We start from the raw sequence: 57671 nt of genomic DNA, 5'->3' as shown, positions 1-57671 counted from the left end.
CGAATATCCTTTGAAGAGATTGAGGATATGGATCCAGGCAGTCTGGTCTATCTATATCGCAAAGGTACGCTTTTGCGTGTTGACGTGCTTGCTGGTTTGTTTAAGCTGCGTCGCAAAAGGATGCTTGATATAACAATGGAGCGTTTGGGAACGCGATTTCAGGAGGATGCCAAAGCTCCGAAACAGGGTCCTCAGTTCACATTTATCGGCAAGCGTTCCGGCTTAGCAAAGTCCGAGCGATATCTGTTAAACTGGCTGTTCCGAGGAACAGGCATTCTAAAACTGGATAGTCTATCTGGACCCACAAAAACAGAACGCAAGCAGAAAATCTCCGAGGATATGTATATGAATCGTTTGAGAGGCTTGCAGAGAGGGTTCATTCGCTGGCGGGAGCTTGTGGAGGAGGAAAATCGCCAAACGATTAAGGTAGGAGTATATGCACCTAGAAAAATAATCTTTCCTGTGCTTGCACTCCTGCATCTAACCATGCTGGTCTATCTGTATATCGCGGACGTCACAGCTTGGGGATGGGTAGGATTATTATTTCTCATCGTGGGAGGAAGCGGGACATTAGCCTCGATTCGTTGGCGTAAGAAGAAATACATCATTGGGTTCTTGGTCGTATGCTTCTTCGCGGCTGCTCAAATCCGATACGCTCCAGTTGTAGATACATACTTGAATTTCGTTCTGCTGTCTATGATTATGGTCGGTCTTATGCCTGGAAAAGTATTAAACCGAAGCTCGGCAGCCAAACGAAGCGCTGTGAAGCGATATCGCAGGATGCTGGCTAGAGGTGGGGATTATGGAAGCCGGGAGCCTGAGTCTCTAGAACGGATGATGGAAAATGCAATTCTGCTTGGCGTTGGGCGGCGGTTTTTGACTAGGGCAAGGAATAAACAACCGGCTCTTGACCGATTAGCAGCGCTACCGTTATGGGACCCGGCTTCGATTATCACCATAGATTATGCCTTTAATCAATCATGGAAAGGAATCACGCGCAATTCGTCTACATGGAGCAGCGGTGGAGATAGCGGTGATGGTTTCTTCGGAGACAGCAGTGACAGCGGAAGTGATGGCGGAGATGGCGGTGGAGATGGTGCCGGTGATTAGGGAAGAACCTGATGGCTGCTGCGCAGCGCAAAGTGGCTTATACTGCCGATCCCCCTATGGGCATGCTTAATCTGTAGGGACTCATTTGTTCATTGGTACTAAAAACCTTCTATCAATGTATACAAGGAATTCATAAGCAGCAATATTCATACTTCCTTTTTTACAATTTAGCAGTGCCCTCCTCTGATCAATTCGTTGGTCAGAGGGGGGCTTTTTTATTTACCTTTTAAAAAAATATCCTGGTCATTTGCTCAGCAAAGGGGGCTGCTAATGACTTATCACGCTTGTTGAACAAAAGATTCGAAGAATGTTACCCCCATTTCGAAGAAAAGTACACCTGCATTCCCATTCAAGTGATGAATTATGATAGAAATGTGAACAGTTACCGTCACATGTATACACAGAAATCATGATCTTTCAAATGAACGGAGGAGTGAAATGGCGAACAAAGGAGTAAAGGTAGGTATTATTGGGACTGGATTTATGGGTAAAGCACATGCCGAAGGGTATCAAATGTTCAATATCGAAATCGGTATGTTTGCATCTCGGACAGCTGAAAAAGCTAAGGCGACGGCAGAACAGTTCGGCGTGGAACGATGGACGGATCAGTGGCTGGAATTAATTCATGATCCGGATATCGATTGTGTGGATATTACCGTTCCTAATTATCTCCACTACGCGATGGCGATGGCTTGCATCGAAGCCAATAAGCCGTTTCTGATCGAGAAGCCGCTGGCTTGTAATACCAAAGAGGCAGAGGAAATCGTCAGGAAAGCTAAGGAAAAAGGAATCGTCGCTGTATACGCCGAGAACATGCGCTTTAAACCGGCACTCATGCGGACCAAAGAGCTTGTGGATCAGGGAGCATTCGGTAAAGTGCTGATGCTCCGGTCGAACGAAATCCACAACGGTCCTTTTCATAGCCCCTGGTTCTGGGATGCGAACCTCACAGGAGGCGGAGCAGCCATTGATATGGGAATCCACGGCGTGAATACCTTGGAATGGATCATGGGCTCCAAGATTAAGCGAGTCTATGCCGAAACCGAAGTTCTTAAGTGGAAAGATTATTGCAAGAATGGAGCAGAAGATACCGCGATTGCTGTACTTCGGTTCGAGAATGGCGGACTGGCTGAAGTTGTGATTAGCTGGGCCATATCTGGCGGCATGGATGTACGACTCGAAGTGTTTGGTGATCAAGGGACAGCATATGTAAGCACCACGCATGAAGCGGGGGGATTGAGAATTTTCAGTAATAATGGATACGGCAAATCATATGAAGAGGAAGCAAGCCTCAAGCCGCATGTCGTTCCTACAAAAGGCTGGAGTTTCCCTGCACCAAAGGACGTCATTCAGCAGGGGCATGCGTTTGAGGTTAAGCATTTTATCGATTGTGTACGTGGAATTGATACACCTTCAAGTACCTTAGAAGATGGATTAAGAGCCTTAGCCGTTGTTGAAGCCATGTATGAGTCAGCCAGAACCGGCAGAGCAGTTGAAATGAAATGATGACAACTTCAGCGCGAGGGCACTGCTCCAAAGATCAAAAGGTCGCGATCGGCGTCGATGTCGGCGGTACAAAGATCCTAGTCGGCTATGTTACCGAAGATGGGCACGTCATGGAATCACGGCAGTATTCGATGGATCGAACATCGCAGTTGTCAGCACTGCATTCGATCGATGAGGCGATCGATCACTTCTTGCAATTATTCGGGGGTGGACCAAATGCTGAAGGAATCGGAATCGGACTTGTCGGTCACATTGACCCTGAAGCCGGAGTGTGGAAGCATGCGATCAACATTCCTATTCATGAACCGGTACATCTAGCGGAGAAGATGGGGGAGCGATATGGACTGCCAGTCACTCTGGATAATGATGTACGCTGTGCTACACGGGCAGAGCTGCTGTACGGAGCGGGACAAGAATTCAAACATTTTATATATCTGAATTTGGGTACCGGAATATCAATGGGGATTGTATCGGATGGCCGCTTGGTCCGCGGAGCAGCGAATTATGCAGGAGAGCTTGGGCATATGTCAGTCAATACGATGGGGCCACGCTGTAGCTGCGGAAGGGTCGGCTGCATGGAGACCATTGCATCAGGCGGGGGAATGATACACCGTGCAATAGACCTGCTAAGCTCATATCCGCAATCTACGCTGAATCAATATACTTCTCATTTGCAGACGGATCGGATATTCATTGAAGCACTTCAAGGAGACATATTAGCAACCCGTATTCGTAACGAAGCTTTGGAAGCGCTTCAAATTTCATTGACCAATGTCGTTAATCTATTGAACCCAGAAGTGATTATTGTTGGAGGGGGCGTATCTCGGGACAAGACAATTGTAGAGGATCTTGAAGCCTATCTGCGAAAAACCGCTCTTCCGGCAGCGGCAAATGCACTGGTTCGAGTTGAGCAGTCTAATCTTGATGTTGGACGTGTCGGACTACTGGGCGCAGCAACTTTAGTATGGGGAGGCGGTTTAAATGGAACATATCGTTGAAACTGATGAGACAGCATTTAACCGAAGAAGCGCTTTAGAAATTGCTGAACTTATTAAGAAAAAAGCGGATATTCGTATATGCTTCGCCACTGGGGCGACAACAAAGGGCATTTATCACGAACTGGCGGATTTGCATCGTCATGAAGGATTGGATTTTTCACAGGTGACTGCATTTGTATTGGATGAATATGAAGGCGCTTCCGCAGACAATCCGGCCAGCTGCCTGGCAAGACTGAATGACCAATTATTTGATCGAGTCAACATGAAGAAATCCAATATTTCCTCCATAGCCTCCACTTCAACAGACTTGCATCAAGTCAGTAAAGAGTATGAACAGCACATTGGGCTAGCTGGCGGCATCGATCTGATGCTGCTTGGTATTGGCACGAATGGGCATATCGGTTTTAACGAGCCGGGAAGCCCCTTTCATTCAACGACACGTGTTGTACCGATTGGGGAGGATACGATTCATGCCCGTGCTCATATGTTCGGGTCCAGTGAGGAAGTGCCGAAGACTGGTGTGACCATGGGAATCAAGACGATCATGAATTCAAGGCAGATCTTTCTCTTTGCAAAAGGAGTTAACAAAGCCGCGATGCTGGAAAAAGCATTATTTGGACCGATTACGCAGGATATCCCCGCCTCGGTATTACAGTTGCATCCGGCACTTACTGTCATTGCAGACGAGGAAGCAGCTTCTGGACTGCCACATAGATCCATGAATTACTAAATGAATTTGAAGGGGGAAATACCATATGAAAATATCAATCGGAGGCTATTCATTCCATAACACCTTTATGGAAGGGAAGATGGATGTATTCGGATATTTGGAAACGGTAAAGTACAGATACCGTATGGATTCAGTTGATTTGTGGAACGGATTTTTTATCGATCGCAGCACACCAATCTATCAGCTTGCGGATAAAAGTTATATTCGCAAAATCAAAGAAGCACTTGATGAAAAGGAGATGAACGTCGTCAATTTCGCGATAGATGGTGCTCATTTATGGGATCCGGACCCCGAAGTAAGACAAAAGCTGTATGAGAATGCGCTGGTTCATCTGGAAGCCGCAGAAATATTGGGAGCAGAGACCGTTCGTATCGATACAGGCGGCAGCTACAAGAAATCAGAACCGATGACGGAGGAGCAATTTGAATACACGGTCACGCGATATCAGGAATATGCAAAGCGCGCGGCTGATGGAGGTTACAAGATCGGTCCGGAAAATCATATGGGAGCTTCGCTGCTTCCGCGGGAGATGAAACGGCTTGCCGAAGCCGTGGATCATCAGGCATTCGGATTTCTGCTTCATATCGGCAGGTGGAAAGCAGATGAAATGCAAGGTGACGACTTGGTTGCTCCGTGGACTTTCCATACTCATTTTGATGCGAAGACTGCTGTAGACCCTCTTGCAGTGGATAAAATCCGGAGCTTGCTAACAACCGGTTACGAAGGGTATTGGGGCGTAGAATATAATGCACCCGGCAATCAGTATGTGGAAATGGAATGGATCATTGCAGCTGTAAAACGAATTTTGAGTGACGCTGTATAGAAGCAGGTTACAAGCCATTGTGATAGGGAGAGATAGATGGATGGAAGATAAGGTTAGAATCGGCATTATCGGAACAGGACAGATTGGTAAAATGCACATTGAGAGATATCAGTTAATTTCAGATGCTGAAATCGTTGCCGTCTGTGACGTCAATGAAGCAGAAGCCCGCAGATTAGCAGAGCAGTTTGGCATTCCTCATGTATATACGAACTATCGTGAGATGCTGGCTCGTGATGATATTATGGCTGTTGATGTATGTCTTCATAACAATTTTCATGCTCCGGTTACGGTGGCTGCTCTGCAATCAGGTAAACATGTGTATTGTGAAAAACCGATTGCCGGCTCTTATGCGGATGGAAAGACGATGTGCGACATGGCTGATGCTGAACATCGGATGCTGCATATCCAGATGAGCACCCTCTACCGGCCAGAAACCAAGGCAGCCAAAACTCTGATTGATGGCGGAAAGCTTGGGAAGTTATACCACGCGCGTTCCACTGGCTTTCGTCGCAGAGGGCGGCCCTACGTGGACGGTTACGGAACCGCCTATTTTACCCGAAAGGAAACCGCAGCTGGTGGAGCTCTGCTTGATATGGGAGTCTATCATATCGCCCAAATGCTCTATTTGCTAGGTAATCCTGATGTCCAGCGTATCTCAGGTAAGGTTTATCAAGAGATGGAAATGCAGGAGGATCGGAGACAGGATAGCGGATTTAATGTTGAGGAATTTGCGGTCGGCATGGTGAAATTCGATCATAATATCACGCTGGATATCATGGAAGCCTGGTCAGTACATATGGGGGGCTTCGAAGGAGGAAGCGTGCTCGGTTCCCAAGGAGGGATTCGGCTCCCTTCTGCTTTAACGGACCAGATAAGCCAGCCGTTCAGTTTTCACAGCACCGTCTGTGATATCGATATGGACAGCACGGTGGACCTTGCCAAGATGGATCTGAGGTGGCATCGTCTTCGGGAGAATGAGTCGGCTTATGACTCTTCGCAGCATCACTGGATTGCTGCTCTGGCGGGGCATGTGCCTCTGCTTCCTACCGCTAAAATTGCTCTTAATACGATGTTGATCAGCGAGGGGATTTACTTGTCCGATCAGTTAGGACACGAGGTCAGTGCAGAAGAGATAGTGAATAACTCGAAATCCTGCTCTGTGTTAGTATAGCGGCTACCGGATAAACTTTGAAAGAGGGGAAGCAAATTGATGAAAAGGCTAATCGCAGGTTCCATGACGATGCTAATGCTTTCATTGCTGTTATTGACGGGATGCGGATCTAAGAACGAAGGTTCTTCGAGCGGAGGGAGTAACGAAGGAGCGGTGAAGGATTTTGAAATGTCGCTTCGTCACACTTTTATTAATGAAGCGGATCAATCCCGAGTGGCTATGCTTAATGATGTCATCAAGGAAGTCGAAAATCAGGTACCCGGGTTAAAAATTGTAACCGAAGGGGTAGATGTTGTCGTTAATCGTTCAACCAAGCTTAAAGCAGAATTCGCCGCAGGTAGCCCACCCAAAATTTTCTATAATTTTGGGGGCAGCGATACGGAAAATTTCGCGAAAACAGGCCATTTGCTCGATCTCACCCCTATTGTTGAGGAGCTGGACCTCAAGGATAAAATTCAGGATTTCTCCGAGTTTACGGTTGACGGCAAAATTTATGGAATTCCTGATAACGGATATATTGAAGGATTCTTTTATAACAAAAAGATATTTAATGAGTTGGGTCTGACTCCTCCAACGACATGGGACCAATTCCTGGCGATGTGTGAAACCTTGAAATCAGCAGGGTATACACCTTTGGCACTAGGGGCAGCGGAAGCGTGGTCGATCAACATGATCCCTACCAACTTTGCAGCTACCTTGGGTGGAGTCGACATGTTTCGGAATTTGAGAACAGGAGAGACCAAATGGACCGATCCGGAAATGGCCCAGGCTTTCGAGAAGGTTAAGGAGCTTATGGAGAAGGGCTACTATACAGAGAATACGCTCGGTTATAAACATTCCGAAGCACAAGCACAATTCTCCAGTGGTAAGGCTGCAATCATTTTTGACGGAACATGGGGTCTTAATACTTACGCTAATGAAGATCGATCAGTTGTTGCCAATGACCTCGGTTTCTTCAAAGTACCGAACTTTGGAGGAAAAGGGGATAACACCATTAATGCCAGCTTCTCTACTGGTTATGCATTTTCTTCCCATCTGGATGAGAATGAAATGAAGGCAGTTAAGGCGTTCATCAAGGAATATTACCAAGAGAAATGGCAGAAGAGACAGCTGATTGATTCCAACCGCTTTCCTTCCATGGTACTTACTGACACGGAGGATGTTAAGCCGATCATTAAAGAAATAAGCGACACAGCTCAAGGAATGGCAACTTTCCCGGCATATGACGCACTCGTTCAGCCAAAGATCAAGAGTGATCTGGAGTCAGGAATGCAGCAGGTGGTAGGAAGTAAAATAACGGTTCAGCAAATGCTTGAGACGATGCAACAGAATCAAGACAAGGAAAATAAGAAGGATTAGATCATCTGCTAATTCAAGCGGGCATCACTAAGGCTTAGCGGTGATGCCCTTACTGATTACAGGATCGGAGGGGAGTACAATGAATCGAACATTCAGAAATCCTGCAGCCTTTTTAGTATTTATCATCCCGACGCTCTTATTGTATAGTGTATTCTATCTCTATCCACTATCGTCCACGGTTATGTATGCGTTCTCAGAATGGGATGGTCTATCGGCCCCGGTATTCAACGGATTAGACAATTTCAAGAGAGCTCTAGTCGATGAGCAGTTGTACCGATCGTTATTAAATAACCTGGCTTTTACAGGGTTTGCACTCCTGGTACAGCTTCCCACTATACTGGCTTCTGCGATCTTGATATCGGAGGTAAGAAGATTCTCGGGATTCTACAAAACGACATTTTTCATGCCTGCTATTCTCTCGACGCCCGTCGTTGCCGTATTATGGTCATTCGTTGTGTTTCATCCTGAGATCGGTTTGCTTAATCTGATTCTTCGAGGGATCGGGTTCGATCATCGGGTCAAAGCCTGGCTTGCTGATGATCACACAGCACTCTTATCCATTCTGGTAGCGAATGCTTGGGCTAACGTCGGCTTCTATATCGTGCTTGCGCTTGCAGCTATATATGGAATTTCCAAGGAAATTCAAGAGGCAGCACAAGTGGATGGAGCTAACTTTTTTCAAAGAGCGATCCACATCACATTGCCGATGATTAAGCCGATTATTTCCGTGATTGTACTGCTAAAGGTTGCTGGGTCACTAAAAACACTCGATATCGTCATGGTAATGACAGGAGGAGGTCCCGCAGGGCTAACAGATGTCATGGCCACGTACATGTACCGAGTGGGCTTTCAGTATCTGGAATCCGGATATGCCAATACCATTGCTTTCATCATGGTTATATTCACAGTGATTCTGACAGGCATCACCAGTTTTATAACGAAGAAGCTGGAGGAGGTCTGAAGATGAAGATGATGGTGAGAAGAGCGCGGAAGCAAAAAGACAGTCTGTGGATTCATATTGTGTTGATGGGCTACGTACTTATTTCCTTATATCCTTTATTGTGGGCGTTCCAGAACTCATTCAAACGCCATGTTGATATTATTTCGTATCCGTTCGCACCGATTAAAAACTTTACCATCCAGAATTACATTGATGCTTGGAATACATCGAATGTAAATGTTTATCTGGCGAACAGCTTTATCGTCAGCATCATTGCGAGTGCAGTGACGGTCGTTATGGCTGCGATGACGGCTTACGCATTAGTCCGGATTCCGTACAAACGAATTAATCAGGCGATTATGACCGTATTACTCTTGGCGATCATGGTTCCTGGTGCTACGATATTGGTACCATTATACGCATTCGTGCGAAACTTCGAGAAATATTTTGGATTTCAGATCTACGATACTTACTTATCTTTGATTTTCCCGTATGCAACGTTTGGCCTGGCGATCTCTGTCATGATCATTAAGGCTTTCATGAGCTCAATGTCCAAGGAGCTTGAAGAAGCGGCGGTCATGGATGGGTTAAATATATTCGGATTGTTCTTCCGGATCGTGTTCCCGATTTGTCTTCCTGCGTTCATATCTGTATTTATCGTAAACTATTTGAATAATTGGAATGAGTTCATCATGGCGAATCTTCTGCTCTCTAAAGAGAGCTTGCGAACACTTGCCGTTGGCGTAGCAGCTTTTAAAGATATGCTTAACACCAACTATGGCGGACTATTCGCTGCTACGATGTACAGCGTCATTCCCGTTGTTGTCGTCTATGTGATTTTGCAGGATAAAATTATTGATGGTTTGACCGCCGGGAGTCTAAAAGGTTGATTTTTAGTGCAGCGAAAGGGGCGCGTTATATGCATGAGCATACGCAATAAAGTACTACTTGGTTACGTTACCCTGATCATCATCCCGATCATTGTGATTGGGGTTGTTGGTTCTGTCATGCTGCAAACCGTGCTGCAGAAAAAGTATGCCGAACAGTCGCAGCTGGTCAATTCATCGGTCTCAAGAAATATAGCAACCATATTCAAAGATGCTACGGCTTCCTCCGATCAGTCCATGCTGTCCAGCCGAGTCCAGGATTTTCTGAATACTGCTCCGGATGAGCGGGATATCGCCGCTGTGCCCAGCATACTGAACCAGACATTTCTTATGTATGGCCCTCTTAATACCGTAACCCTCTACACGCTTGATGGAGCAGCTTTTAGCCGTTCGAAATCGGATACACTTCCGATTTCGATGGATGAGCTTGAGCAATCCGGGGTAGGCTCTGAAATTATTTCCCGGCGCGGCATTTCCAAGTGGCTGGCCCCTTATGAGCATAGGGAGATAACAAGATCTTCCCGATTTTTTACACAATTAAGAGTTATTAACGATCTCAACCGGCAAGAACCGATTGGTTATGTGAGTCTTCAGTATGATTTCAAAGAACTGAACAATTTGTTCAGCTTCTACTCGAATCAGATGGGTATTCCCAATCATTTTCTGTTGGTCAATTCAGAAGGGCTTATCGTTTATGATAACAAGGAGTTGCTGGGTGATTCGAATATATATGAGAGCATGACGGGGAAGTTTGATATTGGCAAGGAGATCCACGGTACTCCGCTGGAGTTCAATGGCACGAAGAGCTTGCTCACGGTTCAGCCGCTGGAAATGAAGGATTTAGGGATAGAGCACTTATCCCTTGTGACTGTCATTCCATTGGAGTATGTGACCGGTGAAACCGGCTCGATTATCCGGTTAGTCGGGATCGTGATTGCGATCATCCTGCTATTGTCTTTATTTTTTAATATCGCTTTTGTAAATCGCTACATCCGGTTTATTATTCGAATGATGAATACGATGAAGCTGATCGAGATCGGCGACCTCAGTGCTAGAATGAAACTGAATAACCGGGATGAAACCGGATCGCTGGCCAGAAGCTTGAATCGGCTCGCAGAGAAGGTGGGGGTGCTGATTGAGGAAGTCAAGCAAGAGCAGTCAAGAAAGAATAAGGCTGAGCTCATGCTGCTTCAAGCACAGATCAAACCGCATTTTATTATGAATACGCTTGAATCGATCAATGCCTTAAATATGCGCGGGGAGAAGGAAAAGGTAAGCCAAATGGTATATCGCTTGGGTGAGAATTTGCATCTAAGCTTTCAAGAGCAAGTGGAAATAACCCTGGAACAGGAGATCGGGTATTTACTCAATTATTTTGAAATCCAAAAAGTCAGATTTGGTCATCTGTTCGATTATGAGATCCAAATGCCGCCTGAATTAGGCCATTATTCTATTTTGAAGTTTACGCTTCAGCCATTGGTTGAGAACAGCATTCAGCATGGTTTAGAGGATATTGAGCATAGGGGATACATTACTGTCCGGATAGAAGAACACAGGGGATGCTTACGGATATGGGTCGAGGATAACGGCATAGGCATAAGCAATGCAAGACTGCAATCCTTCCACTACCGAAAGTCTGAATCTGAGCATAAAGGCCTGGAGCAGCGTGACACCCTCCGTGGAGGAGTTGGCGTCATGAATGTTGCTGACCGATTGCGATTGCATTACGGGAAAGGATATGGCATGTTCATATGCAGTCTTGAAGGACAAGGGACAGTGGTTCAATGTTTGATTCCGAAAAGAAGAGGGGACTTGCTATAATGCTTCGAGCATTACTTATTGATGACGAACCTTTAATTGTGGAAAATCTTTCGGCGATCATACCGTGGCAGCAGCACCAATTTGAACTGGTTGGTTCTGCTCAGAATGGTCTGATCGCTTTGGATATGGTAAAAGAGTACAGTCCTGATTTGATTCTGTGTGATATCCGGATGCCGAAGATGGATGGACTAACGTTCCTTCAGAAGTTGAATGAACTCGAGATCGAGTCCTCTGTCATTATGTTGACAGGGTTTGCTGAATTTGAATACGCCAGAAAGGCGCTTCAGTTCGGAGCGAAGGATCTTCTTTTAAAGCCGATTAATTACAATGAACTTAACAAAGTCATTGCGGAGACAGGCAATCGGATCCGGGAGATTAAGGAGGAACACACGCAGAAGGAGAAGCAATTCAAGTACATGCAGGGCATGATCTATGAAAAGATAATGACGGATATTTTATTTGAGGACACATCGTCACGTCTGCGGCCTGAGTATTCTCATATCGATGTAAATTGGGAGGAGTCATCCTATTTTTTTTTACTGGCCGATCAGGAAAGGTTTGTACTCAATGAGGAGCATTGGGGAGAGAAAGAGCGTCAGAAGCAAATGGACGTCAGGAGGGTGCTTCAGCAGGTTCTGCCTGGTCATCATCCTGATTATTCGGTTGTGCAAACGAGAGAGGGTGAGTGGTGCATACTCGTTCGGTGCTCGGATCAAAGCTCAGAGTTTAAAATGGATGAGGCCTTGGAAATGGCACGTCAATGTATTGAATGTGTAGCGCAAGAGACGGGACTGTCTATTAGAGTGGGTTATTATCCCGATTACGTGCCGGTTGGAGAGTTAGGCCAAGTCTATAAGGGGCTTCAGAGAGAAATCCAATTATCCCATGAACAAATACAAATTGTTTCGTTCTCAACTGAATATGAGAAGGAAGTTGCTACCTTGTCGTTTTGGGAACTCATAGAGGAGATTATAGTGTCCTTGAAACGCTGTGATTCTAAGAAAGTTGCTCAGGCACACACGATGCTTGTTCGTGAATTCAAGAGTGTATCTTCAGCAAAGCTAGAGAAGATCCTGCATTTTCTGGTCCTTCATTTACTGCGTGAACTGAAAGAAATGAAAAGAATTGATCAGGCTGAGGAACGGATAGTATGGACCTGCTTGGAATCACCCTCGTCGGTGAAGGAATTGATAACCATGCTGAACCGAATGATTAATGTCGCCACGAAGATGAAAGTGAGTCATAAATCGAATCAAACGCTTATGGATGCGGCCAAAGATTACATCGCAAAGAACGCTTCAAGCGATCTAAGCGTTGAAGAAGTGGCTAGTTATCTGGGTTTAAGCTCCAGTCATTTCTGCGTCCTGTTTAAACAACACTTTAACGAGACTTTTGTTGAGCACCTAACAAGTATAAGAATCGAATGGGCTAAATCGATGCTTCTTAACACAGGACAGAGCATTTCAACCATTAGTAAAACCGTAGGTTATTTGGATCGAAGGTACTTTAATAAAGTATTTGCCAAGTGGGTAGGCGTGACACCGAATGAGTATCGTCTTAAGATTGAGGCTCAGAAATGAGACTGATCCCAACTCAAGCAGCCTTCAACAGCGGCTCAAGACCCTCCAATGTTCCAATGACTTTGGATCGTATTGAGTGTGATGCTGATCGGCTGCTTTAATTGTGAGTTTTTGTAGAGGTTGGCATCGCTTATGTATGATACATATTCCAATTTCTAATAGTGAATCGTGGCGCGCAGCGCTTGAGCGAATTTGAATATTCCGGTTGGAATTTCCTCGGCTTTTGCACGAGCAAACGTGAATCGCACATACCCTGCCGATGAACCGTATATGCTTCCCGGTGCAACTATGACACCGTTCTGAATGGAAGCCTCCAGCAGCTTGCTGTCATTTACCTCGGGTACGATTCGGCACCAGAGATGATGGCCGCCTTCGGGTACATGGAATTCGACCAGATCTTGCAGTTCTTTCTGAAGTGCCTCTATCAGCAAATCTCGTTTGTACAGCAGGTTCATCCTCAGATTATCGAGGTGAGGCGCAAAATAGGAAGAGGCAAGAAACTGTCCAGCCAGACTTTGCGGAACCACGCTCAATCCGAAATCCATCTGCTGCCTGGCGTCTGCGAGCCGCTCTACCACGGAATTCGGGGCAACCATCCAGCCTACGCGAAGGCCGGAAGCAGCCATTTTCGAGAAGGATCCAATGTACAGCACAGATCCCAGCGTATCGGCAGACTTTAAGGGGGCAGGTGGCTCACATTGATAGGCTGTTAAACTGTAGGGATCATCCTCTACGATTGGAAGGCCCAGTTCACTTGCAGTATTCAGCAGCTGGGTTCTTCTCTCTTGATCCATGAGCGTGCCTGTCGGGTTCTGAAAATTCGGATTAATGAAGATCATCTTGATCCGGTGTTTCTTGTACAGGGAGCGAATATCTTCCGGCTGAACTCCATGTTCATCGACAGGAAGCCTGAACAATCGAAGACCGGCAGATTGAAACATCGGCAGTGAATAACAATAAGAAGGATCTTCGATTGCCACTGAATCACCTGGTGACAGCAGGCATTGCGTGATGAGATATAACGATTGCTGGGATCCCGACGTGATCAGTATGGACGATTCCGTAGTATGGATTCCACGATATTGTGCGAGATATCGAACCAATGCCTGTCTAAGGGGACCATATCCTTGCGGATCGACATATCCAAAATAAGTCATACTGGGGTTCTGGCTCATCAATGTATTCATTTCCTGGACTGGCACCAAATCGCCAGCTAACTCTCCACTGGCAAAATCAATGAGGGTGGGGTCCTGTGCCAAGGCTTCCCGAATCCGTCTTAGAAAAGGGGGATTTGGCAGGAAGCTGCCTCCTTCCGCATAGCGGTGCCAATTCGGCGTATGCTTTGGCGTAGCTCCCCACTTGGAACTACTAACCCGCGTGCCGCTTCCGGAACGGCTCTCTATGATGCCAAGTGCCCGAAGCTCCGAATAAGCCAGAACCACCGTGCTTCGATTAACTCCTAATTGCTCCGCCAGCTTTCGTTCGGATGGGAGCAAGCTGCCTGGCGGAAACTCACCATATGATATTCTTTGTTCCAGATCATTGGCAATTTGCTGATATAGTGGATCTGTGCTGTTGCGATCCGGCTTCCACACCTTCTTCATCCTTTCGTAGCCTATTCAGGTTGTATTTCGTCTATTATCTTAATCATATCATTTTGCGTTACTTTAGGCTTTTCATATTTCTTTATCCCTTTCTGTATCAATTGCCACAGTGAGAATACAACAATGCGTGCTACATTGAACTCGGACACGCTAATTTATCCATTCATTTATAACGTCCGACAAAGGGGAGAATACCTATGCCGAGCAAAGAGAGTTTGACTATCAAAAAGCTGTTGACTGCTGAAGGGTTCCACCAAAAATGGGAAAGTCCTGAAACGATCCGGCAATATATTGCGACACTGCCTTCTTATCCAGCACTTTCTGAGAAACAGGAAGGATTTGAAACCCGCTGTTTTCAGAGCAGCTCGGGTTTACTTATGAATTATTATATCTCGCATGGAGTGATAGAAAAGGGAACCGTCATATATTTGCACGGCGGAGCCTATATCGAAGAGATTCTTCCGCCGCATTTTGCGTTTGCCGAACAATGGACGAAGCAAACCGGACAAACGGTAATCCTGCCTAATTATCCCACCGTGCCAGCCATGGATGCGAAGGATCTGACAGGGCTGATGCGTGAATTTTACAAGTTCGCCTGCCCTCAGGCACGGGGATCGGTATTTCTTATGGGCGATTCCGCCGGTGGTGCGCTGGCTCTCGATATGGCTCAATCGGTCAAGGGAACACCGCACCAGCCAAAGCGCTTGATTCTCCTCTCACCCTGGGTTGATGCAGCCACGGATAATCCGTGCATTAGCGAGCTCGGGATACCGCAGCGCGACGTCTTTCTGCAGCCAGCAGGACTTCGTGAGGTTGGGAAAATTTATGCAGGCGTCCTTCCGATGGAAGACCCTGCGGTTAGCCCATTGTTTGGCGAAATGAAGAACCTGCCCAGTACGGTCATTCTCATTGGAACCGATGATTGTCTGCTGCCGGACGCCCGTTTGCTACGCGATAAGTTGATCCGCGAAGGTGTCGATACTGAGTACTGGGAATACGAAAACATGATGCATGTGTGGCCTCTTTTTCCGATGCCTGAAGCCGAAGACGCCTTAAAGCGGCTGTATCAATGGATAACGCGTGATTAGGTGAGCAGCAATTGGATGGTGGTGAAGCAGCCAATTGGATGGTCTCAACAACCGCTCAATTGGATGGTGTGCATTGGATGATTGTTCATTATAATGAGGCAGAAATAACAAATTCATGATAAGTATGGATTGATCCTGAAGCCTCAGGTTCTATAATGGAATATATAATGAATAATCGAATGGGGTTGTTTGTGGTTGGTTATGTATATTATCGTCATCGCATTAGCATTGATTGGAGGGGTCTCCACGCTTCTCGTAGGATTATCCCAGGAGAATAAGAAGGCAAACCCGAATTATGAGCGGAAAACGAAAACCAATCTTACGAAACTGCTAGTCATTTACGTGGTTTCTTTAATTGCGTTTGTGGTCATATGGATGATGTTTAAATAACGACAAGGACTGCTTCCCGGCAGAATGACCGGGAAGCAGTCCTATTTATTAGGATAAAGGGGCTTATAATTGGAACGATAATTCGGTATGGTGTATTCTGGAGTCACCAGTTCGTTAGATAACGAGAGCATACTTGAAGCTGATGAGATTGGGTTCGTGGAGATTATACGTTTCTATGTATCTATGTATCTTTGACAGAAACTATTTACCACAGCTTCTCTAAATGAAGGGGAGGTTCTTAAGAGCACATGACATTACGAATCGGAATCGTAGGCACAGGCTGGTTTAGCAAGATACATGCAGACTTACTAACCAGCATGGACGGAGTGCAGATTGCGGCCTTTGTTGGAACCAGTCAGGAAAAGGCGGAGCAAGCGGTTCAGGGATATGCCACAGCCAGGGCATACAGCAATGTGGAACATATGCTGGATGAAACCAAGCCTGATGCTGTCTATATCTGTGTTCCACCGTTTGCACATGGTGAGATCGAATCTCAGCTTGTGCGAAGAGGTATTCCTTTTCTGGTAGAGAAACCGCTAGGTACCAATCTGGACAGACCAAGGCAGATTATGCTTGAGATCAAGAAGTCGGGTTTAATAACATCGGCCGGGTATCATTTTCGTTATACAGATGCAGCCAGCAAGGCGGCCGAGATATTAGAAAGCCGGAGGATTGGAATGGCGCTTGGCTACTGGATGGGAGACATGCCGCAGGTGTACTGGTGGAGGCAGCAGGAAGGCTCCGGCGGACAATTTATTGAGCAAACCACCCATATGGTAGACTTGCTTCGCTGCTTGCTGGGTGAAGTGGATGAGGTGTATGCAGCTTTTGCTCATAGAGCCATGAAGGACTTACATGAAGGTGTGACGGTACACGATGTGGGTACTGCTACGTTGAAGTTAAAGAGCGGTGCCGTGGCAACGATCTCTAATACCTGCGTATTGCCAGAAGCAGAGAAGATCGGGCTTTCCATCTATACGGAGCAGGGAGTTATTGAGATACATCCCGATAAACTTATGGTGAAGGAGAAAGGAAAAACAACGGAATATCGAAATGCCGCTAACCCTTATCTTCGAGAGAATGAAGCTTTCATCCATGCGGTTCGCACAGGTGACGCTTCGGGAATCTTATCTACCTATGAGGATGCTTTCAAAACGATGGAAATTACCTGCGCCGCTTTGCAATCAGCGGAAACGGGTGTGCCTGTGAAGATTGGGGAATAATAGGGCTTTGAAGCATTAAAGTGAGAACTCATGGGCGCTTGAACAGAAGGGACAGATGTAAATATGACATATACAGCACAGCAAGTGGCCGAGTGGATGGTCGAGGAAATCCACTTTACAGGTAATCTGTATCAGACGGAGGCTATTCGCTATGTGCGTGAGAACTTTGGCGAAGAGTTTGTTTTCGTTAACGAGAATGGAAATGCTTCGCTGTCCAAGGACGTGAAAAAAGCATTCCGCAAATTGCATGGCGGACGGATTGCCTGGGATCGCGATGGATTCATGTGGGCTTGGACGTAGTTCCACCATAACCGAATAATCAAAAGAGTGAGGGGCCAGATCGACAGGAGATCGACAGTTCGCTTCCCTATATCAATGAGAACAGCTGCCCTGGTTACCAGGGCAGCTGTTCTTCATCATGAATTATTGGATCCGATGAACGGTGAATTGTCCAGTTGAGGCGTGCAGCGTCTTCGCCGTTTGCTGGGGGTCCAGCTGGCGATGGCGTTCTACCGCATAGCGGAACTCGTAGAAGCCGCCGAGCGTAGCCTTGAAATTGGTCTCCCAGTAGTTCGTCAATATCCAGGCATACGTGGAAGGTCGGCTGTCCGCTGGCTGCATGGTGTGAAGCTGGCGCGGCCCGTGCTCCAGCGTTCCGAGCTGTACGAGCGGCGTGTCTGTCATGGATAGGGTCAACGCTTCGCGGTCTTTAGCCGAGTGCCAGAATATTCCCTCCTGAACGCTGGTGTAATCGAGGCAGCTTCCAGGAATTTGATCCTTCCAAGGCCGGATATGGCATCCGGCTTTTTCGGCGTATAACTCGGCTTCCGTCCCCATCGAGAACGGCAGTGCTACATAGACATTTTCCGGCAGCCAAACGCTGTCCTTGTGGAAGCGGACGGACACCTCGACACGAGGCTGGTTGGCAAACATCTTGATGTGGAGGGCATAGTAGCTGAGTCCCTTCACGTCGAACACCAGCTCGACCAGGGCAAACAGCGGTCCGTTGTCCAGCACGGTCGCCCGGGTCAAGCGCCCGGCATCCCGCTGGACATTGGTGCCCTTCCGGTTGCGTCCCATGCGGCGGCGGGTCGAGCATATTTCGGATGGATTAAACTCATCCTGTGCCGGCGTGACCTCGTAGACAGGAGTGAATGCCCCGTGCTCGCGTTCGCCGTCCAGCAGGTCCGCCGAGCGTGTCTTATCGATCCAGGCCGTAATGCCTTTGTTCATTTCCCATTCGATCCGGAAGAAGTCGGATTCGAGCGAACTCTTGCCCACCACGATCGGATGGAGAGCCAAGGGCTGGGTCCAGATGTCGGCGATGCCTTCGCATGCGATCGGTTCGGTATTCCGCGCGGTTGCCATGTTCCCAGAAGCGGAGAATGCATCTGGCGTTTCGTGCGGATGGATGTACAGGATCCGGGACTCTCCCGGTTCAAGCGTGAGCTCCGTAACGAGAGCTCCCGTATGTGCCAGCTGGTACGGAAGCGGCTGCCCGGTTGATTCGTCGATGAGCTCGAACGTTTTCTTCAAAATCACGTGCTCCCAACCATCCAGCGGTATGGCAACCTGCAGCGTCGCTGCGGCCGGTTCCGTGTTGATCACCTCATAGCGCAAGGGACGATGGGGGGCAAGCAGCGCGCCATGACGGGCTGCGAGCACTTGGTCCAGTGCCCGGTAGGCCAGCTTGCTGGCTTCGGCCGCATAGGCTTGCTTTCGCACCTCCAGCATTTGCACCTGCGGATGCCAAGGCTCATACACGGAGGAATGGTAGCCCCAGGTATGCTCGGCGTACATGGTCAGCGCCTGCGAGGCCTCCTCAATCTCGGCGAGGCTTGCTGCTGCATGGCCCGGATCGAGATGCTTGACTTTTCGAAGCGTGCGCTGGGCATCCCGGTAAATCTGGGTATGCATCGCCGTGGAGGCGACCCCATCGGTCCACCAGTCCGGCCAATCCCCGCGGTGCACCGGAAGCGCGGACAGATCCTCCTGCTTCAAGACGGCGAAAAATTCGGAAAGCGTGGCCATTTTAATGGTGATTTGGTCGCCGTATTGTTCATTCCATGCGCTCATCCACTCCGCAATATCGGAATTCGGGGACGCATTGTCCGTACCCAGGCCGGAGACCATGACGGGAACGAAGGAATACGGGTAGGACTCCTGCTCGAGATTCCATAAATACCGGTTAATCCGCAGGGCAGCAATGTCGTTGTGCCGCTCCTCGGGCTCCATCAGATTATGCTGAAGTTCATCCTTGATGATGTATTTGCCGAGTGCGTCAGGGCAGAATCCGAGCTCGTTGCCGAACATGTAATGCTCGCCGTTCCATACGAGCAGCCTGCCGCCGCTGTGGCTTTCCCACCAGAACGGGGTTTGTTTGCGGCCCAGCGGATACATGCCGTGGTGCGTATGGATGCAGGAAAACAGATGCTCGATATTATTTTGCAGCAGGCTTTCCGCATAACCCCAGCTGTACCCGTTGATGTCGGCGGTCATGGCGCTGTCGATCCGATGTCCGAAAGTCTTTGCATATCTTTGCGCCTTGCCGTGATTGCGCAGAAGGAGGTCGAAGTCCGGAAGCTCCGTCATGTTGAGATAGGTTCCCGACAATTCGATATCACCGCGAATTACCGCTTGCTGAAAAGCCTCTTTTTCTTCCGTCGTGGCCGATTCGAGGAATTTCTCAACCGCCCAGAATGTTTCGCAAGTCCAGCGGAACGATTCCCATTCCGGACGTTCCCCGCGGTGTGCGGCATCCGTGATGCCCAGAGCCTGGCGGATAAAATCGACGTGGTACTGCTCGATCCGCTCCTGGCGCTCGGTGTAACCGATATCCGTGTGAGAATGATGGATGGCATAGATCGTCCAGGGACGAGCGGGTCTATGGCTTCCTTGGAGTGATATGTTCTTGTTCATATAATAGGACCTCCTAATGATAATATGGAGCGGATCGTTCGCTCGCCGTATCGTCAAACAGCTTCTCAATGCCGTAAAACACAGCGGACGTACCGTCCTCAAGACAGTCAATCGGAACGCTGTGCGTACCCAACGCCAGCTGCATATCCCTTTCCCATAAGGGCAGGCTGCCCGAGATCTGTCCGCCCAGCACCAAACGATCCGGCCGGAATTCGGATAGATAGGGCCGCAGCATTCCTCCCAGATTGCTGCCGTATTCCCGGAATAAATCGCGGGCCTGGCCATTACCTCGCGTTGCCGCTTCGGCCAGATCGGCTACGTCGATTCCGTCCGTCAGGAGTCCCCGCTCCGAGGCCATCCTCAGAATGCCTCTTCTCCCGAAATAGCTGTCCACGATGTGGTCCCGGTAAGGCTCCGCATACAGCATGCCGCTGCCAGGGATACCGTCCTTGCCGGCTACGATCCGGCCATTCTCCACGAAGGCGGAACCGAGGCCCGTACCGAGTGTTAGGCATAGGAGACGTTCCGCCCTGAACCGGATGGAGGCGCCTAGCCCGAACATGAAGGCGTCGTTCCCGAACCGGATATCGGCAGCGGTCAAACGATTCATCATGGCACCCGGAAAGGATGGTTTGAGGCTTTGGAACTTCGAACGGAGCAGATCCCGAACAGACAGTTTGTACAGCCCATCATATTTGCCGATGCCTTGAAGAAGGGCAACGCCTTTTGCATAATCGAAGGGCCCCGGAAAGGCAAAGCCGATCCGGATCGAATCGCGATCGTCCACTGGCCGGAAGGCTGAGGTGTAGAAGTGCAACAAATCATGGCAGGCGCTGGCGAAGCTGGCGATCGCATCCTCCGCCGTCCCTTGCGATGCCGAAGGCCGGATGAGGAAGGAGCCTGGGACCAGCTGCTCATTCACGATGAGCGCTCCCTTCAAAGCGGTTCCCCCGGCATCGAGCGTTATGGTGATGGGGAACGGGGGAGACACGCTACTCGGATCGTCCCAATCAGGGCGGTTCATGAAAACTCTCCGCTTGCCGCTCTTCGGGAAGGAGGAAGCAGCGGGAGATTCCATTCGGGATTGACCCTGGCCGCAATCAATGTGCATGGGGAATCCGACAGGTTCTCCAAACGGTATTCACCTATACATGCCGGAACGATGTAGGATTCCGCATAGCCCCATTCAACGGCCCCACCCTCATCCGCTGCCGGTACTAGGCGGACGCGGTCGCCTTCCACGAGATTGTACATAACGAACTCTCCCTGAGTGTCCGCTTTCCACGTGTCCTGCAGATTCAGCCTGCTGACTTGGAACAGTAGATCTTCCCGTTGTCCCAGCAGTTCCTCCGTGCTGCCGCCTTGACGGCTTACGACGGATGGCCTGGCGATAAGTCCGCCCTCTACCGCCGGCGTATTTATGGCGTCATTGATATTGTGGCGCGCATGCTCAGGGTTCATCGGGCGTGGCTTGCCATCGGCGTCCAGCCGCAGATAATCGTAAATCTTGAACGTAAACCACCAGGTGGTCGAGGAGATTTCCAGCACGAGATTATCCCTGCCGGAGCAGTGGACCGTACCCGGTGGAATAAGGTAGAGATCCCCTGTTTGCGAGTGGTACTCGTTAACGTATTCGGAGAGCTCAAGCGGCTCTTCTTGAAGATGGGCATTCTCGACGGCTTCAAGGAGCCGTCCGCCGGTGACCCCTTCCTTCAGTCCCAAATACACCTTGGCTCCCGGGACATTGCGCATGATGTAGTACGACTCTTGCTGCGTCATATGCTCATTGAACTGTGCCTCTGCATATTCCTGCAGCGGATGCACTTGAAGCGACAGCTCGCCACCCTGCATCGTATCCAGATAGTCAAACCGGATCGGAAAGTAGTCGCCGAACAATTCGAAATTACGCGCTCCCATAATTTCCTGGGAGGCTGTCTCCATCAACAAAGTGAACGGAACCTCGAAGGTGACATTCTGCACGCGCAGCAGCAGTGTATTCTCAGGAGCAATGGGTTCAAAGCTCCAGGCGCAGTTCGGCCATTCTTCGGGAAGGCCGCACAATTCCTTAAGGTATTGGCCTCCCCATATCCCCGGGGCAAAAAACGGCTTGACTCGAAACGGCTGCCGGGCCGCTTGAAGCAGCACGCTTGCCAATTTCGCTGCAGGCAGCCAGACGGGAGCTTCCGTACGATTCATGTCCATATAGTACGCTTGGTTAACGGAGTGCTGAACATGATGGTCCAGCCAGTCCCGGCGGTAAGTCTCCCAGACGGGCCATTCGAGAAACAGGCAGTTCTTGTAGGTCTCAACCTTATCGCTCGAGATGCCGAGGCCGAAGCTGCCCATAAACTCGGCATGGCGCCGCTGCTGGTTTTCGCGGGAGTAATCGGCGTAGAAGCGAAGATCGGGGGTTCTGCCTTCCAGCAGCGAGGCACCCGGGCCGTACAGCACGTGAATGCCGCACATCACGTCAAATTGCAGCGCGCTTTTTTGTAAGGCAGCCTTTGCGTCCGGCTGAAAATATTGAATGGGACGGATATCCGAGGCTTTATAGCCGAATGCCCGGTTATCGGTCAGATAAGGAGCCATCTCGGCCCGGAGCTCGGCTTCGGGTTTTAAATAACGGGACGTCGAATTGCTCGAGAAGGCAATGCCCTCTTGTTTGCAGGATTGCTGAAGCTGGATCAGCAGTTTATCGAAATCGGCACCGTGCGTTCCGTCGAGCGTAATGTAGACGCCTCGCTTTTCAGGGGGATGAAGCTGCGATTTTTGTTTGTGGATCGACATGATGAACGAGCACCAGGAGTCGATTCCCTGATTCATGAATAAGGGCTCGTGGCGAAAATCCACAGGATTGATCGGATGTGATTGAAAGGCAGTTGCAGGTTTCATGGATTGGATGTATCCTCCCTTCCGTAAATGTCTGTTACGACTTCATTGTAGAAGGCAAGGGAGGATACGTCTTTATAAAAAGAGGAAGTGTTTTTGTACGATCAGGACATCGGCGGCCCTTGGCGCTAAACCTCGGAGTCGTAGCGTCCTTCCGAAAACTGCGAGCGCCGGAAGCGGGCCGGGGTTACACCAAGTTTGGATGTAAATACCCTGGTGAAGTAATGCACGGACTCGAATCCGCAGTATACGGCAATCTCCTTGATCTGCCGATCCGTATGGAGGAGCATATGCTTTGCCTGCTGCACGCGTTGCTCCTGCACATAATGGACAAAGGATTGATGGCCGTATTTGCGAAACAGCCGGGTCAAATGACGGGTTGTGATGTGGAGATGGCCCGCCACGCGCTCCAGCGAGAGAGGTTCGTTGAGGTTGTCCTTGATAAACAGTTCGGCCTGATGAAACATGGAGGTTCCTTCATCGTTAGCTTCGGCACCGGAAGGCTCATGATGGAAGCCTGGGCCATGGACGGTCAGAAAGGATAATATCAGTGACGCGGCCAAACTGTTCACCATTTGAGGCGGGTGCTGTTTACCGGAACCCGTATGAAACAGCGATAACAGCGAAAGCCACAATAATCCGGACGCCTGCCGGGCTCCTTCTGTAACCACCGGGTTGCCTTGTTTGGCCAACAACCGGAACGCGGTCGCATACAACTCGCCGCTTGCCGTTTCTTCCGGTTCAAAGGCGACATAGCACAAGGCCAAGCCGTCCTTGCTTCTTATTTGATGCTGGACGCCCGGCCGCGATAGAAACAGCGTCCCTGGGTGGAGGGGGAATTCGGTCTCGCCTTCGATATAAGTTCCGTTGCCTGTTAACACGTAACAAGCTTCAAAAAAAGAATGCTTGTGCTCTGTATTGTCGTAATGGCGCGGCATGAATCCCCAGTAATGAATCTGGATGTTTAGCTCAGGTTGTTCAATACGGCTCAAGGTTCGGTTTAATATGGAATTGGCCCGCTTGAATAGCGGGATGAAATCATCGTCATCGATTTGCATGGGAGATGGTTCTCCTTCTTAAATAGGGCAGTGAGATCTGCCTTTAAAATAGATTGAGTGCATCTTAGAATATCACTTTATTTTATATCACAAGAATGGAGATAAAGAAAAAATGGGTATAGTGATGTTATGCATAGACAGCTACATTAGTTCTTCATAAGTAGTTGCTATGATATCTACATTCCATACATGAAGGAGGAGTTTATATATGTCAACAAAAAAAAGATGGAAGCCGCTCACTCTGGTAGCACTAGCATGCCTCATCCTCGTACTGGGTGCCTGCGGGAATACGAAAGATGCAATACCGGCGGATAATGCTAATCAATCGGAAAGCACAGAGAATACCGGCAGCATGGATGGCATGGATCATGTGAGCATGGACCATAATGGATCAGGCGAGGTTCCGGAAGGATTGAAGACGGCTGAGAATCCAACCTATGCGATCGGCACCCAAGCGATTATTGAATCTGACCATATGCCCGGAATGAAGGGAGCTACAGCAACGATTGTGGGAGCGTACGATACGACGGTATACTCCATATCCTATACACCAACCAATGGAGGACCTGAAGTGAAAGATCATAAATGGGTCATTCACGAAGAGCTGAAGGATGCGGGCAAGGAACCTTTGCAACCTGGTGATAAAGCCGTTGTCAATGCAGATCACATGGAAGGGATGAAGGGGGCTACAGCCGTAATTGACTCTGCCGAGCAAACGACGGTCTATATGGTGGATTATACATCGACGACAGGCGAAGAAGTCAAGAACCACAAATGGGTGACGGAGAGTGAACTATCTCCAGTCAAATAAAGTTCATCAAAAAAACAATCGTTCTCCAGAGATCAGGAGAGCGATTGTTTTTTATGCTCATTGCAGAAATTTCAACTCTCTTTAATCTGTTGCAGAGCGGCTCCCACTTCAGGATATTGAAATACGAAGCCGTGACGTAGCGCTTTAGCAGGAAGGATACGTTGACCTTTCAACAGAATGAGCGACATTTCGCCCAGGATCGCTTGGAGCATAAAAGCAGGCAGAGGGAGCCAGTGCGGACGTCCATAGACCTTGGCGATGCTCCTGCCGAACTCGTTGTTTGTGACCGCATTCGGGGAAGCTGCATTCACGATTCCGGAAATGTCTTCATGCCGAATACAATAATCAATCAAACTCACCATGTCGTCGATATGTATCCAGGAGAGCCACTGCTTGCCAGAGCTGATCTTGCCGCCAACGCCTAATTTATAGGGCAGCAGCATTTTGGGAAGTGCCCCGCCCTGATCGCCAAAGACAACGCTGATGCGCAGCTTGATTAACCGGTCGACCGGGATGCAATCGGCTGCCTGCTCCCATTGCTGCACAACCTCGGACGGGAAATCCATGATCGTGGCCGGACTGTCCTCATCAAACTCTTCATGCTCGGATGTACCATATATGGCCATTGCCGATGCTTGAAGAATGACCGGAGGTTTGTGATCCAGGCGCTGCATCAGGTCCGCTACGGCAGACACGGTTCGTTGCCGGGACTGAAGAATTCTCTTCTTGCCTGCTTGCGTCCAGCGCTGGCTCAGGGAGGAGCCGGCAAGGTTAACGAGTGCGTCCAAGCGCTCGAACCGCTCCGGATGGGATTTCATCTCATCCCAGGTTAAGTAGGATAACGACCCGTTCTGCTGCACAGCGGGGATCTCCGGCTTGGACCTGGTGACGATGATCATGTCATGTCCGTCGCGCAGCCAGCGCTTGCACAATGCTTGACCAATGAAGCCAGTGCCCCCGCAGATGGCTATTCTCATGAGTGAACCTCCTTGTTAAGTTATCATCAACCCTGATAAAACATGGCTGGGAATCATTACCCGTCATACGCTGAAATGAGCCGAGAAGGGAATAACGATACGTTACTTGTCAGAATCGTAAATCCAATATTATACAACCCATTATACAGGAAATGCGGCATGGCACCGCTATAAGATATTTCAGTCAACGCTTCAGCTTCTGCCTGGCTAGGAGCGGAAAGAAACCGCAAAAAACAGTTTGCCGCACCCCATGCCTTGGAGCCAGGGGGTGAACAAACTGTTTTTTGCGCAAGTGCAAGCCGGTATCGAGTTATCACGCAAACGCCTGCCTTACGATCGCCGCCGCCTGGTCCAGTTCTGCTTTGGTGATGATGAGCGGAGGGGCGAAGCGGATAATGGCTTCATGGGTTTCTTTGCAGAGCAGGCCGAGATCTTTCAGTTTCTCGCAATAGGATCTGGCCGGGACCTTCAGCTCCATGCCGATGAACAGACCTCTGCCGCGCACCTCCTGGATATCGGGATGCGGGATGGATCGAAGCAGCCGAAGAAAATATTTGCCGAGCTCCAGGGAGCGAACCCCCAGCCCTTCCTCAATGAACACGTCCATGGAGGCGATGGCCACCGCGCAGCCGAGCGGATTTCCGCCGAAGGTGGAGCCGTGGGAACCCGGCTCGAATACATCCAGAATATCCGCGTCCGCCGCCACGGCGGAGACGGGAAAGACGCCGCCGCCCAGCGCTTTTCCAAGAATGTACATGTCCGGCTCGACGTCCTCCCAGTCGCAGGCAAAGCGTTTGCCCGTCCTGCCGAAGCCGGTCTGGATTTCGTCCGCTAGCACGAGGACGCTGTGCTGCCTGCACAGCTTCAGTGCCCCGCTTAGGTATCCGTCAGGCGGAATGACGATGCCGGATTCGCCTTGGATCGGCTCCACGAGAAAAGCGGCCGTATTCGGCGAAATCGCCTGCTCCAGCGCCTCAAGGTCGCCATAGGGAATGACTTTGAATCCCGGCGTAAACGGACCGAAGTCCTCGCGATATTCGCGGGATGAGGAGAAGGAGGTAACCGTGATCGTACGGCCGTGGAAATTGCCCTCGCAGACGATGATTTCAGCTTGATCTGCCGGAATACCTTTCTTCCGGTAAGCATAGCGACGCGCTGCCTTAAGCGCCGTTTCAACCGCCTCGGCTCCCGTATTCATGGGAAGAATCATCCCTTTGCCGGTTAAAGCGGACAGCTTCTCGTAAAAATCGCCTAGTTGATCATGATGAAATGCGCGCGAGGTCAGGGTCACCCGATCCGCCTGTTCCTTTAAGGCCCGGATGATGCGGGGATGACAATGACCTGCGTTAAGTGCCGAGTAGGCGCTTAACATATCGATATACCGTTTGCCGTCCGAATCCGTCACATGAATGCCTTCAGCTGAAGCGATGACGATGGGAAGAGGGTGGTAGTTTCTCGCGCCGTACCTTTCGGATTTCTCGATATGAGGGTTGGAAGGGTCCATGGCGTAACCTCCTTGGGAGTCTAAAGAAACCGCAACGCGGAAAATACAGCATGCCCTGCGCAAGAGGCTTCTCATAATCAAGCATGATGCCATGTCATAAAAATGTCATAAGATGCTTTCGCCCAGCATGGAGGCGATTAAACCGACAAGCAACCGGGACGTCTTCTGCCCGCGGTCCAGCAGCGGGTTGTTCTCCACGAATTCGGCTGACGTCAGAATACCGGATTCCGACAGCATCTCCATGGCCAGGTGCGCTTCCCGGTAGCTGAGCCCCCCTTGAACCGGCGTTCCTGTTCCCGGTGCGATCTTCGGATCGACACTATCAATATCAAAGGAAAGATGAACGCCATCCGTTCCCGTTGACGAAATGCGGATGGCTTCCTCCATGACCCGGAACATGCCCATGCGGTCGATATCCTGCATCGTGAAGCAGGCGATGCCTTCCCAGCGGATGAAGTCTCGCTCGCCCTGATCAAGTGAGCGCGCGCCGATGAGCACGACATGCTCCGGCTTAATGGTTGATTTAACGCCACCGATCGAGGTTAGCCGCCGATCGCCTTTTCCCAAGCTGACAGCCAGGGACATGCCATGGATATTGCCGGTCGGGGTAGTATCCGGCGTATTGAGATCGGAATGGGCATCGATCCAGATGACGCCTAAGTTGCGGTAATGCCGGGTAAGTCCGGCGAGCGTGCCGATTGCTATGCTATGGTCGCCGCCGAGCACAAGAGGGAAGGTGCCCGCTTTCGCCAGGGCGGATACGCGCGCTGCCAGCTGCTCGTTCATCGTCACGACTTCTGTCAAATGTTTTAATCGGGGATGGTGCGCTTCATCCTTGCGCTCGGGGAGCGCAGCAAAATCATCGACCTGGTAGGTTACACCGAGCGCGTTAAGCTTGCGTTTCAGACCGGCTCCGAATATGGCGTCCGGTCCCTGTCCGGCGCCGCGGCGGGTAGCTCCCCGGTCGAAGGGCACCGGGATGATCGATACGGTGGACGGAAGATTTATCATTACTTTGCTCACCTCCACTTTGTAACAGTGTATTCCGGAGCCGGGCTGAGTGACTTGGGCAAAGCCCTATACAAGCTGATCAAATATGGAAGGTTTTGGGTTAAGCGAGAAAACACCCTTTATGCATGATTCATGGAATGACTGCAGAGAGCCCCATGAGACAGCATGAAGGGTGTTAATGACGTGCAATTCGAATTAGGTTTCATCGCATGCATACGCGGCATGCCCCGACATTTATTTTACCGTTTTATTATAGGTCTCGATCTTGGAGCTGATCTCTTGAGCGGCTTTGTCCAGTGCTTCTTGCGGTGTTTTTTGACCGTTTAGCACTTCCTCAATGGCCGTTTCCGTCAGCTGGCGGGCCTCAGGGAAGACGCCCATGACAGCGCCCTGTGTTGCCAGGTTGGCCTTCGTTTGATGCAGTTGATCCACGGCCGTCTGGAATTGCGGATATTTCTCCAGATTTTCTTTAACGAGAGGCTCGTCGTAAGCTTTGGTCGTTACCGGGAAGTAACCTGTGTTAACATGCCAGTAGGCTTGTGTTTGCGGCTCGGCTAAATACTTCATGAATTCCCAAGCGGCCTGCTGCTCTTCTTCCGATTTGTTGTTCATCAGCCACAGGCTTGCACCACCGATGATCACGCCGCCTTCACCGCCGTCAGCCGGTTTGGGCAGGAAAGCTGTGCCGACCTCGAACTTGCCTTCCGCTGCGCTAACGATTCCGCGAAGCGAAGCCGTGGAGTCCAGCGTCATGGCGACTTGACCCGCCGCAAAAGCTTTTTTGGTATCGTCTGTTTTACGTCCGAGGTTCAGCAGCACCTTATCATCCAGCATCTTTTTCCACCATTCTAACGTCTTCACGGCAGCATCATTGTTGACTTGCGAAGCGGTTGCCGGGGAAGTGCGGCCGTTGCCGTTGTTCAAGAGCTCCGCACCTTGGTTGGCGAGGAATTGCTCCATGAACCAGCCATAAATTGCGAAGGATGCGCCGGTTTGGTCGCCTTTCGTCAGCGCTTTAGCAGCTTCTGCTACCTCTTCGTAGGTTTTTGGAGGGTTTTCCGGATCCAGTCCCGCCGCTTTAAAGGCATTTTTGTTGTAGTATAGGATCGGGTTGGAGGAGTTAAAAGGCATCGAATGCAGCTTGCCGTCAAAGGTATAATAATTTTTGATGTTGGGTTCCAAGGAGGAAATATCGTATGCTTCAGCATCCATGAAGTCTTGTACCGGACGGATCGCTTTGGTATCCATCATGAAGCGGCTGCCGATCTCGTATACCTGAATCATGGTCGGACCACTCTTGGCTCCCAAAGAGGCCTTCAGCTTGTTCAAGCTCTCATCATACGTTCCTTGAAATACGCCTTCAACCTGAATATCCTGGTGGGTCGCATTAAAATCGGAGATTAGCTTGTCCGCGACGGTCCCGAGCTCTCCACTCATGGAATGCCACCATACGACCTTAACAGGATCTTTGGCTGGCTCGCTGCCAGCGGCAACGGCTGATTCTCCAGCGGCTGGCGTGTTGCTGCAAGCGGCACTGATCAGCATGAAGCAGGAAAGCAGAAGCAGCGCGAAGGACCTTTTACCAAAACGTTTCATGATCGGTTAATCTCTCCCTTTTTGAAAATAAAGTATGGTTTGATCTATCAGAAATTGCGGAAACCCGTTTCTTCCGATAACCGGCCCGCAAGGCTGATCATGTATTATCCGGTTTAATAGGCATTAGCCCTTCAAAGCACCTGCTGTAATGCCGCGGACAAGGGGTTTCAGCCCGAGCGCAAGCAGCAGCAGGGAAGGCAGCAGCAGGAGGAGAACGCCGGAGAGTATCAGATTCCATGAGTTCATCTCTTCGAACTGCAGCATACCAATCCCGATCTGAACGGTTCGCATTTCAATGCGGTTGGTTGTCAGGAGCGGCCACAGATACATGTTCCAATTGTTCAGGAACGAGTACACGCCCAGCGTGGCGATTCCGGGAATGGATAACGGCAGTACCATGCTCAGAAACGTGCGGACATGTCCGCAGCCGTCTACGCGGGCCGCCTCAAACAGCTCCTTCGGCAGCTGCAGGAAGGTCTGTCTAAGCAGGAAAGTTCCGAAGGCCGTTGCCAGGAATGGAACGATAAGTCCTTGGTAGGTATCAAGCCAATTCAAGCTTTTAACCGTCAGATAGTTGGGAATCATGATCACTTCCCACGGAATCATCATCGTAGCGAGAAAGAGGCTGAACAGCAGCGTTTTCCCCGGAAACCGCAGGAAGGCGAAGGCATACGCCGCCAAACTCGCGGTTACGATCTGTCCAAGCATAATGGCAATGGAGACAATCAGGCTGTTTCCGATAAAGGTAAGGACAGGGATCGTATCAATCACCTTGGCGAAATTGGATAGATTAATGGCTTCGGGCAGCAGGGGCGGCGGGTATACGGCTGATTCAGCTTCGCTCATCAATGATGTCGACAAGGTATAGAGAAGTGGAAAAAGAACGGCCAGTGAACAGAGAAGCAGCGCGGTGTAGATGAAGCTTTTGGGCATGAGACGCATGTTCATTGGTAATGCACCTTCTTCTCCACGAATTTAAATTGAAAGAGTGTCAGCAGCAGAATGATGGCAAACAGGATCAGTGCCTGCGCGCTGCCGATGCCAAAGCGGAAATTGACGAACGCATCCTGATAGATGTTGAATACCATGACGTTGGTACTGTTCACCGGACCACCCTTGGTAAGGATGTTGATCTGACCAAATGCCTGGAAAGCTCCAATAACAGATACAACCGACGTGAAGAATAATGTAGGAGAGATCAGCGGCATCGTAATCCGAAAAAAAGTTCTTAATGGTCCGGAACCGTCAATCTTGGTGCTGTCGTAGATATCCTCAGACACCCCCTGCATACCGCTCAGCATCAGAATGTAGTTGAATCCAAGATTCATCCAGACCGTCATGAGCGCGACAGAGAGCATGGCCCATTTCGGATCGGTCAGCCATTGGATCGGCTGAGATCCAAGCAGTGACAGGAAATAATTCAGTATGCCTAAGGTTGGATGGTATAGAATCATCCAGATCATTGAGCCAGTACCGACGGACACGGCCATTGGTAGAGAAAATATGAAACGGAAAATTTTCATGCCTTTCAGTTTGTTGTGTGTCAGGCCAGCGAGTAGAATTGCAGCTGCCATGCCAGTCGGAACGGTGAGCAGAATGAACAGCAGCGTATTACCAAAGCTTGTATAGAACATCTCAGAAGCTAGTATTTCCTTGAAATTATCGAGACCTACAAATTCTGCGACCCGGCCTTGGGGATCGGTGAGGAACAAGCTGAGATAGACCGATTTGAGCAGTGGATAGAATAGAAACAGACCGAAAATGAGCAGCGAAGGTGCTAGACATGCGTAGGCGAGCATGATTTCCCTGTTTCTGGTTTTCTTCGCTGCGATGCGCATCGCTGCTGCTGAATCTCCGGTTTGGCTGGCATGCGCTGTCAGGGAATGCCCCGGAGATGGGAGTGAGAGTTCATTATCCATCATCGTGATTACCTCGCTTTCCGGCTTGGCCTTACAGCTACTGAGTATAAGGACCGGATGTTAAATTCAGTCCCGGATTTTGTAAGAATACCGTAAGATATGGTTTGAAATTACATAATCTTCAATGATGATCCTTACTTGCAAAGCTGCATAGTTGAAAAAGAGATAAATAAATATAATAAATGACCCAGTCCGTAACCGGTTACACATTTCTGCGAAAACGAAAGTGATAACGGATCGGTGCAATAGAGTGGTATCAATTTTGTAATAATTAGTCTCTCTAATATCGTAAGATAACGGTAGGTACAGAGGTTTGCCTTCAACCAATATGGAGTGGATAGATGTTTCTTTGGGGGATAAAAGGGCTTATCATGCTAAATCCTACATTCGAAGTTGAGAAAAAACTCACAGCTACAAGATATTAGTAGGAATACAATATCGTAAAAGAGAACCGTTCTTTCGTATTATATATTATAATAAAGGTGTATGCGTTTACTTCTGAGAAGCGAAAAGGAGATATGAAATCTATGACGACCGAAAAAACTAAAAAGGCAATCGTGATTGTAGGCTATGGCGGAATGGGCAGTTACCATGCCAAGCTGATCAAGGATAATGAATTTCTCGAGGTTTCGGGAACCTATGATATTTTGGAAGAACGTCGGAAGGTATCTCAGCAGGAAGGCTATCCAGCCTACGAAAGTTATGAGCAGGTTCTGAATGATGATGCAGTGGATGTGGTGCTCATTGCAACACCTAACGATGTGCACAAGGATCTGGCGCTTGAGGCTTTTAAAGCTGGCAAGCATGTTATCTGTGAGAAGCCGGTAACATTGAATGTTAGTGACTTCAAGGAAATGGTGGCTGCGGCCGATGCTGCTGGCCGGGTACTGATGGTTCACCAAAACCGCCGCTGGGATGAGGATTTCCTTACCATTAAACAAATGTATAACGAGAAGACGATTGGCGATCTGTTCCGCATTGAATCCAGAGTGCACGGGGCGAACGGCATACCTGGTGACTGGCGCCATCTGGAAGCGCATGGCGGCGGCATGCTGCTGGACTGGGGCGTGCATCTGCTGGATCAGATCCTGCACATGGTGGACAGCCGAATGACCAGCCTGAGCAGCCGTTTGAGCTTCATTCTGGGCGATGAAGTAGATGACGGCTTTGAATCGGTTATCCAGTTCGAGAACGGTGTATCCGTGCTGCTTGAAGTGGGAACGACGAATTTCATTACGCTGCCACGCTGGTACGTGAAAGGAACCGAAGGAACTGGAGTTATTGAAGACTGGTCGTTAAACGGCAGAATTGTAACCCGCAATCAGGATGCTGTGAAGGTGGAACCAAAACCTATCCAAGCCGGGGTAGGTTTGACCAAAACAATGGCCCCTCCTTCCGAAGAGGCTACCATTACGGGTGCTTTGCCGGAACCATACCGTCAATCCAGCAGCTTCTTCGACAATTTTGCGGCTGTCATCGAAGGGCAAGCAGAACCGATTGTAAAGAATGAGGAAGTACTGCGTGTACTGAACTTGATCGAAGCGGTGTTTGAGTCAGCCAGAACGGGTAAAACTCTGACAGATTTCGATATTTATCCTGCATAAGGTTTCAGCAAAGAACTCATCGGTTATTCTATAGAAAGCACTGCGGTCTTTCAGGCTTTATGCTTGGGGCTGCGGTGCTTTTTTTGTGTGTTGTTTTCTGTCAGGTGGTTTTCCGATGGAGGCAGCTGTTTCTGTGTCTAGTTGTCACTAGTTAGCTACCGGATAACAACACAGCAATTTGGGTCGGTTATCCGACCAAGAAAGTACTAAAAAGTTTTGCCCATCCAAATGTACAGGGACATCAAGCCGAACATGAACAAGCAGAAGTTAACGCTTACAAATAATCCACGGAGCAGAGGCGAGCGATGAAATTGAAGGGGAGTTCGTAAATTTCCGACACCCTCGAACAGAAACATGATCAGTACCGTGTGAATAATGGTGTGGCCAATGATCTCGATGTGACCGAATACAAGGCTTGTCATAATAAAGACACCGGATACCAGCAAAGCAGTGAATCGATTCATAATACCAACAATAAAGGCCCATGCCAGTCCCAGCTCTATAAACGCGCTGATCAGGACAAAGTTTTCGAGACTAAATCCGAAGGTAGGAAGACCGTATTCTCCCATTACAGTACAAGCAAGCTCAGGGATGGTCAGCTTTTCCATGGCGAGCCAGGCAAGGGATACACCCGTACATATGTACATAACGGCAACCGCTGTTCTTCTGAGAGGAGTGCCAGATACAAACAGATAATACACGATGCCGAGATATAACAAATAATCAATCGCATGAAAGAGGCCGTAAGTTAAGGTGGCTTGGACATAAAGCAAGAATAGGATGGCACCGCTTACAGGCAGCGTTCTTTTATTGAATAGAAAGACGACAGCACCAACAAGACCGAGAATAATCCACATGGAGTTGATATTGAATTCAGGTGCAAGATATGATCCGCTCAGGAGCTGCATAGATAATCCGAGGGCGAGCCCGGTCCGCATGATTAGCTCGGTATGGGGCTTTATTCTGTCCAGCCACCGATGAATATGTAGGACATTCTTCTGTCTTCCCAAGGGAGCATGTATAACACTTGTGAACCATAGGACTAGGACTGTAAACGCTAACCAAAACAGGAACGTCAGTGTTATGATACGTGAGAATGGAAGAGGAACCCGATCAAGATTATCTGAGAACCATTTTACATGAATATAGATATTGCTATGAATGGAGAATTGCATTAACATACAATAAGTTCCTCCCCCAACTAATTCTAGATACATATACAAGATAAAACAATTTTAGATAAAAAAGTATATTTTTAGATGAATATATCCCCGATTTCTATGAATTTATCCCTTTAATGAATACGAATGATAGTTTTGAACCGATCAATCGAGGTTTTTTTATTTAATTCTACAATTCCATAGGTTTGATATAATGAGAGAAAAGTGGCTTAGGACTGGAAGAAGGGTGAAACAGATGATCGAACCGCAATACATACCACCGAATACAACGAATAATGTACAACAGGCGCAAGGAGCAGTTCTAATGCTGCAAGGGACGGCTTCAGATGTTGGCAAAAGCATCGTAACCACAGCTCTTTGTCGTATTTTTCGACAGGACGGTTATCGGACGGCTCCTTATAAATCACAAAATATGGCGCTTAATTCTTACGTAACCTTGGATGGCAAAGAAATTGGAAGAGCTCAGGGCGTGCAGGCCGAGGCCTGCGGCATTGCTGCTAATACGGATATGAATCCCATTCTGATCAAGCCTGTGAAAGACATGCATTCGCAGATTGTGATTCATGGCGTGCCTGAAATGCAAATGAGTGCAATGGATTACAGGAATCATTTCCTGCCTAAGGCAAAAGACATCGTGCTGGATGCGCTGGGTCGACTCCGAGCTTGTTATGATATCGTTGTCATGGAGGGGGCCGGAAGCCCCGCCGAGATTAATCTAAAGGATCGGGATATCGTCAATATGAATTTGGCGGGATGGGCAGATTCGCCAGTCATCCTGGTCGCGGATATTGACCGCGGAGGCGTATTCGCCTCGATTGTAGGCACACTTGAACTGCTAGAGCCTCATGAAACCGCACGAATCAAAGGGTTTATCATTAACAAGTTCCGCGGGGATCTGGCACTGCTTCAGCCTGGATTGGATTGGCTTGAAGAGCGGACGGGCATTCCCGTACTGGGTGTTCTCCCTTATATTCAGGATCTAAGGATTGAGGCAGAAGATTCCGTTGTGCTGGATGAGCTTCAATATCGAAAACAGGAAGCACGTGAGCTTGATATTGTCGTGGTGAGGTATCCGCGCATTTCTAATTTTACAGATATGGACGCGCTTCGCTGGGAGCCGGATGTGGTCGTTCGTTTTGTTCAGTCCGTGGATGAGCTTGGCTCACCGGATGTCATTATATTACCTGGTACCAAGGATACGATCAGTGATCTTGAATTTCTTCAGGAGCGGGGACTGGCTGATGCGATCATCAAACAGGTTCAGCAGCGGGATATCCAACTGGTGGGCATCTGCGGAGGATATCAGATGCTGGGCGAACGGTTATCAGATTTCCATGCAGTAGAAGGAACAGGCCGGGAAGCGAAAGGGCTAGGACTGCTGCCGATTCGGACTTCCTTTCTAGCACATAAAAGAACTGTTCGGGTTAGTGGGCGACTATGTAAGAATGTACCATTTGAACTGAGTTTGCAAGATACCAACGACACTCTCCCGATTCATGCTTATGAAATCCATATGGGCGTTACGGAATGGAGTACCTTGAAGGATGACTCCAGATATCGCCCGCTTTTTTCGATTGAAGCAGAAGAATTGGAATTATCACAGTCAAACGATGATATTCAAACGCATCTAGAAGGGCTTGGCACTTCGGATGGCCGCATATGGGGAAGCTATTTGCACGGTTTATTTGATAATGATGCGTTTCGGAGAGCCTGGCTGAACGGTCTTCGAATGAAGAAAGGACTTCTCCCCATTTCGGAAACGTTTCAAGCAGAGGAACGTAAATTTGCTGAATTTGACCGCGTGGCCGATATAGTTCGGCAGCATCTGGACCTGAAGAAGGTATATGAAATCATTGGAATATGAACCATGTTCGGTGCTGCGGCTTAAACCATGGGGAATATAACCATTCATTTAGGTGATCCTGAGAAAAGGGCAGCAAACACCATGCAGACAGCATGGTGTTTTTTTTGAATGTAGAACATAATAAAAGTTTAATTATAGGATAGGGGGGTATACTAAATATAAGGATGCTGCAAGTTATAATGTATTTCTAAAATGAATGGAGTGATCATCAAATGGCGAATAAGAAGGCAACTATGCTCACTTTAACCAGTGTTCTTTCATTTGGATTGTTGACAGCTTGTTTTAACGCCACCGAGGTGCAGGATACAGGCGGCCATGGCGGCAAGAGTGCAAGCCAAGAAGAGAGTGACCACAGTGAACACGGAAGCGGGCATGGACATGAGTCGGGTTCTAATGGCTACAAAGCTGCGTTTACGTGGGAAGAGCCGATCACGGCAGGCACCGAGACGGAGTTAACAATTCATATTACAGATCAGAATGGCGATGCGGTTCAGCAATTTGATACCAATCACGAGAAGCTGCTGCATCTGATCGTTGTGAATCGCGATTTATCCTCCTTCAATCATATCCATCCCGATTATAGAGAGAATGGCGTGTTTACGGTTAATACAACATTCCCAGCTGGCGGTAAATACAAATTGATCGCGGATGCTGTACCGAAGGGGACATCGGGAGCCACGCTTAGCGAATGGATTCAAGTGAAGGGTGAGGAAGGTGTTGCTTCGGTGCTTAAGCCTGATTCCGAACTGATCAAACAAGTGGACGGAAAGGAATTTACATTGAGTTTGAGCAATACCTTGTCCAACGAAGAAGTCGTGCTCACCTATCATATTGGGGACCTTAAGACTAAACAAGGAATAGATAATCTAGAGCCTTATCTTGGTGCCGTGGGCCATGTTGTCATTCTATCTGCAGACGCTGAACAGTACATCCATGTGCATCCTCTCGATGAGCGAAGCAGGGGTCCAAAAGCGGAATTCGCTGCAGTCTTCCCGCATAGCGGCATCTACAAAATTTGGGGACAATTTCAACACGAGGGTCAAGTAATGACAGTTCCATTTGTGGTTGAAATCAAATAATAATACGATGAGGAGTGATTGATATGACAGCATCATTGAAAATTTATACGATACCCACTTGCAGCGACTGCCAGCATGCCAAGCGTTACTTTAAGGAACAGCAGGTCCCTTACACGGAATACGATTGCACCCAAAATCCGGATTACGCAGAAGAAGTCCGGCAACTGACAGGAAAACAAATGGTACCCACCATCGTTATAGATGACAAGGTATTTGTTGGATTTGCCGATAATTTGACTGACATCAGGGAGCTGCTGAAGTAATCGGTGGGATATGTATACCATATAGGGGCATGGATCTTTCTTAGCTGAATGGGTCCATGCTTTTTTACGTTGGAACAACTCGGATTCTGCTCACCATCCATTTGAGCTAAAAATGTTCTTTTCCTATAGTAAATTCCACCGTGTAAATAATCTGTAAGGGTGTTATTATATGGATTGTATCTCTTATGATCGGATTGACATACCTGCATGATGGTTATAGCAGATTTATGGAACGAATCCAACCACAGCACGTATCAATATTCACAGATTAATGGAAGGGGAATAAACCATTGGATAACGGAATGAAAGTCGTTTTGTATGAGAAGAAACCAGACGGAGAGCTGGTAGAGATTGAAGAGCGGACTTGGACGAGCAACATGGTTGCGGCTTTGGAGCATGTGAATTATATCGTTGCCGGCGGCCGTGAATATGAAACGATTGAAGGCAGACTCGATGTGGATACGGGCAAGCTGGAACTACTGCTCGTTCCAATGCGAAACGAATGAAATCTGTCCGAAAGGAGAAATCGCTTTGAGTAATGAAAAAGAGAAAAAAGAGCTGCCGGCCTCCAAATGGCTGACACCGGAAGGCAAACCGATTCGTGTGTTATCGAGCTCCCTTGGTATTGCTTTGCTGGCAAATGCCTTTTTGGTTTCAGGTGCAGCAGCTAAGGATCTCGCTTCAGAAGCGGTCCCCGCAGCTGACGAGCCGCAGCTGGTGTCATGGTCAACAGAGGAAGTAAAACAGTACTTCGATAAGAACGTGGATTGGAACATTCCGTTCCCAAGCGAGGAGGAATTCCAGGAAGAACCGCTTGAAGGAAGCAACGCAGGTGCTGGCACCGGGGGCGGAACTACGGTGGTCAACAACTATCACGGCTACAATTCTGGCTTCGGCTGGGATGATCTGCTGCTGTATCACATGCTGTTTAACAACGGCTCCTACTATTCATCCAGCGGGTGGTACAACAATCACCGCGGTTATTATGCTAACAACGGCAAGCCGTATAAACCTCGTACTTATTCCAGTGGTTCATTTCAGAATAAGCCGGTCGTCAACTCCAATGTTCGCCCCAAAACCTCAACTTCTTCCTCGGGTACAATCACTCGCCGTTCTACGTCGTCCAAATCGGGGGGCATTGGCGGCAACTCCAGCGGATTTAGCTCATCAGGCCCAAAATCCAGCACAAGATCAGGCGGTTTTGGTGGATGAGCTGCGAGAGCATATTTACAGTGACAGGACAGCCTGATCCCGACCGGGCAGGGCGGGTATCAGAACTGGAACGGCTTGGCTTTACCTGGGCCGATATGGATGGGGAAGCTTATTGGATCGACCAGATTGTCACCTTGCGTAAAGAGACCTATTGTGAGTTAAAGGAAGCAGCGGCATCGCTCTGGAGGGTTTTGGATAAAACGGTTCGTTATATTCATGGAAATCATCATATATACAGTCTGATCGGCATTCCTCCTATCTTGTGGGCGATGCTGGATGAATGTCCGCTGCCAGAAGAAGGTCTCATCAGCCGGTATGCCAGATTTGACTTTGCGATCGCTCACGATGGGAGCATCAAACTGCTGGAACTGAACGCAGACACGCCTACAGGGTATGTTGAAGCTTCCATAGCGACTCCCTGGATGTGTGCTCAGGCTGGCATTTATTCCCCCAATGAACAAATGAAGACGCTCGTGGCAGAAGCCTGGGGAGTAGAACGTCCCGATACGGCAGCATGTATTGCTTACGGCGAACATAAAGAGGATTCCGGAACGATTGAGGCATTGGTCCGGCATAGCGGGCTGGATATCCGCTTAGTGGATTGTTTGGATTTATGGGTGGATGAAGGTATATTGAAGGACGGCCAGGGCCGGGAGATTCAGCGGATGTTTGCTCTGTATCCGAAGGAATGGATGTCTGTCGATGACGGCGGGGATGCGCTGGCCTATGCCATCGAGACAGGAAGACTGCAGTTGTTTAATTCGCCGCACAGTATTTTGCTGCAATCCAAAGGCTTGCTTGCCGCTATGTGGGGAATGTTTGAGCTTGGACTACTGTTTGATGAGATTGAGCGCGAAGCGATTAACAACTATATGCTTCCGACTTACAATAAACCGGTATTCTCCGGTCAATATGTATCAAAATCAATGTTCGGCCGTGAAGGCGGTTCTGTCAAACTGTATGATCCGGCTGGACAGCTTGAGATTGAGGATCAGGATGGTTATGACACAAGTGTCCTGTTTCCAACGGTATATCAGCATAGGGCTGAGATGGCGCGTGTGGAGACGGCAGCGGGTGAATTTCACATATTGACTGGAATGTTTGTCATTAATGGAACCCCTTGCGGTTTATTGGGACGGGCAGGCGGTTTGATTACGGGAAATTCCAGTCATTTTATCGCAATGGGAGTGAAATAAATGCATGTGAAACATAATCATAGAACGATGAAGGAAGCTATGAATGGAAAGAGAAGGCCATCGATTGTTCTGACGGCGCTTATCCTGTCCCTTATGCTTGCGCTGAGCGCTTGCTCTGGTAGCAGTTCAACAGTGTTTAATTCCGGATCAGATGAAGTGTCCTCGACATCCGCCCGTGTGCCTTGGGACTATCGGATCGTTGAAGGAACGGTTGGTGATTTGATTGGCGGGGATATGACCGTGCTGCCCGACAACGAGCTCCTGCCAAACGATAACAACTATGCGACGGGGGATAAAATATGGACGCTTCAGTTCATGGATGCGGAATTAACCACGGACGCGAATCAACGGAATGATATACGCTTATCTTCATGGCAGACCATTAAGTCATTCAATGATCAAAAATCGGCGGAATCGGATTTGACCAACCTCAAGGTGATCGTCAAAACGGACGTGAAGCTGGTTGGAGTTTATAAGACAACATATAAAAAAGATACCAGGCATTTTGCGGTCGTCGAGCTTCCAACAGGGAACCGGATCAAACAACCGATCGACGAGAAGCGTTATGCTGCGATGGAGAAGCAGGAAAAGGTTGATGTTGTATTGGAGGAAGTGCATGATTTCGCCGATTACGACTTGGCCTATGCAAAATTTCGGGGGTGGGCGGATTGATGGTCGTCGTGAATATTGCTATTAGTGTAGTATGTATTATCTTACTTCAATTGCTGGGGATGCTGATCTTCAGCTGGATGACCCGGTTTAACGACATGGAGGAGCTGAAGAAAGGAAATGTCGCAGTTGGTCTTGCGTTTGGCGGCAAGTTTATGGGCACAGCCATCATTCTGGGAATATCCGCTTATACGAATTCATCGATTTGGCATATGATCATATGGTTTGTCGTCGGGTATGTCTGTTTAATCATTGCCTATTGGGTATTCGAGCTGGCAACACCGGGTCTTCGAATTTCCGAGCACCTGCAAAAAGGAAATGTAGCTATCGGCGTCCTGCTGGCTATGGTATTCATTGGCACTGCTTTTGCCATCAGCAGCTTGATTATCTAGTCTTTCGATTCCTTATGCAGCTGAACAACGTCTCTGTTCTAAACAGGGGCGTTTTTTTGTGATTCTGCGAAAATATAATGCGGTAAAGGGGCAAAGTTATCCGACATTTTGGCGGTAAATCCATTATTACCCTCCACAGAATATTGGAAGCGGTGGGTATCTCTTCAAAATCATAGGGATCTGATCAGACTCGGACGTTCATGGATTCGGGTTCGATTTAGGTTGTCCCCCCGCAGATCTTAAAAATCCCAAACAAATTTATTAAACATATTGCACTGTGATTCAAACAGAAAACTATAAAAATAGGCGATACTTACCACTTGAACCTGCTTCTCGTTCCGATACAATATTAAACAATCCCGGTACAGGACTCTATTCTTATTTTGAGGTTAAGGGTAATTTTTCCAAACCTTTTCAGAATGCGGATCTCAGCCGTTTTTTTATACGACTTTGGTATCAATTTTGTCATAACTATGGATAATGATGTAAAAATGACCGGAACTTTAGCAATTTTTATGCGTTTAACATTACAATTCACGAAAATTTTCTGAAAATCATCGTGATGATGCCATCCTTCTTTCATTCGTACATATTGGCAGGCTGGGGCCTTTGTTGAGTCAGAGCTCCTTTACGGCATGCTTAGCATCAGGTGGTTAGGTTGTCAAATGTCAGGGATGAAGAGATAGCGATTGGCTTCAACGGGGGAAAAAATGGAAGAAGTTGCGTTTTACTTCTTTATGACTAAAATCGCTATCGGAAAAGTTGGTAAAGAAGAAATATGGTATCGGGAAAGCATCGGCTATAGAATGACGAGTGTGGCTCAATCGTCGTCAACGCCGATGCAGCATCAAACATTACTTATGAATGGGCAGGTGAGCAACGAAGACGATGAGCAAACGTAAATGGTGGGTACTCGTAGTTCTCTGCACTATAGTGCTTCTCTGCGGTGCCGCTATAATCTATGAAAATATACGACCGTCACTTAAAACGTATGCGGATGCGGACGGTGTGAAAATGAAGTTTAAAACCGAGGGAACCTCCTTCCTGGTATATCAAAATGACGAAGAGTGGAAGGAGGTTTTTGCCAAAGGGGTAAATCTGGGAGCAACGGTGCCTGGACATTTTCCCGGAGAGCTGCCGGCAACGGAAGAGGATTACCTCCGCTGGTTCAAACAGATTGATGATATGGGAGCGAACGTCATTAGGGTCTATACGGTGCATAATCCGGTTTTTTATTCCGCGCTGGTGAAGTACAACCGGGATAAAGGGGATGATCCCTTGTATTTCATGCAGGGGATATGGTCACCGGAGGAGCAGCTAATCGAACGCCGGGATGCGTACGATGAAGAAATCGTGCAGACGTTCAAGGCGGAAATCTCCAAAGCCGTTGCCGCAGTCTATGGCGATATTAACGTTGAGCCCAAGCATGGACAGTCGAGCGGGAAGTATAAAGTCAATGCAAGCAAGTATCTCATGGCTTGGCATGTTGGGACGGAATGGGACCCAAGCATGGTTGATAACACCAATACCGTCCATAAGGATGTGCCTCAGTATAAAGGGGACCATTTCTCGGGTACAAAGGATGCAAGTCCTTTTGAGAATTGGCTGGCATCCATGCTGGACTATACGGCAGCCGAGGAGCAGAAATACGGCTGGGAGCATCCGATGACCTTTACAAATTGGGTCACAACGGACGTGCTTGATCATCCAGGAGAACCGTTATTTGAAGAGGATTTGGTGTCCGTTGATGCAAGGCATGTAGAACCGGTGAACTGGGATGCGGGATATTTCGCGGCATACCATGTGTATCCGTACTATCCGGATTTTTTCCGTACAGACAAAACGCTGCAGACCATTCCGGATGGAGACGGGGGTTACAACACGTATAAAGCCTATCTGCGCAAGCTTAAGGCAGAGTTTCAGGATATGCCGATCATGGTCACTGAATACGGCGTACCTTCATCCATCGGTGTCTCACACTATGGGCCTGGAGGGAAGGACCAAGGAGGACATGATGAAGCGGAGCAAGGTTCAGTCAATGTGTCACTGACCCAGGATATTTACGACGAAGGTTATTCGGGGGCGATCCTGTTCATGTGGCAGGACGAATGGTTCAAGAAGACATGGAATACGATGCCTTATGAAATACCTGCTGACCGCAGGGCATTCTGGTTGAATGTGTTGACCAATGAGAAGATGTTCGGTGTACTGGCCATGCAGCCGGGGAAAGCAGAACAGATTACCATCGATGGGGATTTGAGTGATTGGGAGAAGGTTCCGGAGGGTGAGGTTAAGACGTGGTCTGGAACGGCGCCTGGAGTCAAGAGCATGAAATTGACTCATGATGAAGCGTATTTATATATCGGCATGGAACTGGAGAAGGAGTTTGATCCTAAACACTCCAAGCTCTTCATCGGAGCAGATACGATCCCTGGCGGTGATATTCCTGAGAAAGAGTTGGCAGGGAGAAAACTCACAGGCGGTGCATTGGAGACTTTGATCCAGCTGGGCCAAGAGGATGAATCTCAAGTCAGTATTGCACCTTCTTATGACTTTCACAGCCGCTTGTACGGGAAAGAGGGGTATTGGATGCTGCCGGGAGCGGAAGCCAAGGGAACAAAGGATGACCCTGTTGTGCCAGGAGGTTCATTCCACTCATGGAAGCTGGCGATCAGCTTGTTGATGAATCCGCCGGATACCCGTTTTTCTCATCCATTTGTTGATGAGACGGTAGGATTATTAATGAGGGGAACCAGTGATCCGGAGTCTCCCGATTTCAATTCCCTTACCGCGTGGCAGTATCAAGGCCGATTTATCGAGATGAGAATACCTTGGATGCTGCTGGGCTTCGGAGATCCGAGCTCGCTGCAGGTCCTGGATTACAGTCCGCTTCAAGACAAACGCTCATTCAGCACGGTAACTACGGAAGGCATCCGGCTGGCGCCATGGATCGCAGAACGGTCTGAGAGCGGTGGGAAAGCAGAAGCGGGATCGCTTGCGACTATAAACCTCAAGGATATCGAGCCTTATACATGGGATCTGTGGGAAGACACGATATACAGTGAACGTTTGAAGCAGAGCTATTACGATATGCAGGACATCTTTACCCGTCTGCCTGATACCGGACGGCAACCAGATGCTAAATAAAAGGAGGAGCCATCGGATATGTTTTCAAATTTAGAAATGGCATACGTCTTCATCTATGTATGCCTCGGCCTCATTGCTGCCGGCATTATCCTGTTGTTCCAAATGAAGATCAAGCACAATGCGGAGCAAAGAGACGTAGAACGTTTCACGAAGAAACACCATGATTATTTCATGTACGTGCAGAGTCATTTGCATGACGATGTTACGCTGGAGCTTCCTCCAGGTAAACTAACCTCGGCGGAACGCCGGGTCATCCAAGCCAAATGCATGGAGTGGATCGAGCAGTTCAAAGGAGACGCCAGAGAGAAACTACTTCAATTATGCAGGGATGCCGGATTTATAGAGGAGGATATTCGGGCATTATCCAGCTTACGGAAAGACCGCCGCATCGAAGCGGTCTACCGGCTGGGGGGGATGCGTGCTGAAGAGGCGGTGCCCCAACTACAGGAACTGATGAATCGGACAAAGTATGGCCCGATGACCATTATCATTGCGCGGGCCATAGCCAAAAGCGGGAATCAGTCACAGCAGATTCGGGAAATGTTAGCAAAGCTGCTATCGTACGATAAAGCCATTCATCATATGGCAGCCGATATTTTACTTGAAACCCGGCTGGATTCGGCAAGTCTCATGCGCAAGCTCCTGGACGATCCTGATCCAGGACTGGTCAAGATTTCGCTGGTAGCCATGTGGGGACAAGCTATTCCGGCTGTCGTTCCTACGCTCGACCGTCTGGTCGGGTCCGAGGAGAAGGACGTCCGGGCAGAGGCGGTCAAGCTCTATCTCAGCTCGAACCCTTCCTTGAAGGATGATACCATTGCACAGCTCATGAATGACCATGAGTGGGAAGTTCGGGCAGCCGCTGCCAAAGCATTGGGTAATCTTCATGCAGCAGGCAGCATTCCTCTCTTGGCTTCAGCCCTGAAGGACGAGAATTGGTATGTGCGCAACAACAGCGCGGAAAGTCTTGCCATGCTCGGAGAGCAAGGCTTTGAGACCTTATGTCAGGCGGCACTGACGGGAGAGGGTCCTGCCAGGGAAACGGCCCTATACCGAATTGAGCAGATCATGTCCAAGGAAGGCGAGCATGAGCAAGTGGAGCAAATGGTGGCCTTTAATAAACGAAAACTGGTGTACGATCGTTATTTCGGTCTTCAAACAAGCAAACGAATTGGCACCGTTGCAGGAGTAGGAGGAGATTACACTGCTTAGAGATATCCTGCTCACCTACGGTATGGTGACGATTTATTACGTCATGATCGTTAGTGCGCTCTATTTTGTAATTATGTTGTTTTCTTTCAGAAATATTAAGGACATTTTCAGACGAGCGAAATACTCGACATACAATACGCTTTCAGGCTCGGAGCTTGTGCCCTCCGTATCCCTGTTGGTTCCGGCTTTTAATGAAGAACTGACCATCGCGGAGAATGTCCGCTGTCTGATGACGCTGAATTATCCGACATACGAGGTCATCGTTATCAATGACGGCTCCTCGGATGAAACGCTGAAGGTACTGATTGAGGAGTATGGGTTAACGCTGCTGCCGAATCCTCAGATTCGCGGTAACATCAATACCAATAAGGTTCGCGGGATTTATTATAACCCTCAATATCCCCAGCTCTATCTGATTGATAAGGAGAACGGCGGTAAGGCGGATTCTTTGAATGCGGGCATTAACTTATCCCGATATCCGTTGATCTCCTCCATCGATGCCGATTCCTTGCTGGAGAAGGATGCCCTGATCCGCATGGCTCGGATGTATATGGAGAATCCCGAGGAAACCGTGGCGATCGGCGGAGATGTGCGGATTGCTAACGGCTGCGTGATTGAAAACGGAGAGGTGAAGGATGTATCTTTGCCGCGCCGCATGTGGCCTATGTTTCAATCCATTGAGTATATGAAGGCCTTCCTGGGAGGGCGAATCGGTTGGAGTCATTTAAACGGTCTCATTATCGTCTCAGGTGCCTTCGGTTTGTTCCGGAAGGATTATGTCATTGCGGTAGGCGGCTATCGGGGGGGGTACCCCGGTGAAGATATGAACATCATTATCAAGCTGCACCGCTACATGTTGGAGAATAAAATCAAATACCGTGTTGCCTTCTGCCCGGAAGCGGTGTGCTGGACGCAAGCGCCAGACAGCTACCGTATCCTGTCCAATCAGCGAAAACGCTGGGGACGAGGGAACCTGAAGAATATGATCGAGAACCGCGATATGGTGTTCAATCCGAAATACAAAATTATGGGCCTGTTAACGATGCCCTATAACGTTATTTTTGAAGCGTTAAACCCTTACTTCAGAATCACGGGCCTTCTGGCTCTGCTTGGATATGTATTGCTGGATATGACAAATTGGCATGTGCTGGTCGTATTTGGACTCGTCAACTTTTTAAGCGGGTACATGCTCAGCGTGGGAGCCCTTATCCTCGAGGAGATCGCCTTCCGGAGGTACACCAAATTGTCCGATCAGGTGAAGATGCTTCTCTTCTCTGCACTCAAGTTTGTGGGTTATCACCAGCTGGGTGTGCTGTGGAGAGTACAGGGGCATATTCAATATCTGCAAAACAACAATTCATGGGGTACCATGACCCGGCAGAGCTGGAAAGATAAGAAAGAGGCTGCTTGATGATCGTGGCCCGGTTCAAATTTGATGAAAGGTTAAAAAAATAAAGAGAGGTGGGACTTACAGTTATGTCTCAATCCGCTACATTGCAACGCGTGCAGGCCGTTGATTTTTACGGCCGACTGGAAGAGGAAGTGAGAGAACATTCCCAGGGAACGGCATTGCTGTTCCTGTACTGTGCAGGTGATTCATCCGGATCGGAAGTCGAGCTGTCGGAGGTTCAGAGCTTTGTGGACCAGCTGTCAGGCGACAACGGTAAGGTTCTGCAAGACGCCAATAACGGCGTCATGGCGATTACGCTGCCTGGCTATTCACTGGATGCGGCCCATTATCAGGCGCTGCTTCTGAAGCAGCACCTCCAGGGCCGTTTGGGGGAAGCAGATCCTCGCATTACGCTTGCAGAACTTACCGAAACGCCGTCCATGCAGACGATGAAGCAGATGGCAGAATCGACCAGGCTCAGCACTTCTTCGGATATTCATATATTCACGCAAGAGGAAGCAGACCGGGATCAGAACCGTATTCTAATCGTGGATCAAGATGCCACGGTGAGGGAGTTTTTACAGATTCGCCTGGCTATGCAAGGCTATGAAACACTTGAAGCGCTAGATGGTTTGGAAGCATTGGAGCTGATTGCGAAATGGGAGCCGGATCTTGTTTTGACAGAACTGAATCTGCATGGCATTGACGGCTTACCTTTCATCCATCATATCCAGCAGCTAGATGTGAAGGAATCTCCTAAAATCGTAGTGCTGACCGAGAAACGCGTCGAACAGACGATCAGCCAGTGCTTTCAAAACGGAGTGGATGATTATGTAACCAAGCCGTTCTCGCCAGTGGAACTGGATGCCCGTATCCGCCGCTGCCTTCATTAAAATACGCCAGGAATATTTTAAGATGAGGATTCATAAATGGATACGTGATTAGTTGAGCTGAAACAGGTTCTTTAATCACAAGGAGAGCGTTCAACAAAACGTGGTCTGTTTTTTGGCCAATGAGCAAAAGAAATAGACGAATAGACTATACATCTGATGGAGGTTGAATACTTGTGAATGAGGAATATGAAACTTTATTGAGTGCCATTGAGAGTAAGAAAGCAGTTCTGGGTGTCGTAGGGCTGGGCTATGTAGGTCTGCCATTGGCTGTCGAAATGGTGAAACAGGGATTTACGGTAATCGGTATTGATCTAGATCCGGATAAAATCGATCGTATCTATCGTGGCGAATCTTATATTACGGACATCTCATCCGAAGAGCTTGCGGCATGCATGGAGACCGGTCGTTTCAAACCGACTACGGATTACAGCATGATTGCCGTCATCGACGCGGTCAGCATCTGTGTGCCAACGCCGCTCAGCGAGAACCAGGACCCAGATACTTCCTATATAACAATGGTAGTTGATCAGCTCAAACGCTTTATGAAGCCTAATCTGCTAATTACGTTGGAGAGCACCACCTACCCAGGAACTACGGAAGAATTGATTCAGCATCAGATTGAGAAGCTTGGCTATAAAGTAGGTCAAGATTTCTATCTATGCTTCTCACCGGAACGGGTTGATCCGTCCAACAGCCGTTTTAATACACGCAACACGCCGAAGGTGATTGGCGGAACGACGAATGCTTGCTTGAAGCTGGGTGAAGCGTTGTACAAGCAGTATGTGGAGAAGGTCGTACCAGTCAGCAACCCGAAGGTTGCAGAAATGTCCAAGCTGCTGGAGAATACGTTTCGCAGCGTGAACATCGCCTTTGTCAACGAGATGGCCATGATGTGCGATCGCATGGGCATTGATGTATGGGAAGTAATCAATGCGGCAGCAACCAAGCCTTTCGGCTTCATGCCGTTCTATCCGGGCCCGGGTATCGGCGGTCACTGCATCCCGCTGGATCCGATGTATTTGTCCTGGAAGGCCAAAGGCTTCCGCTTCTATAGTAAATTTATTGAGCTTGCACAATCCACCAATGACAACATGCCTTACTACGTTATCAGCAAAACGGCTACGATTCTGAATGAATATGCCAAGTCGATCAAGCGTTCCAACATCCTGCTGCTAGGAATGGCGTACAAGCCTGACATCAGCGATTTGCGGGAATCGCCAGGCCTTGAAGTGTACGAGCAATTCAAGGAGAATGGTGCCAATGTAGAATACTATGATCCGTACGCACACCGTTTTGAGGATAAGCAAGGCAATACAGTTTACAGTGTGGAGTACGATCTCGCGAAGTTCAGCCGTTATGACTGCATCGTGCTGATTACGAACCACAGCAATCTGGACTATCATTCGATCGCTTCCACCGGTGTACCTATTCTCGATACAAGGAATGCATTTAAAGCCTATGCAGAGCCTCATATTTATAAGATTGGCCATTCCGTACAGCATGTGTCCGAGCCGGGCGAAGCTGTCTTAATCTAATGAAATGGACGAGAAGAGTGGGGCATCTGAATGCAAAAGCGAAGTGGATCACCCTGATCGCGGGCACTTGTCTTTTGCTGGTCCTCCTCCTTCTTCTTCTTCCGTCACATCAGGTGAATCAGAATAAGGCAACCTGGCTGTGGGATGCAAGCTTGATCCAAAGTGAAACGGAGGATATTGTTTCCTTTAGCGTCAGTGAAGGAATAACGACGATCTTCCTCCAAATTCAAAATGAGGTTCAAGATGAGGAGTATCGGCATTTCGTGGCTGCGGCACATCAGCAGGGCATCAGTGTCCACGCCTTGGACGGCCGGCCGGAATGGGCTTACGAGGACGGCAGACGAAAAGGCATGGAACTGCTTAGCTGGCTTGAAGAGTACAATCAAGCCTCTGATCCCAAGGAGAAATTCGAGGGCGTGCAATTCGATGTTGAGCCGTACATCCTCCGGCGCTGGGATAACGAACAGGAACAGGTGGTAGCAGAATGGAGCGCGAACGTGGAAGTGTGGAAGCAAGAGGCTAAACGCCAAGGGCTCCCGTTTAGTGCCGCCGTTCCCTTCTGGCTGGATTCAATACCAGGACCAAATCGCACAGATTCCGAATCATTCAGCAATTGGATGATCCGGAATACGGACGCGATTGCGGTTATGGCCTATCGGGACAGTGGTAAGCAGATGTACGAATTGTCCAAGGAAGAACTGGAACAAGCGGATGCGCTCGGCAAGTCCGTTTGGATCGGTATGGAGCTCGGTGACACAGATGAAGGTGAGCATCTGACCTTCTATGCCAAGAGCGAGCAGGAGATGGAGGATGAGGCCCTTCGCGCGGCTAAACTTGGCAGCAGCCATTCTTCCTTTGCAGGTTTGGCTGTCCACCATTACCAGGCCTGGGTACAAAAGAGGACCGCAATGGCCAAGGATGAACCTTAATCCCTGTGTCATTCAGTTATCAAGCCTCAAGCTTGCAATCATTTGATATCATTCACTTATATTCAATCAACATACCTCCAAAGGTCTCAAGCGAGACTTTTGGAGGTTTTTTTCGATCGCTGAACTAATGAATGAGCTTTGATGCTTTTGCTTTGCTGACAAGCCTGCTGCTGGCCTGATTGATCGACTTCTTGAGGAAGATCCCGACCACAAGCGCCATCACGGCGAAGATCAGCATAAACAAGATATCCACGTAGACGATATCCCACAGGATGCCGCCGACAGCTTCCCTCATCATGCTGATGGCATAAGTGAATGGCAGATAGGGGTGCAGGGACTGGAAGAAAGGAGGTGTCATCTGTATGGGGAAGGTTCCTCCCGCGCCAGCGAGCTGCAGGACGAGCAGCACGATCGCCATGGCTTTTCCGACATTGCCAAATACCGATACCAACGTATAGACAATCAGCATGAAAATCGAGCCGTTAAGCAGCGCAAACAGAATAAACCAGCCCGGATTCACTACATAGGCTCGCAACAAATAAAGATCGCCCAGGGTAACAAATAATGCCTGGAACAGGGCAATCGTCAGAAAGGTCAGGAAACGTCCAAAGTATACCTCGATGCTACGGAAACTCTTCTCTTCCTCATGCACCTCGACAGAGAGCAGGGATACGAGCAGCAGGGCACCAACCCATAAGGATAAAGTCGTGAAGAAAGGAGACATCGCAGAGCCGTAATTCGGGATGGGATATAGCCGGTTTTCCTGGAGTGTGACAGGTTCGGCAAAAAACTGGCTTTCGAGCTCAAAATTATTTTTAAGCAGATCGATTACCTCTTGGATATCCCCTTCCGCTTCCATCTCGCGCATCCGGTTAGCCAATGTTGTGATTCGAAGCTCGGCCTCCGGTAGTCGACTGTGGGCAAGCTGAATTTCTTTGCGACCTAGGTTGAGACCTTTCCGTGCATCTTCAAGCAATCGCTGGATATCGGGAACGCTGGCAAGTGCCTGATTCAACTCATTCTGGACACGCTTGGCCATATCGGATCCCTTAGCGAAGGCCTTGCTGATCGCTGGACCGATTTCGCTGTCATAACGGTTTAACAGTGTACCGGTCAGGCTCGTTATGTCATCACTCAGTTTCTTCAGCTTGTCGATCGATTCCGCGGGCGCTTCTTTTCCTTCTGCAACGGCTTGCGTGATGGTCTGGAGCACAGATTGGGCTGTTGCCCAACGCTTGGCAATCTCCTCGAGTCTGACAGCACCTGATGCCGCTGCCGGGGATAACGAACCCAGCCGCTTGAACAAACGGGCCAGCCGGTCTGCGGCTTGAGATGCTATCTGTGCCCGATCCTTGGCAGCGTTCAGGCGCTCTGCCAGCTCTTTTGGGTCAATATCGGTATTCCCTAAAGCGTCAAGTACTTGGGAGAGTGTTCCGGTTGCGGCATCCAACACCTCCAAATCCTGGCGCAGTGAAGGTTCCAGTGATTTGGAAGCACTGGCCGCTTCATTGGTGAACTCCACCAGGGCACCAGCGATCTCTTTGCCATCCTTTGCAATACTCTCCAAGCGAGGCAGGGCGGAATTGGCTTGTTTGACCAGCTGGTTAGCCAGCTTAATATCCTTTTCTGCTACGCTCACTGCCTCATTGAGCTCTGGAAAGCTCTTCTCCAGCCGGAACAGTAGGTTTCGGATTTTCTGGATGGCAGGGAGTTGGTTCTCAATTTCAATCCCGAGTGTATTGAAAATCTCGAAGATCGTGCCGTTGGCAGTCTTGATAAAATTTTTGCTGATTTCCTCCACAATACCGGATGCACCCTGTGCAGTTACCTTCGGAGAAATGGCGTTGATTTTTTCATTTGTATAATAGAGGATTTGAGCCTTGACCGGCTCATTGGTCAGAACGGTTCCAATCCGGGCGGAGAAGTCTTCCGGGATGACGATGGCGGCATAATCATCGCCGTGTCGTACGCCCTGAATCGCATTCTCGCTATCTGTCGTAAATCGCCATCCGAGCTTCTCGTTATGCTGCAGCGATTGGACGATCTCTTTACCGAGATTAATTGGCTGATCGCGCAGGGTAGTGCCTTTATCAAGATTGGCAACGGCAATGGATATACCTGAGGTCTGTCCGTAAGGATCCCAGGATGCTTCAATGTTAAACCAGGCGTATAGGGAAGGAAGAACAGCCAGTCCGGAGATGATGACGACCGCAGCCCAGTTACGGATAAGTCTATGGATATCGGCAGCATATATGTGAAAGATATTTTTCATGGATACTCCTGTCTTGTGCGTTGTTGGGGCTAGTATGCCGCCAAATCCGTACCAAGATACGAAATAATTCGATTCTTTAACTCTTCCTTCATGGGAGGCCAACTGCAAAGCAGTGAACGCTGATAGCCTCGGCATAGATATAATACCTGAATTTCTCCCTCAGGGGTCCAGCTCTTGCTCTCAATCCGGATGCCACGTTGCCTGATCTGCTGCTTAATTGTCCAGTAGGGCTCGGACATTCTCTTGATAATGTGCTGCAGATTCAGGATATAGAGATTCGTCATGGTCAGCTCAAGGGTTTTGAATATTTGGATATCCCGTTCAAGAACCATCTGAAGCATGCGATGCAGCAGGTAGTCTCTGATGAGTGCTTCATCTTCACGGGTAGGCGGAGGGGGGATGGAGGGTTTCATAACGGTGACACCTCTTCAGTATAGATTTCAATCCACGTTAAAGGAACATATGTTCTTGTCTTTGTTCATAGTATGTCACTATATAGAGACGTGCAACCCTTAATTTATGGTATAGGATTGGATTCACGCCGCTGTATCGTTTAAACTCCAGATAAGGGTATTTACAGGAGGCGACAAGGTATGATTCTTCATAAAGGAGAAATATTGTTCCGGCAGGGGGATAGTGGGGATCATTTGTTTCATATTCGGAGCGGGCTGTTCAAGGTGACACGTCTTCATCCGAATGGCAATATGGTGCTTTTCAATATTTTATATCCCGGTGAGATGGTGCCGCACCATTCGCTGATCAGTCCGAAGGAAACCCATGGAACAGCGACTGCGCTCATCCAAAGTGAGGTGGAGGTCATCTCAGCCAAGACTTGGTACCGTGAGCTTGAAGAAGATCCGAAGAAGCCGCTTGAAGTCGCAAGATTGCTGCAGGAAAAGGTAAGGTTTATGCAGATGAGGCTGGATCATTTGACAGTGGGTGGACCTGCGGAGCGTTTGGAGCTGCTGATTCGCTGGCTGGATGAATATTCTCAGGGAATCCATCTGACCGAATATTTGACACAGGAAGAGATTGGCCAGCTTATTGGCGTAAGGCGGGAAACCGTAAACCGGTTGCTGCGGGGAATCGATAAGGTCATTTAATGATATCAGCATAAACAACTGAAGCTTCCCATATACTTTCAATGGCTGCAAAGTATACGGAAAGTATATTTTTTTCGGCGATGAAAATTCACGTATTGAACCCAAAAAGGGATGTCCGTCTTCTGCAAGACAGACATCCCTTGATCGGTTTGGTAATGAATGATGATTTAGCTATCCAGTGTACCCGCTGGGCCGAAGAACTCGTAATGTACGCGTTCGGAAGGTACCTCCATGGATTTCAGTTGTTGATTAACGGCAAGCATGAATGGAACCGGACCACAGAAGTAAAAGTCGGAGTTCGGATCAACGGTTTGCTGAAGGAACTCAAGATCAATATAGCCCGATTTATGGCATTGATCTCCTTCTTCCGGTATTTCATAAATGATGTAGGAACTTAATTGCGGATGCTTGGAGGCAAGCTCAAGGATATCTTGCTTCATTGCATGCTGGCTGCCGCATCTGGCGGCATGAATAAATGTGACTTTCCTGTTAGGCTGATGGATCAGAACGCTTTCCAGCATGGACACCATCGGCGTTAAGCCAACACCTCCGCTGATCAGCACGAGCGGCTGTTCGCTGTCCATATCTAAAGTAAAGGATCCGGCTGGAGCAGTGACCTCAAGGGCGGTGCCAACCTCGGCAACATTATGCAGCCAAGTGGATACGACGCCCGCAGGTTTCCTGTCCACTGCGTCCTCACGTTTTACGGTAATTCTGTAGTAAGGATGTCCGGGTGCAGCGGATAGGCTGTAGTGACGATTGTGATAAAATTCTTCGCCCGCAGGTTTTACCCGGAGCGTAATGTATTGGCCAGGCTGATAGGAGGAAATCTTGCCGCCATCTTGCGGAACCAGGTAGAAAGAAGTGATGACAGAGCTTTCTTCCACCTTCCGGTCGATAACGAAATTACGATACCCTTTCCAGCCGCCGGGTTCATTTGCAGCTTGTTCATACATTTCTGCTTCAACACCAATGAATGCATCGGCTATGACGCCATATGCTTCTGCCCAAGCGTTGATAATTATGGGAGTTACAGCATCGCCAAGCACTTCCTTCATTGCGGCCAGCAGTGTTTCACCGACGATCGGATAGTGCTCGGGCAGTATATTCAATGCCCGGTGCTTCTGACCAATTTGCTTGACAACCGGAATGATGGCTTCAAGCTGGTCAATATGGACAGCAGCGGCGTAGACAGCATTGGCGAGAGCGAAGGGCTGTTTTCCTTCTCGTTGATTCGCATGGTTGAAGATGTTAAGAAGCTCTGGATGATTATGAAACAATTTTTTGTAAAATGCACTCGTAATCGCTGTTCCGTGAGTTTCCAGGACAGGTACTGTGGATTTAATAATTTGTATCGTTTCTTGGCTTAACATGCGAAAATCCCCCTTGATTTTTGAATCGAAATTTGGTGCTGTTTTAAGTATAGATAGTAAAGAAATGGACTATTGTGATTCAAATCACAGAGGATTTAGCGAATGTGTGAACAGCCACTTAGCGGCCTATTTCCTAACCGGCTGTTTAGCTTGTATGCCAACTGTGTTATAATATAGAGAAGCACAGAATTTAAAGAGAAAGGATCAGGATACCATGTGTCCCCGAAGGACGAATTCCCCAAGGACGATTTGGAAACGTTATGATCTCTCATACACATAGCTTCCTTCGTAGAGCAAAGTCGGACGTCTAAAGACTAGGACGGTCTCTGCGAAAGGATGGGAACTATGGTTCGAAGGATAAGCTCCTCCAGGTTGCCCCTATGTAGAGATTGGCCTAAGTCTGACCAATCTACTACGACAAGAGGGATCCTGTATGAGGAAAAGACAAAACACAATTATTACCATGTCAGCCATGTTGTTCGGAACGTTTTTAATGGCATTTACGTATTATCACATTAATTTTTACAATCATTTAAGCGAAGGCGGCTTTGTCGGCTTGGCCTTGCTGGGCAAGTATGCATTCGATATCCCGCCAGCCTTAAGCATGATCCTCATGGATATACCCGTGCTGCTGATCGCGTTGTTCATCAAGGGTCGGAAATTTATTCTTAACACAGTTGTAGCAGCGAGTATGTTTACCCTGTTCTATGCATTGATCGAGCGTTATTCGACGATTGTGATTGATCTTGGTGACCACTTGCTTACAGCCGCGATTGTGTCTGGCATTCTGACGGGCTTCGGTGCCGGTATTGTACTCCGTTTCGGCGGAGCAACAGGCGGTGACGATGTCATATCCGTACTATTCAGCGAGTGGAGCGGGCTTAAAGTAGGAACGGTGTTTTTCCTGATGGATGCCATCGTACTGCTGTTATCGTTATTCTACATGCCACTTATGGAAACCTTATATACTATTTTAGCCGTATCGATCGCTGGGCAAGTGATCACGATCACAGTTACGTACGGTGCAGAGAAAACGGAAAAGAAACCGCTTCGGAAAACGGTCCGTGCATCAAGCACACCAGTTACTCCGAAAGCTGCCCAACATACAGTTAGCGGCCGTTCATAATACGGTCCCAATAAGAGAAGCTCGCCCGCATCAGGGCGGGCTTCTTCCGTTTATTTCTTACTTTTTGTCTTTGGGATGATTCTCATCCCATTCCTCTGCCTTGGCCGTAGCAATCGCAATGGCACGTCCTTCATCATAATCCTCTTCCAGCAAGGCATTAGCGATTTCTACCGCTTTATTCCTTACCCGTGGCTCCAGATTTTTCATGGATGGTGGATAATCATGTTTGCTCCATGGCATGTTAACGATCCCTCCATTCAGTCGTAATAAGGTATGTAATCTATATTACCCCGTGCAGTGAAATTGAATAGGTCGGTTTATAGGTAAAAAAAAAGTGCACCGCCCTTTCGAGGCAATGCACAGTGAGTTTCTTTTTTATTCAAAAAGTTGTAAATACTCTCCGTAGCCTTCTTGCTGCATCTCTTCCTTCGGTACGAACCGCAATGCCGCAGAGTTGATACAGTAGCGAAGCCCATTTGGCCCTGGGCCGTCTTCGAACACATGTCCTAAGTGGGAGTTGCCCTGTTTGCTTCTTACCTCGGTGCGAACCATCATATGGGTAAGATCCATTTTTTCCTTGATGTTGTATTCACGAATCGGACGGGTAAAGCTCGGCCATCCACAACCGGCATCATATTTGTCTGTCGAGCTGAAGAGCGGCTCGCCAGATACAATATCTACGTAGATGCCTTCTCCCTGATGGTCCCAAAACTCATTGTGAAACGGTGGCTCGGTCGCATTATTCTGGGTGACCTCGAACTGGATCGGAGTCAGTCTTTGTTTGAGTTCAAGTGTATCCACGGGGGCAGTCCAATGCCGCTCAATGAAATCTTCGCGTCCCGATCCTTTGCGGTACCGCTTATAATGACCCGGGTTTTTCTTGTGGTAATCCTGGTGGTATTCTTCGGCCGGATAGAAGGTACTGGCGGGAATAATCGGCGTGACGATCGGACCGTCAAACCGTCCGCTTGCCGCTACTTCCAGTTTCGATTGCTCCGCAAGCTCATGCTGCTCTTCCGTATGGTAAAAAATCGCGGTACGATAAGAGTCGCCGCGGTCATGGAATTGTCCGCCAGCATCTGTAGGATCAATCTGCTGCCAGAAGAGCTCCAGCAGTTTCTCGTAAGGAAACACCTCCGGATTATAAGTAATTTGCACGGCCTCATAATGACCGGTCGTATCGGAGCATACTTCTTCATACGTCGGGTTTTCCTTATGCCCGCCAGTGTAACCGGAGACGACTTTGAGGATGCCTGGAAGCTCATCAAAAGGAGAGACCATACACCAGAAGCAGCCTCCAGCAAAGGTAGCCAATTC

Annotated in this window: 51 protein-coding genes (2 of these 51 only partly in view); 34 read left to right on the top strand and 17 right to left on the bottom strand. The window is 48.7% G+C overall.

What is annotated here, in order from left to right; genetic code table 11:
- The 11 genes from ABEQ74_RS19975 to ABEQ74_RS19925 form a co-directional block, all read left to right on the top strand.
- Positions 1-1110, top strand: the 3' portion of a protein-coding gene (locus ABEQ74_RS19975; protein ID WP_430123895.1) for a DUF2207 domain-containing protein. Its footprint begins 855 nt before the window's first position; the window shows 1110 of its 1965 coding nt (coding positions 856-1965); its start codon lies off the left edge, out of view; it ends in the stop codon at positions 1108-1110.
- Between the two features lie 438 nt (positions 1111-1548).
- A complete protein-coding gene (locus ABEQ74_RS19970; RefSeq protein WP_430123894.1) occupies positions 1549-2616 on the top strand; it encodes a Gfo/Idh/MocA family protein in 1068 nt (355 codons plus the stop codon).
- Positions 2613-3614: an ROK family protein gene (locus tag ABEQ74_RS19965; RefSeq protein ID WP_430123893.1), complete on the top strand. Its 1002-nt coding sequence runs from the start codon at positions 2613-2615 to the stop codon at positions 3612-3614. The genes ABEQ74_RS19970 and ABEQ74_RS19965 overlap by 4 nt, the downstream gene beginning before the upstream one ends.
- The gene (locus ABEQ74_RS19960; RefSeq protein ID WP_430123892.1) at positions 3598-4344 is read left to right on the top strand and encodes a glucosamine-6-phosphate deaminase; all 747 of its coding nucleotides are present in this window, start codon (positions 3598-3600) and stop codon (positions 4342-4344) included. Before ABEQ74_RS19965 ends, ABEQ74_RS19960 begins: the two co-directional genes overlap by 17 nt.
- A 25-nt stretch (positions 4345-4369) precedes the next feature.
- Positions 4370-5167, top strand: a complete 798-nt coding sequence (locus ABEQ74_RS19955; RefSeq protein ID WP_430123891.1) for a sugar phosphate isomerase/epimerase family protein — start codon at positions 4370-4372, stop codon at positions 5165-5167.
- Between the two features lie 40 nt (positions 5168-5207).
- Positions 5208-6338: a Gfo/Idh/MocA family protein gene (locus ABEQ74_RS19950; RefSeq protein WP_430123890.1), complete on the top strand. Its 1131-nt coding sequence runs from the start codon at positions 5208-5210 to the stop codon at positions 6336-6338.
- A 39-nt stretch (positions 6339-6377) separates the two neighbouring features.
- A complete protein-coding gene (locus tag ABEQ74_RS19945; RefSeq protein ID WP_430123888.1) occupies positions 6378-7697 on the top strand; it encodes an ABC transporter substrate-binding protein in 1320 nt (439 codons plus the stop codon).
- A 79-nt stretch (positions 7698-7776) separates the two neighbouring features.
- The gene (locus ABEQ74_RS19940) at positions 7777-8658 is read left to right on the top strand and encodes a carbohydrate ABC transporter permease (RefSeq protein WP_430123887.1); all 882 of its coding nucleotides are present in this window, start codon (positions 7777-7779) and stop codon (positions 8656-8658) included.
- A gap of 2 nt (positions 8659-8660) precedes the next feature.
- Positions 8661-9527 carry a carbohydrate ABC transporter permease gene (locus ABEQ74_RS19935; protein ID WP_430123885.1) on the top strand — a complete coding sequence of 289 codons (867 nt, stop codon included), beginning with the start codon at positions 8661-8663 and terminating at the stop codon, positions 9525-9527.
- A 33-nt stretch (positions 9528-9560) separates the two neighbouring features.
- Positions 9561-11345, top strand: coding sequence for a cache domain-containing sensor histidine kinase (locus ABEQ74_RS19930; protein ID WP_430123884.1), 1785 nt, complete (start codon positions 9561-9563; stop codon positions 11343-11345).
- The gene (locus ABEQ74_RS19925) at positions 11345-12925 is read left to right on the top strand and encodes a response regulator (protein ID WP_430123883.1); all 1581 of its coding nucleotides are present in this window, start codon (positions 11345-11347) and stop codon (positions 12923-12925) included. Before ABEQ74_RS19930 ends, ABEQ74_RS19925 begins: the two co-directional genes overlap by 1 nt.
- Positions 12926-13080: 155 nt before the next feature.
- Here the strand turns inward: ABEQ74_RS19925 and ABEQ74_RS19920 are convergent, their stop codons facing one another.
- Positions 13081-14520, bottom strand: a complete 1440-nt coding sequence (locus ABEQ74_RS19920) for a PLP-dependent aminotransferase family protein (protein WP_430124244.1) — start codon at positions 14518-14520, stop codon at positions 13081-13083.
- Between the two features lie 206 nt (positions 14521-14726).
- Between ABEQ74_RS19920 and ABEQ74_RS19915 the strand changes: the two genes are divergently transcribed.
- From ABEQ74_RS19915 to ABEQ74_RS19900, 4 genes are all read left to right on the top strand, one after another.
- A complete protein-coding gene (locus ABEQ74_RS19915; protein ID WP_430123882.1) occupies positions 14727-15617 on the top strand; it encodes an alpha/beta hydrolase in 891 nt (296 codons plus the stop codon).
- Between the two features lie 201 nt (positions 15618-15818).
- Complete coding sequence (locus ABEQ74_RS19910; RefSeq protein ID WP_053493937.1) at positions 15819-16007, top strand: hypothetical protein; 189 nt, start codon at positions 15819-15821, stop codon at positions 16005-16007.
- Between the two features lie 248 nt (positions 16008-16255).
- Entirely contained in the window at positions 16256-17230 is a 975-nt protein-coding gene (locus tag ABEQ74_RS19905) for a Gfo/Idh/MocA family protein (RefSeq protein ID WP_430123881.1), read from the top strand.
- A 63-nt stretch (positions 17231-17293) separates the two neighbouring features.
- Positions 17294-17530: a DUF6953 family protein gene (locus tag ABEQ74_RS19900; protein WP_430123880.1), complete on the top strand. Its 237-nt coding sequence runs from the start codon at positions 17294-17296 to the stop codon at positions 17528-17530.
- Positions 17531-17653: 123 nt separating this feature from the next.
- On the opposite strand, the gene ABEQ74_RS19895 is transcribed toward ABEQ74_RS19900, so the two are convergent.
- The 4 genes from ABEQ74_RS19895 to ABEQ74_RS19880 form a co-directional block, all read right to left on the bottom strand.
- Entirely contained in the window at positions 17654-20149 is a 2496-nt protein-coding gene (locus tag ABEQ74_RS19895) for a glycoside hydrolase (RefSeq protein WP_430123879.1), read from the bottom strand.
- Between the two features lie 13 nt (positions 20150-20162).
- On the bottom strand, positions 20163-21173 hold the full coding sequence (locus tag ABEQ74_RS19890) for an ROK family protein (RefSeq protein WP_430123878.1): 1011 nt from the start codon (positions 21171-21173) through the stop codon (positions 20163-20165).
- The gene (locus ABEQ74_RS19885) at positions 21170-23041 is read right to left on the bottom strand and encodes a class I mannose-6-phosphate isomerase (RefSeq protein ID WP_430123877.1); all 1872 of its coding nucleotides are present in this window, start codon (positions 23039-23041) and stop codon (positions 21170-21172) included. Before ABEQ74_RS19885 ends, ABEQ74_RS19890 begins: the two co-directional genes overlap by 4 nt.
- Before the next feature lie 125 nt (positions 23042-23166).
- Positions 23167-24096 carry a helix-turn-helix domain-containing protein gene (locus ABEQ74_RS19880; RefSeq protein ID WP_430123876.1) on the bottom strand — a complete coding sequence of 310 codons (930 nt, stop codon included), beginning with the start codon at positions 24094-24096 and terminating at the stop codon, positions 23167-23169.
- Positions 24097-24304: 208 nt separating this feature from the next.
- On the opposite strand from ABEQ74_RS19880, the gene ABEQ74_RS19875 reads away from it, so the two are divergent.
- Complete coding sequence (locus ABEQ74_RS19875) at positions 24305-24907, top strand: YdhK family protein (protein WP_430123875.1); 603 nt, start codon at positions 24305-24307, stop codon at positions 24905-24907.
- 71 nt (positions 24908-24978) lie between these two features.
- Here ABEQ74_RS19875 and ABEQ74_RS19870 read toward each other — a convergent pair whose 3' ends face one another.
- The 6 genes from ABEQ74_RS19870 to ABEQ74_RS19845 form a co-directional block, all read right to left on the bottom strand.
- Positions 24979-25884 (bottom strand): TIGR01777 family oxidoreductase, encoded by a 906-nt coding sequence (locus ABEQ74_RS19870; RefSeq protein WP_430123874.1) that lies wholly within the window; start codon positions 25882-25884, stop codon positions 24979-24981.
- 313 nt (positions 25885-26197) lie between these two features.
- The gene (locus ABEQ74_RS19865) at positions 26198-27388 is read right to left on the bottom strand and encodes an ornithine--oxo-acid transaminase (protein WP_430124243.1); all 1191 of its coding nucleotides are present in this window, start codon (positions 27386-27388) and stop codon (positions 26198-26200) included.
- Positions 27389-27493: 105 nt separating this feature from the next.
- Positions 27494-28399: an arginase gene (gene rocF / locus ABEQ74_RS19860; protein WP_430123873.1), complete on the bottom strand. Its 906-nt coding sequence runs from the start codon at positions 28397-28399 to the stop codon at positions 27494-27496.
- Positions 28400-28633: 234 nt separating this feature from the next.
- Positions 28634-29995: an extracellular solute-binding protein gene (locus ABEQ74_RS19855; RefSeq protein ID WP_430123872.1), complete on the bottom strand. Its 1362-nt coding sequence runs from the start codon at positions 29993-29995 to the stop codon at positions 28634-28636.
- A 123-nt stretch (positions 29996-30118) separates the two neighbouring features.
- Positions 30119-30943, bottom strand: a complete 825-nt coding sequence (locus ABEQ74_RS19850) for a carbohydrate ABC transporter permease (protein WP_430123870.1) — start codon at positions 30941-30943, stop codon at positions 30119-30121.
- Complete coding sequence (locus ABEQ74_RS19845) at positions 30940-31914, bottom strand: carbohydrate ABC transporter permease (protein WP_430124242.1); 975 nt, start codon at positions 31912-31914, stop codon at positions 30940-30942. The genes ABEQ74_RS19850 and ABEQ74_RS19845 overlap by 4 nt, the downstream gene beginning before the upstream one ends.
- A 527-nt stretch (positions 31915-32441) precedes the next feature.
- Between ABEQ74_RS19845 and ABEQ74_RS19840 the strand changes: the two genes are divergently transcribed.
- Complete coding sequence (locus ABEQ74_RS19840) at positions 32442-33518, top strand: Gfo/Idh/MocA family protein (protein ID WP_430123869.1); 1077 nt, start codon at positions 32442-32444, stop codon at positions 33516-33518.
- A gap of 206 nt (positions 33519-33724) precedes the next feature.
- Here the strand turns inward: ABEQ74_RS19840 and ABEQ74_RS19835 are convergent, their stop codons facing one another.
- The gene (locus tag ABEQ74_RS19835) at positions 33725-34699 is read right to left on the bottom strand and encodes a hypothetical protein (RefSeq protein WP_430123868.1); all 975 of its coding nucleotides are present in this window, start codon (positions 34697-34699) and stop codon (positions 33725-33727) included.
- 235 nt (positions 34700-34934) lie between these two features.
- Between ABEQ74_RS19835 and ABEQ74_RS19830 the strand changes: the two genes are divergently transcribed.
- From ABEQ74_RS19830 to ABEQ74_RS19760, 15 genes are all read left to right on the top strand, one after another.
- Positions 34935-36563, top strand: coding sequence for a cobyric acid synthase (locus ABEQ74_RS19830; protein ID WP_430123867.1), 1629 nt, complete (start codon positions 34935-34937; stop codon positions 36561-36563).
- 212 nt (positions 36564-36775) lie between these two features.
- Positions 36776-37642, top strand: coding sequence for a hypothetical protein (locus ABEQ74_RS19825; RefSeq protein ID WP_430123866.1), 867 nt, complete (start codon positions 36776-36778; stop codon positions 37640-37642).
- Positions 37643-37665: 23 nt separating this feature from the next.
- Complete coding sequence (locus ABEQ74_RS19820) at positions 37666-37905, top strand: glutaredoxin family protein (RefSeq protein ID WP_430123864.1); 240 nt, start codon at positions 37666-37668, stop codon at positions 37903-37905.
- A 290-nt stretch (positions 37906-38195) separates the two neighbouring features.
- Positions 38196-38411: a hypothetical protein gene (locus ABEQ74_RS19815; protein WP_430123863.1), complete on the top strand. Its 216-nt coding sequence runs from the start codon at positions 38196-38198 to the stop codon at positions 38409-38411.
- Between the two features lie 25 nt (positions 38412-38436).
- Positions 38437-39117, top strand: coding sequence for a hypothetical protein (locus ABEQ74_RS19810; protein WP_430123862.1), 681 nt, complete (start codon positions 38437-38439; stop codon positions 39115-39117).
- Positions 39114-40313 (top strand): glutathionylspermidine synthase family protein, encoded by a 1200-nt coding sequence (locus tag ABEQ74_RS19805; protein ID WP_430123861.1) that lies wholly within the window; start codon positions 39114-39116, stop codon positions 40311-40313. Before ABEQ74_RS19810 ends, ABEQ74_RS19805 begins: the two co-directional genes overlap by 4 nt.
- A complete protein-coding gene (locus ABEQ74_RS19800; RefSeq protein ID WP_430123860.1) occupies positions 40314-40985 on the top strand; it encodes a signal peptide protein in 672 nt (223 codons plus the stop codon).
- On the top strand, positions 40982-41374 hold the full coding sequence (locus ABEQ74_RS19795; RefSeq protein WP_430123859.1) for a DUF350 domain-containing protein: 393 nt from the start codon (positions 40982-40984) through the stop codon (positions 41372-41374). Before ABEQ74_RS19800 ends, ABEQ74_RS19795 begins: the two co-directional genes overlap by 4 nt.
- A gap of 689 nt (positions 41375-42063) precedes the next feature.
- Positions 42064-42276, top strand: a complete 213-nt coding sequence (locus ABEQ74_RS19790; protein WP_430123858.1) for a hypothetical protein — start codon at positions 42064-42066, stop codon at positions 42274-42276.
- Positions 42263-44521 carry a hypothetical protein gene (locus ABEQ74_RS19785; RefSeq protein WP_430123857.1) on the top strand — a complete coding sequence of 753 codons (2259 nt, stop codon included), beginning with the start codon at positions 42263-42265 and terminating at the stop codon, positions 44519-44521. Before ABEQ74_RS19790 ends, ABEQ74_RS19785 begins: the two co-directional genes overlap by 14 nt.
- 18 nt (positions 44522-44539) lie before the next feature.
- Complete coding sequence (locus ABEQ74_RS19780; RefSeq protein WP_430123856.1) at positions 44540-45733, top strand: HEAT repeat domain-containing protein; 1194 nt, start codon at positions 44540-44542, stop codon at positions 45731-45733.
- A gap of 43 nt (positions 45734-45776) precedes the next feature.
- Entirely contained in the window at positions 45777-47144 is a 1368-nt protein-coding gene (locus ABEQ74_RS19775) for a glycosyltransferase family 2 protein (RefSeq protein ID WP_430123855.1), read from the top strand.
- A 65-nt stretch (positions 47145-47209) separates the two neighbouring features.
- Complete coding sequence (locus ABEQ74_RS19770; protein ID WP_430123854.1) at positions 47210-48016, top strand: response regulator transcription factor; 807 nt, start codon at positions 47210-47212, stop codon at positions 48014-48016.
- A gap of 173 nt (positions 48017-48189) precedes the next feature.
- Complete coding sequence (locus ABEQ74_RS19765) at positions 48190-49551, top strand: nucleotide sugar dehydrogenase (protein WP_430123853.1); 1362 nt, start codon at positions 48190-48192, stop codon at positions 49549-49551.
- On the top strand, positions 49551-50480 hold the full coding sequence (locus tag ABEQ74_RS19760) for a hypothetical protein (RefSeq protein WP_430123852.1): 930 nt from the start codon (positions 49551-49553) through the stop codon (positions 50478-50480). Before ABEQ74_RS19765 ends, ABEQ74_RS19760 begins: the two co-directional genes overlap by 1 nt.
- A 124-nt stretch (positions 50481-50604) precedes the next feature.
- Here ABEQ74_RS19760 and ABEQ74_RS19755 read toward each other — a convergent pair whose 3' ends face one another.
- Together ABEQ74_RS19755 and ABEQ74_RS19750 are read right to left on the bottom strand one after the other, a co-directional pair.
- Positions 50605-52752 (bottom strand): YhgE/Pip family protein, encoded by a 2148-nt coding sequence (locus tag ABEQ74_RS19755; protein ID WP_430123851.1) that lies wholly within the window; start codon positions 52750-52752, stop codon positions 50605-50607.
- A 29-nt stretch (positions 52753-52781) separates the two neighbouring features.
- Positions 52782-53165, bottom strand: a complete 384-nt coding sequence (locus tag ABEQ74_RS19750) for a hypothetical protein (protein WP_430123850.1) — start codon at positions 53163-53165, stop codon at positions 52782-52784.
- A gap of 180 nt (positions 53166-53345) precedes the next feature.
- Here ABEQ74_RS19750 and ABEQ74_RS19745 point away from each other — a divergent pair, with 180 nt between their 5' ends.
- Complete coding sequence (locus ABEQ74_RS19745) at positions 53346-53855, top strand: Crp/Fnr family transcriptional regulator (RefSeq protein WP_053488910.1); 510 nt, start codon at positions 53346-53348, stop codon at positions 53853-53855.
- Between the two features lie 167 nt (positions 53856-54022).
- Here the strand turns inward: ABEQ74_RS19745 and hmpA are convergent, their stop codons facing one another.
- Positions 54023-55228, bottom strand: a complete 1206-nt coding sequence (hmpA, locus tag ABEQ74_RS19740) for an NO-inducible flavohemoprotein (RefSeq protein WP_430123849.1) — start codon at positions 55226-55228, stop codon at positions 54023-54025.
- A gap of 433 nt (positions 55229-55661) precedes the next feature.
- Between hmpA and ABEQ74_RS19735 the strand changes: the two genes are divergently transcribed.
- On the top strand, positions 55662-56354 hold the full coding sequence (locus tag ABEQ74_RS19735; protein ID WP_430123848.1) for a YitT family protein: 693 nt from the start codon (positions 55662-55664) through the stop codon (positions 56352-56354).
- Positions 56355-56411: 57 nt separating this feature from the next.
- On the opposite strand, the gene ABEQ74_RS19730 is transcribed toward ABEQ74_RS19735, so the two are convergent.
- On the bottom strand, positions 56412-56594 hold the full coding sequence (locus ABEQ74_RS19730) for a hypothetical protein (RefSeq protein WP_430123847.1): 183 nt from the start codon (positions 56592-56594) through the stop codon (positions 56412-56414).
- Between the two features lie 135 nt (positions 56595-56729).
- Positions 56730-57671 carry the 3' portion of a peptide-methionine (S)-S-oxide reductase MsrA gene (msrA, locus tag ABEQ74_RS19725; protein WP_430123846.1) on the bottom strand. The gene runs 24 nt beyond the window's last position, so the window shows 942 of its 966 coding nt (coding positions 25-966); its start codon lies off the right edge, out of view; its stop codon occupies positions 56730-56732.

The sequence above is a fragment of the Paenibacillus solani genome, from assembly GCF_050475945.1.
GTDB classification, from domain to species: Bacteria; Bacillota; Bacilli; order Paenibacillales; family Paenibacillaceae; genus Paenibacillus_AQ; species Paenibacillus_AQ solani_A.
This window is presented reverse-complemented; position numbering and strand designations above follow the sequence as displayed.

What these genes read in the sequence shown, in the direction of transcription:
- ABEQ74_RS19970 (WP_430123894.1), top strand. Translation starts at nt 1,549, where the DNA reads ATGGCGAACAAAGGAGTAAAGGTAGGTATTATTGGGACTGGATTTATG.
- ABEQ74_RS19965 (WP_430123893.1), top strand. Translation starts at nt 2,613, where the DNA reads ATGATGACAACTTCAGCGCGAGGGCACTGCTCCAAAGATCAAAAGGTC.
- ABEQ74_RS19960 (WP_430123892.1), top strand. Translation starts at nt 3,598, where the DNA reads ATGGAACATATCGTTGAAACTGATGAGACAGCATTTAACCGAAGAAGC.
- ABEQ74_RS19955 (WP_430123891.1), top strand. Translation starts at nt 4,370, where the DNA reads ATGAAAATATCAATCGGAGGCTATTCATTCCATAACACCTTTATGGAA.
- ABEQ74_RS19950 (WP_430123890.1), top strand. Translation starts at nt 5,208, where the DNA reads ATGGAAGATAAGGTTAGAATCGGCATTATCGGAACAGGACAGATTGGT.
- ABEQ74_RS19945 (WP_430123888.1), top strand. Translation starts at nt 6,378, where the DNA reads ATGAAAAGGCTAATCGCAGGTTCCATGACGATGCTAATGCTTTCATTG.
- ABEQ74_RS19940 (WP_430123887.1), top strand. Translation starts at nt 7,777, where the DNA reads ATGAATCGAACATTCAGAAATCCTGCAGCCTTTTTAGTATTTATCATC.
- ABEQ74_RS19935 (WP_430123885.1), top strand. Translation starts at nt 8,661, where the DNA reads ATGAAGATGATGGTGAGAAGAGCGCGGAAGCAAAAAGACAGTCTGTGG.
- ABEQ74_RS19930 (WP_430123884.1), top strand. Translation starts at nt 9,561, where the DNA reads ATGAGCATACGCAATAAAGTACTACTTGGTTACGTTACCCTGATCATC.
- ABEQ74_RS19925 (WP_430123883.1), top strand. Translation starts at nt 11,345, where the DNA reads ATGCTTCGAGCATTACTTATTGATGACGAACCTTTAATTGTGGAAAAT.
- ABEQ74_RS19915 (WP_430123882.1), top strand. Translation starts at nt 14,727, where the DNA reads ATGCCGAGCAAAGAGAGTTTGACTATCAAAAAGCTGTTGACTGCTGAA.
- ABEQ74_RS19910 (WP_053493937.1), top strand. Translation starts at nt 15,819, where the DNA reads ATGTATATTATCGTCATCGCATTAGCATTGATTGGAGGGGTCTCCACG.
- ABEQ74_RS19905 (WP_430123881.1), top strand. Translation starts at nt 16,256, where the DNA reads ATGACATTACGAATCGGAATCGTAGGCACAGGCTGGTTTAGCAAGATA.
- ABEQ74_RS19900 (WP_430123880.1), top strand. Translation starts at nt 17,294, where the DNA reads ATGACATATACAGCACAGCAAGTGGCCGAGTGGATGGTCGAGGAAATC.
- ABEQ74_RS19895 (WP_430123879.1), bottom strand. Translation starts at nt 20,149, where the DNA reads ATGAACAAGAACATATCACTCCAAGGAAGCCATAGACCCGCTCGTCCC.
- ABEQ74_RS19890 (WP_430123878.1), bottom strand. Translation starts at nt 21,173, where the DNA reads ATGAACCGCCCTGATTGGGACGATCCGAGTAGCGTGTCTCCCCCGTTC.
- ABEQ74_RS19885 (WP_430123877.1), bottom strand. Translation starts at nt 23,041, where the DNA reads ATGAAACCTGCAACTGCCTTTCAATCACATCCGATCAATCCTGTGGAT.
- ABEQ74_RS19880 (WP_430123876.1), bottom strand. Translation starts at nt 24,096, where the DNA reads ATGCAAATCGATGACGATGATTTCATCCCGCTATTCAAGCGGGCCAAT.
- ABEQ74_RS19875 (WP_430123875.1), top strand. Translation starts at nt 24,305, where the DNA reads ATGTCAACAAAAAAAAGATGGAAGCCGCTCACTCTGGTAGCACTAGCA.
- ABEQ74_RS19870 (WP_430123874.1), bottom strand. Translation starts at nt 25,884, where the DNA reads ATGAGAATAGCCATCTGCGGGGGCACTGGCTTCATTGGTCAAGCATTG.
- ABEQ74_RS19865 (WP_430124243.1), bottom strand. Translation starts at nt 27,388, where the DNA reads ATGGACCCTTCCAACCCTCATATCGAGAAATCCGAAAGGTACGGCGCG.
- rocF (WP_430123873.1), bottom strand. Translation starts at nt 28,399, where the DNA reads ATGATAAATCTTCCGTCCACCGTATCGATCATCCCGGTGCCCTTCGAC.
- ABEQ74_RS19855 (WP_430123872.1), bottom strand. Translation starts at nt 29,995, where the DNA reads ATGAAACGTTTTGGTAAAAGGTCCTTCGCGCTGCTTCTGCTTTCCTGC.
- ABEQ74_RS19850 (WP_430123870.1), bottom strand. Translation starts at nt 30,943, where the DNA reads ATGAACATGCGTCTCATGCCCAAAAGCTTCATCTACACCGCGCTGCTT.
- ABEQ74_RS19845 (WP_430124242.1), bottom strand. Translation starts at nt 31,914, where the DNA reads ATGGATAATGAACTCTCACTCCCATCTCCGGGGCATTCCCTGACAGCG.
- ABEQ74_RS19840 (WP_430123869.1), top strand. Translation starts at nt 32,442, where the DNA reads ATGACGACCGAAAAAACTAAAAAGGCAATCGTGATTGTAGGCTATGGC.
- ABEQ74_RS19835 (WP_430123868.1), bottom strand. Translation starts at nt 34,699, where the DNA reads ATGTTAATGCAATTCTCCATTCATAGCAATATCTATATTCATGTAAAA.
- ABEQ74_RS19830 (WP_430123867.1), top strand. Translation starts at nt 34,935, where the DNA reads ATGATCGAACCGCAATACATACCACCGAATACAACGAATAATGTACAA.
- ABEQ74_RS19825 (WP_430123866.1), top strand. Translation starts at nt 36,776, where the DNA reads ATGGCGAATAAGAAGGCAACTATGCTCACTTTAACCAGTGTTCTTTCA.
- ABEQ74_RS19820 (WP_430123864.1), top strand. Translation starts at nt 37,666, where the DNA reads ATGACAGCATCATTGAAAATTTATACGATACCCACTTGCAGCGACTGC.
- ABEQ74_RS19805 (WP_430123861.1), top strand. Translation starts at nt 39,114, where the DNA reads ATGAGCTGCGAGAGCATATTTACAGTGACAGGACAGCCTGATCCCGAC.
- ABEQ74_RS19800 (WP_430123860.1), top strand. Translation starts at nt 40,314, where the DNA reads ATGCATGTGAAACATAATCATAGAACGATGAAGGAAGCTATGAATGGA.
- ABEQ74_RS19785 (WP_430123857.1), top strand. Translation starts at nt 42,263, where the DNA reads ATGAGCAAACGTAAATGGTGGGTACTCGTAGTTCTCTGCACTATAGTG.
- ABEQ74_RS19780 (WP_430123856.1), top strand. Translation starts at nt 44,540, where the DNA reads ATGTTTTCAAATTTAGAAATGGCATACGTCTTCATCTATGTATGCCTC.
- ABEQ74_RS19775 (WP_430123855.1), top strand. Translation starts at nt 45,777, where the DNA reads ATGATCGTTAGTGCGCTCTATTTTGTAATTATGTTGTTTTCTTTCAGA.
- ABEQ74_RS19770 (WP_430123854.1), top strand. Translation starts at nt 47,210, where the DNA reads ATGTCTCAATCCGCTACATTGCAACGCGTGCAGGCCGTTGATTTTTAC.
- ABEQ74_RS19760 (WP_430123852.1), top strand. Translation starts at nt 49,551, where the DNA reads ATGAAATGGACGAGAAGAGTGGGGCATCTGAATGCAAAAGCGAAGTGG.
- ABEQ74_RS19755 (WP_430123851.1), bottom strand. Translation starts at nt 52,752, where the DNA reads ATGAAAAATATCTTTCACATATATGCTGCCGATATCCATAGACTTATC.
- ABEQ74_RS19750 (WP_430123850.1), bottom strand. Translation starts at nt 53,165, where the DNA reads ATGAAACCCTCCATCCCCCCTCCGCCTACCCGTGAAGATGAAGCACTC.
- ABEQ74_RS19745 (WP_053488910.1), top strand. Translation starts at nt 53,346, where the DNA reads ATGATTCTTCATAAAGGAGAAATATTGTTCCGGCAGGGGGATAGTGGG.
- hmpA (WP_430123849.1), bottom strand. Translation starts at nt 55,228, where the DNA reads ATGTTAAGCCAAGAAACGATACAAATTATTAAATCCACAGTACCTGTC.
- ABEQ74_RS19735 (WP_430123848.1), top strand. Translation starts at nt 55,662, where the DNA reads ATGAGGAAAAGACAAAACACAATTATTACCATGTCAGCCATGTTGTTC.
- ABEQ74_RS19730 (WP_430123847.1), bottom strand. Translation starts at nt 56,594, where the DNA reads ATGCCATGGAGCAAACATGATTATCCACCATCCATGAAAAATCTGGAG.